This window comes from Pelomonas sp. V22, from assembly GCF_030014915.1.
Taxonomy (GTDB): Bacteria; Pseudomonadota; Gammaproteobacteria; order Burkholderiales; family Burkholderiaceae_C; genus JAUASW01.
Genome location: NZ_JAGIXS010000001.1, coordinates 1743948 through 1799486, shown reverse-complemented (window position 1 = coordinate 1799486; position 55539 = coordinate 1743948). Strand labels below are relative to the sequence as shown.

The following is a 55539-nucleotide window of genomic DNA, read 5'->3' as shown; positions in this document are numbered from 1 at the left end:
TCTCCCAGGCGCGGCGCTGGAAGGCCGTGCCATTGGCATGGATGTCGAACACATCGGCCAGTTGCGAGCTGAAGAACAGGCCGCGGCCCGTGTGCTGCTCGGGCTGGCTGGTGAGCCGGCCCTTGCTGAGCTCCAGCATCGCGTGCTGGGCATCGGCGATGTCGAAGGTGGAGCAGATCTTGTCGAACACGCCGCAGCCATCGTCCGAGACCAGCAGTTGGGCATGGGTAGGTGTTTGGCGCAGCGAGACAGTGACGCTGCTGCCGCCGCTGTGGTCGGCAGCGTTGTTGACCAGCTCGGTGAAGGCGTGCTGGACCATGCGAGCCACATGGGGCGGCAGCTCGAAATTGGGGGCGAAGTCTCGCTGCCAGGGCAGGTCTTCCTGCAGGCCGTGCAAGGTGTAGCTGCGCGCCACCTGGCGGAGTGTGCCGGGGCCGAACACCGGCCGGCTGCGCGAGCCGCTGCGCGTGAGCCAATGCGCCTCGGTCAGGCGGCGCAGGGCCGAGAGGGCCGAGCGGCGGCTGGCGCCGGTTTTCTCGACGATGTGGTCGGCCAGATCCAGCGAATGTTCCCGGGCTGCGGCCGTGATCCACAGCGTCATCTGGTCGATCGAGAGGCGTACGGTCATGAGGGGCAGAGCCTACTGGCGGGGCGGGTCCGGCGCAAGGCGAACTTGCCCGCCACCCCGGGGCTGCGGGGCAGGCGGTGCAGGGGTGGCCGGCTAGAATGCCGCGAGTTACAGCGCGGTTACATGCGAAGCTGCGCCTGCAGGATTTTCAAACCATCTGGGGACTTTCAATCATGGCTCTTGTCTCGATGCGCCAGCTGCTGGACCACGCCGCCGAACACGGCTACGGCATTCCGGCTTTCAACGTCAACAACCTCGAGCAGGTGCAGGCCGTGATGGCCGCCGCCGACGAGGTCGGCGCACCGGTGATCCTGCAGGCCTCGGCCGGCGCCCGCAAGTACGCTGGCGAGAGCTTCATCAAGCACCTGATCCAGGCGGCCGTCGAGGCCTATCCGCACATTCCGCTGGTGATGCACCAGGACCATGGCACCAGCCCCAAGATCTGCCAGGGCGCCATCGACCTTGGATTCGGCTCGGTGATGATGGACGGCTCGCTGATGGACGACGGCAAGACGCCGGCCTCGTTCGAATACAACGTCGATGTGACCCGCAAGGTCGTCGAGATGGCCCACAAGGTGGGCGTGACGGTCGAGGGCGAGCTGGGCTGCCTCGGCAATCTGGAAACCGGTGATGCCGGCGAGGAAGATGGCATCGGCGCCGTCGGCAAGCTCGACCACAGCCAGATGCTGACCGACCCGGAAGAGGCCGCCACCTTCGTCAAGGCCACGCAGCTCGATGCCCTGGCCATTGCCATTGGCACCAGCCATGGCGCCTACAAGTTCTCCCGCAAGCCCACCGGCGACATCCTGGCCATCAGCCGTGTCAAGGAAATCCACAAGCGCATCCCGAACACCCACCTGGTGATGCACGGCTCCTCCAGCGTGCCGCAGGAGTTGCTGGCCATCATCAACCAGTACGGCGGCAAGATGAAGGAGACCTTTGGCGTGCCGGTGGAAGAGATTCAGGAAGCCATCAAGCATGGCGTTCGCAAGATCAACATCGACACCGACATCCGCCTGGCGATGACCGGCGCGGTGCGCAAGTTCCTGTTCGAGAACCCCGACAAGTTCGATGCCCGCGAATGGCTGAAGCCGGCGCGCGAAGCGGCCAAGCTGGTCTGCAAGCAGCGCTACATGGAATTCGGCTGCGAAGGCCAGGCCGGCAAGATCCAGGCGCGCAGCCTGGTCGATGTCGCGGCAGCCTACGCACGCGGTGAACTGGCCCAGGTGGTTCAGTAAGTCGCTCTCGCCTCAGATTTCTCCGAAGGCCTCGGCTCTCATCAAAGCTTAGGAATGCACGGGCCCGCCGGCGAGTCAATTGCCGGCGGGCCTTTTTTCGCCCGGCGCGCGGGCGCCTAAAATCGCCGCTTGCCCACGGATGCCTCCCATGACCGCTGCCCTGCTTGAATCCTCGATCACCTCCCTGCCTCTCATCGCCCGCGGCAAGGTGCGCGAAAACTATGCCGTCGGCAGCGACCGCATCCTGATGATCGCCAGCGACCGCATCTCGGCCTACGACGTGATCATGGGCGAGCCCATCCCTGGCAAGGGCGCCCTGCTGACCGAGATGGCGATGTTCTGGTTCGACAAGCTCGACGGCATCGTGCCCAACCACCTGACCGGGGACGATCCGTTGTCGGTGGTGAGCGAGGCAGAGCAGGACCAGGTTCGTGGCCGCGCGATGCTGGTCAAGCGCCTGAAGCCCCTGCCCATCGAGGCCGTGGTGCGCGGCTACCTGGCCGGCAGCGGCTGGGCCGAGTACAAGAGCAATGGCAAGGTCTGCGGCGTCGAGCTGCCGGCCGGCCTGCAGAACGCCTCCAAGCTGCCGCAGCCCATCTTCACGCCGGCCACCAAGGCCGAGATGGGCGACCACGACGAGAACATCGATTTCGATCGCTGCGTCGAAATCATTGGTCGCGAGCTGGCCGAGCGCGTGCGCGACATCTCCATCCAGCTCTACCAGCGCGCCGCCGATTACGCGCTGCAGAAGGGCATCATCATTGCCGACACCAAGTTCGAGTTCGGCCTCGATGCCGACGGCACGTTGACGCTGATGGACGAGGTGCTGACGCCCGACTCCTCGCGCTACTGGCCGGCCGAAAGCTATGCCGTGGGCAGCAATCCGCCCAGCTACGACAAGCAGTTCCTGCGCGACTGGCTCGAGCAGGCGCTGGTCGGCGGCCAGCCCTGGGGCAAGATCGCGCCGGCGCCGGCCCTGCCGGTTGAAGTGATAGAGAAGACCGCGGCCAAGTACCGCGAAGCACTGGAACGACTGACACGCTGAAGTCCGGGCGGAGCCAACGGGGAGGGCTCATGCAACAGACGCAATCGAGGCTGATACGGCGGCTGGATCAGCAGATCGCTGCGGCCGCCCATCCGGTCCAGGGGGCCTGTCTGATGGCGCAGCGCGCCATCGGCCTGGTTCGCCATGGCCAGTTGACCGAGGCACGTGATCAACTGACGGCGCTGCACCAGCTGGCTTTCCAGCATCCCCATCCGGCCATCGGTGCCTGGCTGCATCTGGCCGAAGGCCTGATGAGCTACTTCACCGATTTCAGCAGTGCCGCGCGTGAGAAGACCCAGCGCGCCCTGGCCATCGCCCGCACCGCCAGGCTGGCCGAGGTCGAGGCGCTGAGCCTCGCCTGGCTGGCCCACCTGGCCTATGCGAGGCATGAGTTGCCAGCGCTGATCCAGCATGCGCAGGAGGCCTTGCGCACGGTGGCCGAGAGCCACCATGCGGCGCGTTCGCGCCTGGCGCTGGTGCTGGCGCTGGCGCATCACTATTCCGGCCGGCCCGATCTCGCGCAGCCCTGGTACGCAGCGGCCCGCCGCCATGCCACGCTGGATGGCGACGACGCCACCTTGTCCGCCCTGATCTACAACAGGGCCGAGATGCAGACGGCCCAGGCCCGCCATGCGGCGCTGGCCGAGACTGCGGGCCTGAAGCCCGAGCTCTTGCTGGGGGCGGACTCAGTGAAAAACTTCGATGCGGCGGTGGGCGGCTCGGCGATGGAGTCGCTCACGCCCATCCTGCGCGCCCAGACGCTGGTGCTGCAGGGCGACTTTGACAAGGCCCGCGAGCTGTTCGAGCAGCACCTGCCGGTGGCCATGTCGCATGGCCTGGCCCGCCTGGGCAGCAGCCTGCTGGCCGACCTGGCCTGGTGCCGGCTCAACTGCGGCCAGCGCGAGCATGCGCTGCAGCAGGCGCATGAGGCCGAGGTCGAGCTGGATCCGGGCTGCGAGGTCGATGACCGCGCAGCCACGCACAGCCGCCTGGCCCAGGTCTACGAGGCTCTGGACGAGCAGGAGAGGGCGGCCCGTCACCGCGAGGCTGCGACCCGTGAATGGGCGGAGTTCGCGGCCCAGCAGCGGGAGTGGGCGGTGGCGCTGGAGGCCGCCGGCCTTCTCGTGCCCTGATCGCGTCTTGATCGCGCCTTGATCAGGCGCTGATCAGAACAGCGCCATGCTGAGCTTGCGGCGGTACTGGTCGATCAGCGGATCGGCCGGCGCCACCGCCGCCTTGCCGGCAATCTCCAGCGTGCCCTTGGCCTCGGCGGCCTGGGCTTTCGGGGCGGGCTTGGTCAGCAGCTCCAGGATGGCCACATAGCTCTTGCGCGCCAGCTCGCCGTTCCAGGCCTTGTCGCGCATGATGATTTCCAGCAGCTCGTCCATCGCCTCGGTGAAGCGGCGGGCGGCGAAATGCGACTGGGCGAGGGCGAAGCGGGCGTCGAAGTCGCGCTTGTTGGTGGCAACGGCGGCCTGGGCCGCTGCCACATCGGGGCGGCTCTCGGCGGCGGCCAGCCAATGGGCCAGGGCTGCGAAACGGGCGTGCGGCGTGATGGTGTCGGCCGCCTTGGCCGCCACCGGCATGAAGACCTCGCGGGCGGCGCCAACCTGGTCGGCCTCCAGCAGTGCGCGCACCAGGTCGAAGCGGGCGGTCTCGTCGTTCGGGTTGGTTTCGACGGCTGCCATCAGGCGGTCCAGCAGGCTGCCGTCATCGGCGACCGGCGCGTCTTCGGCTGGATCCGGCAAGGCCTCGTCGTCCTCACCGGCCGGCGGCACATGCTTGTCCAGGAACTCGCGGATCTGGCCCTCGGGAATCGCGCCGACGAAGCCATCCACCGGCTGGCCGCCCACGAACATCACGCAGAAGGGGATGGAGCGCACGCCGAAGGCCTGGCTCAGCTGGCTGGCGATCTCCTGCTGCTCATCGCTGTTCAGCTTGGCCAGCTTGAAGCGGCCGGCATAGGCGACTTCGAGCTTCTCCAGCACCGGGCCCAGCGACTTGCAGGGGCCGCACCAAGGTGCCCAGATGTCCAGCAGCACGGGCTGCTGCATCGAGGCGGCCAGCAGCTCGGTTTCAAAATTCTGCAGGGTGATGTCGGTCATGGTGTCGGTGTCGGATGGGGTCGAGGGGGGCAGGTGGCAGCGGCCGCCTACAATTCAAGGCTTTCCAGCCCATCGAGCGAGCCGTGCAGCCTATGCAGCAAAGCACCTCCCCCGTGGTCGGCGTGGTGATGGGCTCCAGCAGTGACTGGGAGACCATGAAGCACGCCGCCGACATTCTCTCCGAGTTCGGTATCGCCTTCGAGGCGAAGGTCGTGTCCGCACACCGCATGCCTGACGAGATGTTTCGCTATGCCGAGGCCGCTGAAGGCCGCGGCCTGCGCGCCATCATCGCCGGCGCCGGCGGAGCCGCTCACCTGCCCGGCATGCTGGCCGCCAAGACGCCGGTGCCGGTGCTCGGCGTGCCGGTGGCGAGCCGCCATCTGCAAGGCGTCGACTCCCTTCATTCCATCGTGCAGATGCCCAAGGGCATCCCGGTTGCCACCTTTGCCATCGGCACCGCCGGTGCGGGCAATGCGGCCCTGTTCGCCGTGGCCATGCTGGCCGCCCATGACGAAGGCCTGCGCGCCAAGCTCGCGGCCTACCGCATTCGCCAGACCGAGCATGCGACCGGCATGAGTAAGGATCTCGTCTGATGTCCAAGGTCTTGCTGCCGGGCGTTGCGACGCTGGGCGTGATGGGCGGCGGGCAGCTCGGCCGCATGTTCGTGCAGGCGGCGCAAAGCCTCGGCTACCGCACCGTGGTGCTGGATCCCGATGCCGAGAGTCCGGCCGGCGCCGTGGCGCATCAGCAGATTCGCGCCGACTACCTCGACCCGCAGGGCCTGGCCCAGTTGGCCGAGGCCTGCGACGCGATCACCACCGAATTCGAGAACGTGCCCGCTGCGGCACTGGCCCAGCTGGCGGCCACGCGCACCGTGGCACCGGCCGGCAGCGCCGTGGCCAAGTGCCAGGACCGTGCCGACGAGAAAGCGCATTTCAAGGCGAGCGGCGTCGAATGCGCGCCCTACGCGGTGATCCGCAGCGAGGCCGATCTGGCCGCCGTCGATGCGGCGCTCCTGCCCGGCATCCTCAAGACCGCCCGCATGGGTTACGACGGCAAGGGCCAGGCCCGCGTGCGCGACCGCGCCGAGCTGGCCGCCGCCTTTGCCGCGATGAAGGGTGTGCCCTGCGTGCTGGAGCAATTGCTGCCGTTGCAGCTGGAGCTCTCGGTCATCGTGGCGCGGGGTGCCGATGGCCAGGTGGTCGAGTTCCCGGTCCAGCAGAACCTGCACCGCGATGGCATCCTGGCCGTCACCGAAGTGCCGGCTCCGAACGTGCCGGCCGAGGTGCAGGCCGAGGCGCGCGCCTCGGCGGCCCGCATCGCCACCGAGCTGGGCTACGTGGGCGTGCTGTGCGTCGAGTTCTTTCTGCTGACCGACGGCCGCCTCCTGGTCAACGAGATGGCGCCGCGCCCTCACAACTCCGGTCATTACACGCTGGACGCCTGCGACATCACCCAGTTCGAAGCCCAGGTGCGCGCACTGGCCGGCCTGCCGCTGAACACGCCACGCCTGCATTCGCCGGTGGTGATGCTGAACCTCTTGGGTGATTTGTGGTTCGATGCCAATGGAAGCGAGCGCAGCCCCGCCTGGGGCCAGGTCCTGGCCATCCCCGGCACGCACCTGCACCTGTACGGCAAGACCAGCGCTCGCCCGGGCCGCAAGATGGGGCACCTGAACGTGACGGCGGCAACGCCCGAGCTCGCCGCTGCTGCGGCCCGTCAGGCTGCCGCCCTGATGGGCCTGCCGACCGACTGGTAAGCGCCGATGCTCTTGAACGGACAGGACCCGGCTGACCTGCGCCGCGCCGCCGAGGCGCTGGCGTCGGGCGAGCTCGTCGGCCTGCCGACCGAGACGGTCTATGGCCTGGCGGCCCGTGCCGACCTCGATACGGCCGTGGCCAAGATCTTTGCCGCCAAGGGCCGGCCGGCCGACCATCCACTGATCGTCCATGTGCTGGACGCCGAGGATGCCCTTCATTTCGCGGCCGAGCTGCCGCCGGTGGCGCGCCGGCTGATCGAAGCCTTCTGGCCGGGCCCCTTGACCCTGATCGTGCCGCGCCGCGACGGTGTGGCAGCAGCAGCAGCGGGCGGGCAGAACACCATAGGCCTGCGCTGCCCGGCCCATCCAGTGGCCCGTGCGCTTCTGGCCGTCGCCCGGCCGCTCGGCGTGCACGGTGTGGCGGCGCCCAGCGCCAACCGCTTCGGCCGCATCAGCCCGACCCGCGCTCGACATGTGATCGAGGAATTTGAGCCTGGCCTCCTGGTGCTGGAAGGGGGGGACTGCGAGGTCGGCATCGAGTCCAGCATCGTCGATTGCAGCCGGGGCCATCCGGTGCTCTTGCGCCCCGGCGTGCTGACGCCGGCCCAGATCGAGGCCGTGGCAGGTGAGCCCTTGCTCATGCCGGACGCCCAGGCGCCGCGCGCCTCGGGCACGCTGGCCGCCCATTACGCGCCCCGCGCTCGGGTCCGCTTGTTTACCGCCGATGACCTGGCGGCACAGGTGGCGAAACATTGGTCGCCGACGCTGGCGGTATATTCACGCACCGTCGCGCTGGGCGCGGGCGCGCTGATGCAGCGCATGCCCGACGAGGCGCTGGCGGCGGCGCAGCAGCTGTTTGCGGCGCTGCGCGAGCTGGATGCCGCCGGTGCCAGCGAGATTTGGATTGAAGTGCCGCCGCCCGATCGCGCATGGGATGGCGTCAGGGATCGGCTGTCGCGCGCGGCGGCAGCTTTCGAAGGCTGAGCTCGCCACCAGGCGGGATGGTCACAAGCAATGGATGGAGAGTTGATGAACAGGTTCAAGCATGGCGCCCGACGTTTCGGTCTGGCAATGCTGGGGGTGGCGGCGGCCATCCTGGTCGGATGCGGCGGCGGCTCCGAGCCCATCGAGCCCTTCGTTCCCAAGCGCATCATGGCCTTCGGTGATGAAAGCAGCGCCATCACGGCCCAGGGCAAGAAGTACACGATCAACGCCCTCGACGCCAACAGCCAACTGGCCTGCTACAACAACCCGATCTGGGTGCAGTCGCTGGCCAGCCACTTCGGCCTGGTGTTCCCGCAGTGCAATCCGGAGGCCATCGCCGCGCCGCAGGGGCAGATGTTCGCCAAGGCCGGTGCCAAGGTGGCCGACGTGCGCGCGCAGCTGGACGTGTTCTTTTCCACCGGCAGCTTCAACGCCCATGACCTGGTGGCGATGATGGCCGGCAGCAACGACATCCTGGAGCTGTATTCGCAGTTCCCGGCCGTCAGCCGCGACTCGCTGATCAACAGCGCCCGCGACCTCGGCAAGCAATGGGCGGCCCAGGTCAACCGTGTGGCCGATTCGGGCGGCCGGGTTGTCGTGCCCACGCTGCCCGACATGGGCGTCACGCCCTACGCGCTGAAGGAAAAGCTGGCCAAGCAGGACACCGACCGCGCCAAGCTGCTGACCGACCTGACCACCGAGTTCAACACCTACTTCCGCCTCAACATCCGCAACGACGGCCGCGTGATCGGCCTGGTGCTGGCAGATGAAATGACGCAGACGGCCACCCGCTACCCTGCGGCCTTCGGTTATGCGAATGTGACCGACGGTGCCTGCCTGACCACGGTGGCCATCACCGACTGCACGACCAAGACCCTGCTGGTCGACTCCAACCAGGAAACCTGGCTGTGGGCCAACGACACGCTGATGAGCCCGGGCGGTCAGAGCCGGCTGGGTCAGCTGGCGCTGCAACGGGCGGTTGGCAACCCCTTCTGACGCCGACGACCTCCGCTGTCGCATAAAGCGCAACGAACCCCGGCCTTGGCGACAAGGTCGGGGTTTTTACTTTCCGGGTGCGCGGCGCGGCGCACTTATAGTCTTTTCAAGAAAAACGAACGGTCGTTCTATTTTCTGCCATCCGATCAACGAGAGACAACTCACTGCGAGGTTTGCATGAGCACCAAGAAACATCTGGCCCTGCTGGCCCTGACCAGCGCGGCGCTGGCGGGCTGCGGCGGCGGCTCCAACAACAAGGCCGATGACCCGCCACCGGCACGCGCCACCATCATCACGGCCCTGGTCGCTGGCGCGGCCACGGCCGCCCAGGTCGATGCCGGCACGGCCGCCTCGGGCGCCCAGGCGCTGACGGGCAAGGCGGCCTGCGACGTCGAGGTCCGCTATGTGCTGTACATGACCCGCGATCCGCAGGGCCTGCCGGCCACGGCCTCGGCCGGCGTGCTGGTGCCGAAGGGCACGGCGGCGGCCTGCACGGGCGACCGTCCGGTGCTGCTCTATGCCCATGGCACGACGACGACCAAGAGCTTCAACATGGCCGACGTCCAGAAGAACGGCGAGGCCTCGCTGGTGATGGCCATGTATGCGGCCCAGGGCTTCATCGTGGTGGCACCGAACTACCTGGGCTACGACAAGTCTTCGCTGTCCTACCACCCCTACCTGAACGCCGAAAACCAGGCGATGGACATGATTGACGGCCTGCGCGCCGCCAAGGCCCACCTGGCGGCCGACAGCAGCGTCAAGCCCTCAGCCAAGCTGTTCATCAGCGGCTATTCCCAAGGTGGTCACGTGGCCATGGCCACGCACAAGGTCATCGAGCGCGACTACGGTTCTGAGTTCACCGTCACCGCCTCGGGTCCAATGTCCGGCCCCTACAACATGGTGGGCTTTGGCGACATCGTGACCGGCACCGGCCCGATCAATGCCGGCGCCACCTTGTTCGTGCCGCTCTTGCTGACCAGCTACCAGAAGTCCTACGGCAACATCTACGCCAGCACGACCGAGGCCTACCAGGCTCCGTACGCGGCCACGATCGAGACCCTGTTCCCGACCGACACGCCGGTGGCCGACCTGATCGCTGGCGGCAAGCTGCCGGCCGATCCGACCTTCACCAAGCTGTTCGGCACGGGCGGCCTGTTGACCGACAGCTTCCGCGCCGGCTACCAGGGCTCCAACTACCGCAAGGCGCTGCAGACCAACACCCTGCTCGGCTTCACGCCCAAGCGGCCGCTGGTGATGTGCGGCGGCAAGGCGGACCCGACGGTGTTCTTCGACGTCAACACCACGGCCATGTCGGCCGACCTGAAGTCGCGTGTCGCGCCGCTGGTGGCCGCCACCTATGACCTGGAGACGCTGTCCACCCTGCCTGCCGGCATCACCGGACAGACCATCTATGGCGGCTTCCAGCAGGCCAAGGCAGCGGCTGGTGCCAATGCTCAGGCCCAGTACCACGGCAGCCTGGTGCCGCCGTTCTGCACGGCCCTGGTGCGCGGCTTCTTCCAGACCGTGCTGGCCACCGGCCAGTAAGGCGAGCGACAAGCGGAGAAATACGTCATGAAGAACCAATCTGTTTTCCAACTCGCCCTGGGTCTGGCCCTGAGCCTCGCCGCCGGTCTGGCAGCGGCCCAGACGCACAGCGTCTATCTGGGCGGCGCCCGCATAGATGTGCGTGCCAAGGCGCCTGCGCTGGAGGGCGGCCCGGCCGTGCCGGCGCCGGGTGGCCTGCTGGAGGTCGGTGATGCCACCACAACCGGCTTCGGCTATGTCTACCATGCCACGCCGCAATGGGCGGTCGAGGTGGCGCTGGGTATCCCGCCGCGCCACAAGGTCTATGGCGAAGGTTTCCTCAAGCCCTTCGGCCAGATCTCCTCGGTCAAGCAACTGCCGCCGACGGTCTTCGTCAACTACCACTTCAACGAGATCCTGCCGAAGCTGACGCCGATGGTGGGCCTGGGCCTGAACTACACCAAGTTCAGCAGCGCGCGCAGCACGGCCTCAGGCGACGCGGCCAGTGGTGGCTCGACCAAGATCACGCTGGACGACTCCTGGGGCCTCGCGGCCCATGCCGGCCTGAACTACCAGATCGACAAGAACTGGTCCCTGGTCAGTACCGTGGCCATGGCCAAGGTCAAGAGCGACATGAAGGCCGTGACCAGCACCCGTGAGGGCAATGTGACGCGCACGACGACGATCGACTTCCGTCCCATCGTCTACACGCTGTCGCTGGGCTATACGTTCTGACGCCATAGGGCGTCTCTGCCCAAGCCCCGGCCCAGGGCCGGGGCTACACTTGCGCCATGATTTCATTGCTGGCCCTCGACAGCTCGACGGAAGCACTGACCCTGGCGCTCAGCGCTCCCTCGGAGCGCTTTTTTTTTGAGGGCGAGGGCGGTGCCAAGGCCTCGGCCGAGATCCTGCCGCAGTTGCAGGAATTGCTCGCGCGGGCGGGCCTGCGCGGCGAGCAACTGGACGCCATCGCCTTCGGCCGTGGCCCGGGCGCCTTCACCGGTTTGCGCACCGCCTGCGCCGTGGCGCAAGGCCTGGCCCTGGGCTGGAACAAGCCGGTGCTTGCCATCGACAGCCTGATGCTGGTGGCCGAGGACGCGCGCCTGCAGGCCGGCAGCCTCGCCGGGCCGATCTGGGTGTTGATGGATGCCCGCATGAACGAGATCTACGCCGGCTGCTACCAATGGGCCGGCGACCGCTGGCAGGTGCTGGATGCGCCCGCGCTCTACAGCCCCGAGGCCCTGAAGGCGCATTGGCAGGGGCAGCCGCCGGGCGCCGTCTGCGGCTCGGCCCTGCAGCCGTTTGCCGAGGCCCTGGCGTTGGGTGGTGATCTGCCAGCCTGGCCCGAGACGCGCTCGCGTGCCGCCGCCCTGGCCAGCCTGGCCGAGCAGGCCTGGGCGTCCGGCGACAAGCTCGATGCCGCTGAGGCCATGCCGCTCTATGTGCGCGACAAGGTGGCGCTGACCACGGCCGAACGCGCCGCCGTCGCTGCCGCCGCGCAGGGAGCCCAGGCATGAGCGCGCAGCCACAAGCCACCTTGGCCGTGCTGCCGCTGCGCCTCGTTGACCTCGACGCCGTGCTGCTGATCGAGCAGCAGGCCTATGCCCATCCCTGGTCACATGGCAATTTCGTCGACTCGCTGGCCGCCGGCTACGAGGCCTGGGCGCTGTGGGAAGGGAGGGGCCAGCAGGCAAGATTGCTTGGCTATTTCCTGGCCATGCAGGGCGTGGACGAGATGCATTTGCTCAACATCACCGTGCAGCCGGCCCAGCAGGGCCGGGGCCTGGCGCGCCTGATGCTTGACGAGCTCTGCGCCCGCAGCCGCGCCCTCGGGCGCCTGCAAATCTGGCTGGAGGTGCGCGAGAGCAATGCACGTGCACGCCAGGTCTATCAGCGCTATGGTTTCGCCGAGGTGGGGCTGCGCCGCGCCTATTACCCGGCGGGCCCGGGCCAGCGGGAAGATGCGATCCTGATGAGCCTCAGTTTGGAAGAGCCCGCAACATGACTTGGGATGCAAGACAGCAGGCGATGCTGGAGGCCATGGGCTACAAGCTCTGGGCTGCGCCGGAGCCTGCCGTGGCGGAGCCGGAAGCCGCTCCCGCGCCGCGTGAAGTTCCGCGTGAAGTTCCGCGCGAAATACCACGTGAAGCAGCCCGCGAGGCCTCCCGGGCCCCCGTGCAGATCGCGCAGGCGCTGGCGCCTGTCATGCCGCAGCGTGGCGGCGTCCCGTCGGCTGCCGGTTCGGCAGCACGCCCCGAAATCGCCACCCTCGATTGGAAGCAGCTGCAAGAGAGCGTGGCCGGCTGCCGCGCCTGCGGCCTCTGCGAAGGCCGCAAGCAGACGGTGTTCGGCGTGGGCAATGAGCAGGCGCACTGGATGATCGTCGGCGAAGCGCCGGGCGAGCAGGAAGACCGCCAGGGCGAACCCTTCGTCGGCACGGCCGGCCAGTTGCTCGACAGCATGCTGCGTGCCATCCGCCTTACGCGCCAAGAGGCAGCGCCGGCCCAGCAGGTCTTCATCGCCAACACCTTGAAGTGCCGGCCGCCGCGCAACCGCAATCCTGAACCCGATGAACTCGCCGCCTGCCAGCCCTATCTGGAGCGCCAGATCGAACTGGTGAAGCCGCGCATCATCCTGGCCCTGGGCCGCTTTGCGGTGCAGGCCCTGCTCGGCAGCAACGAGGCCATAGGCCGGCTGCGCGGCAAGGTCCACAGCTACCAGGGCATTCCGGTGATCGTGAGCTACCACCCGGCCTATCTGCTGCGCAATCTCGGCGACAAGGCGCGGGCCTGGGAAGACCTGTGCCTGGCGATGAGCACGCTGCAAGCGCAGGCGGTGCCATCGTGAGCGACGAGCAACAGCGCGAAACACAACGCGAATCACAGCGCGAACAGCAAGACATCGCCGCTGCGCGGCTGCGCCTGATCGCCGATGCGGTGCCGGCCCTGGTCGCGCTGTATGACGCCAAGAGCGATGCCTGCCTGTTCGCCAACCGCCGCTATGCGCAGATGTTCGGCCTCGACGAGCAGAGCATCCTCGGCCGCACCTTTGCCGAGGTCATAGGCCCGGCCGCGACCGAGCAGATCCAGTGGGCCGTCGATCAGGTCAAGCAGCAACGCCAGGCTGCCAACTACGAGCGCCAGCTCGACGACGGCCGCTGGATCGAGGTCAACCTGATGCCGCATCTCGATGCCGAGGGCGAGCTGATCGCCAGCTGCGTGCTGATCAACGACATCAGCAAACACCGCCTCGCCGAGCAGCGCGTCCGTGAGTCGCAGCAGCGCCTGGACAAGTTCATGCACGCCACGGTGGAGGGCATCCTCTTCCACCGCGATGGCGTGGTCACCGATGTGAACCCGCCGCTGTGCGCCCTGGTCGGCTATTCGCTGGAGGAGATGGTGGGCCGGCGCGCCCTGTCCTTCGTGGCCGAGGACGAGCTGGCCAAGGTGCAGCAGGTGATGGGCGCCTCGCGCGAGCTGCGCTACGAGACTGCCGTGGTGCACAAGGACGGCACGCGCATCCCGGTCGAGTTCATCGTGCGCACCATGGAGATGGACGGCGAGAAGCTGCGCATGACCATCGTGCGCGACATCCGCGACCGCATCGCTGCCCAGGCGCGCATCCAGCACCTGGCGCACCATGATTCGCTGACCCAGCTGCTCAACCGCAGCGCTTTCATGGAGAAGCTGCAGCCGGCGCTGCAGCGCGCCGGCGAGCAGGGCCGCCAGCTGGCGCTGCTCTTCATCGACCTGGACAACTTCAAGCGTGTCAACGATTCGCTGGGCCATCTGGAAGGCGATCTGGTGTTGACCACGGTGGCGCGCCGCATCACCGGCTGCCTGCGCGCCAGCGACCTGGTGGGCCGCTTCGGCGGCGACGAGTTTGTCGTGCTGCTGGAGGACATCCACCACCGCGATGACGTGCTGGTGGTGCTGCGCGCGCTGCTGGACGTGGTCGAGGTGCCGGTCAATGCCGACGGGCGCGAGCTTTCGGTCACGCCCTCGATAGGCGTGGCCATGTTCCCCGAGCATGGCGAGACGGCGCAGGAGCTGATCCAGCATGCCGACACGGCCATGTATCAGGCCAAGTCCAAGGGCCGCGCCACCTACGAGTTCTTCGTGCCCGCGCTGGCCGAAAGCGCCTACGCCGACCTCGTGATCGAGAGCGAGCTGGGCACGGGCCTCGACGAAGGCGAGTTCCTGCTCTACTACCAGCCGCAGATCGATGCGCTGAGCGGCCGCCTGGTCGGCGCCGAGGCCCTGCTGCGCTGGCGCCATCCGCAGCGTGGCCTGCTGACGCCGGAGGCCTTCATCGCCGTGGCCGAGCGTCACCGCCTGATGCTGCCGCTGTCCGACTGGGTGCTGGCCGAGGCGGCCCGCCAGGCTCGGCGCTGGCACGATGCCGGCCTGCCGCCGCTGCGCATCGCCGTCAACCTCTCCAGCATGCAATTCCGGCTCGAGAGCTTTGCCTGCACCGTGGCCGGCGTGCTCGGCGAGTCCGGTGCGCGCGGCGACTGGCTGGAACTGGAGCTGACCGAACGCATGCTGATCGACGACATAGCCCATGCGCCCGAGACGCTGGCCGAGCTGCGTTCGCAGGGGCTCACCATCTCGGTCGACGACTTCGGTACCGGCCACACCTCGCTCGCGCACCTGACCCAGCTGCCGCTGGACAAGCTCAAGATCGACCAGGGCTTTGTGGCCAAGCTGCCCGGCGATGCTGGCGCCATGGCCATCACCCGCGCCATCACCGAGATGGCGCGCGGCCTCGGCCTCAAGGTCGGCGCCGAGGGCCTGCGCACCCGTGAGCAATGGCAGCTGCTGGCCGACTGGGGCTGCAACGAGCTGCAGGGCGAGCTGATCGCCGGCCCCATGCCGCCGGCTGAATTCGAGGCCTGGGCCCGGGCCTGGAGCGGACGAAAAGAATGAGCCAGGCGCTGGAACAGCTGATCCGCCGCGAGATCGATACGGCCGGTGGCTGGATCGCGTTTGACCGCTTCATGGCCCTGGCCCTGTATGCGCCGGATCTCGGTTATTACACCAACCAGCGCCGCAAGTTCGGCCTGATGCCGCAGAGCGGCTCCGACTTCGTCACCGCGCCGGAGCTGTCGCCGCTGTTCGGCCAGGCGCTGGCCCGCCAGGTCGCCCAGGCGCTGCAGGCTACGGGCACGGACACGGTCTGGGAGTTCGGCGCCGGCAGCGGCGCGCTGGCCGAGCAGCTGCTGCAGGCGCTCGGCGATCAGATTGCGCGCTACCGCATCGTCGACCTGTCCGGCAGCCTGCGCCAGCGCCAGGCCGAGCGGCTCGCGCCCTGGGCCCACAAGCTGGAGTGGCTGGATCGCCTGCCCGAAGCAATGGAAGGCGTGGTGGTCGGCAACGAGGTGCTGGATGCGATGCCGGTGCAACTGCTGCACTACGACGGCGCGCAGTGGCTGGAGCGCGGCGTGGTCGCGAGCGACGCCGGCTTTGCCTGGTCGGACCGGCCCACGGCCGCGAAACCGCCGTTCGATGCGCCCTTTGTGCCCGGCACCATCACCGAGACACATGCGCAGGCCGAGGGCTTCATCCGCACGCTGGCCGCCACGCTGAAGCGCGGCGCCGTCTTCCTGCTCGACTACGGCTTCCCCGAGGCCGAGTACTACCATCCGCAGCGCACAGGCGGCACGCTGATGTGCCACCACGAACACAAGGCCGACCCGGATCCGCTGGTGCTGGTCGGCGACAAGGACATCACGGCCCACGTCAACTTCACCGGCATTGCGCTGGCCGGCCAGGACGCCGGGCTGACGGTGCTGGGCTACACCAGCCAGGCGCGCTTCCTGATGAACTGCGGCCTCGTCGAGCTGATGGGCGCGGCACCGCTGGCCGAACGCGCCATGGCGCACAAGCTGATTGCCGAGCATGAGATGGGTGAGCTGTTCAAGGTGATCGGCTTTGTGGCGGGGCAGGGGGAGTTTGATGCGCTGGGGTTTGTGAGCGGGGATCGCTGCCATACGCTGTAGCGGTTTGCTTGGCGTCGATGGATCTCTGCGGAGGCCAGGCCTCAACCACCCAGGTGGCGTGCGCCTCTTCGCCGTGCACGTCGATTCGCTCAGCTGGGGGCCTGCTGGCCAGCCCGACCACAGCTGAAGCCAGCACGGCCATCGCAGGTCTTCCCTACCCGCTGATGCCTGCGCACTCCCATACACTCGCATTCGTACTGCGTCGCAGCGGCGCCGGGCTTTCGTTCAACACGCAAAGCCCGTAGCGCGACCTGTCACGGTTCACAGCGCCCGCCTGTGGTGAGCCGGCTCCAGCACCTGTAGTTCCGCAATGGAAAGCTATCTGCTCGACTGGGCCAACCTGCTGCTGCGCTGGCTCCACGTCATCACCGTCATCGCCTGGATTGGCGCCTCCTTCTACTTCGTCTGGCTCGACAACCACCTCGTCAAGCCCAGCTCGCTGGAGCTCAAGGGCAAGGGCGTGGATGGCGAGCTGTGGGCCGTCCATGGCGGCGGTTTCTACAACCCGCAGAAGTACATGGTGGCGCCGCCCAACTTGCCGCAGCACCTGCACTGGTTCTACTGGGAGAGCTACTGGACCTGGATGAGCGGCTTCGCGCTCTTCGTCGTGCTCTACCTTTTCAATGCGAGCAGCTTCCTGATCGACAAGCGGGTGCATGACTGGGGGCCGCCGGCAGCCATTGCTTCGGCACTCGGTTTCCTCGCCGCAGGCTGGATCGTCTACGACCAGATCTGCCGCCGCTTCGGACACAAGAAAGACGGCTCCATCGGCAACGACGGCCTCGTGCTCGGCCTCGTCGCGGTCTTTGTCGTCATCGCCGCCTGGGCCGCCTGCCAGCTGTTTGCGGGCCGCGCGGCCTTTCTGATCGTCGGCGCCATGATCGCCACGATGATGAGCGCCAATGTGCTGTTCTGGATCATCCCGGGCCAGAAGCAGGTGATCGCCGACATGCGGGCCGGCCAGCCGGTCGACCCGGTTCACGGGCAACGCGGCAAGCAGCGCAGCGTGCACAACACCTTCTTCGGCCTGCCGGTGCTGATCGCCATGCTCAGCAACCACTACGGCATGCTCTACAGCCATGCGCAGAACTGGATTGTGCTGAGTGTGCTGATGGCGGCGGGCGTCTTGATACGGACCTTCTTCGTCAAGCGCCACAAGGGCGTCAACAGCTGGGGCCTGGTGGCGGGCGCTGTGGCCCTGCTGGCGGGGCTGATCGTGTGGATGGCGCCCAAGCCGCAGGCCGCTGCACCCGTGCCGACGCTGGCCGAGGTCAAGGCGGTAGTCGATGCGCGCTGCATCGCCTGCCACACCGGCATCGCCGCGCAGAAGGGCATGCGGCTCGACAGCGTCGAAGCCATCCAGAGCCACGCGGCGGCGATCTACCAGCAGGCCGTGCTGCAAAAGACCATGCCCCTGAACAACGCCACCGGCATCACTGAGGCCGAGCGGGCCTTGCTGGGCCGCTGGTTCGAGTCCCGACAAAGCCGCTAGCCATGCTCGACGACCCGCGCGCCTTGCTCCGCCATCTCTACGAGGTGGCGGTGGCGCGAGCCCTGCCGGCTCGCGTGTTGGCCGCCCGGTTGCCGCCGCCGCCCAAGGGCCGCACGCTGGTGCTGGGGGCTGGCAAGGCCGGCGGGGCGATGGCCCAGGCGCTGGAAGCGGCCTGGCCGGCCGAGGCGCCGCTGTCGGGCCTGGTGATCACCCGCTATGGCCATTGCCCGCCGAGCTATGCGCCGCGCCGCATCGAGCTGGTCGAGGCCGCCCATCCCGTGCCCGACGCCGCCGGCCAGCAGGCGGCCGGGCGCATGCTGGCCCTGACGCAGGGGCTGACGGCCGACGACCTGGTGATCTGCCTGATCTCCGGCGGCGGCTCGGCCCTTTTGAGCCTGCCGGCCGAAGGGCTGAGCCTCACCGACAAGCAGCAGCTCAACCGCGCCCTGCTGGAGAGCGGCGCCGACATCGCGCAGATGAATTGCGTGCGCAAGCATCTCTCACGCATCAAGGGCGGGCGGCTGGCCGCTGCCTGCGCACCAGCCCGCGTGCTGACGCTGACGATCAGCGATGTGCCGGGCGACGACCCGGCCGTCATCGCCAGCGGCCCCACGGTGGCCGACCCCACGACCTGCGCCGATGCGTTGGCCATCTGTGGCCGCTATGGCATCGCGCTGCCCGAGGCGGCGCGCGTCGGCCTGCAGAGCGGCGCCTTCGAAACCCCCAAGCCCGGCGACCCGCGCCTCGCCGGCCACGAGTTGCGCATGCTGTCCACGCCGCTGCAAAGCCTCGAGGCCGCAGCCGAGGCGGCTCGCGCACTGGGCCTCGCGGCCCATGTGCTGAGCGACGAGATCGAGGGCGAATCGCGCGACATCGGCGCCATGCACGCAGCGCTGGCCCGGGCCAGCGCGCGGCGCGGCCAGCCCTTTGCCCGGCCCTGCGTGCTGCTCTCGGGCGGCGAAACCACGGTGACCGTGCGCAACCGTGAGGGCCGGGGCGGCCGGGCCGGCGAGTTCCTGCTTGGTTGCGCCTTGGCCCTGCAGGGCGAGGGCGGCATCTACGTGCTGGCAGCCGATACCGATGGCATCGACGGCAAGCAGGACAACGCCGGCGCCCTCGTCACGCCCGACAGCCTGGCCCGCGCCGCAGCGCTGGGCCTGAAGCCGCGCGAGCTGCTGCAGGCCAATTGCGCCTACGACTTCTTTGCCGCGCTGGGTGACCTGGTGGTGACCGGGCCCACGTTCACCAACGTCAATGATTTCCGGGCGCTGCTGGTCCTTTGACTTGGGTCGGCCCTGACCAGAGGCCCGCGCGCAAGGGCTTTGATAAAGCACAAGGTCAGGGCCTGCGGCTTGGCTGACAGTGAGGCATCCGCCTACAGCCCCCCGAAAACGCCGTGGACACATCGACCAAGCACAACGGATCCCGCCTCGCTCCCATCGAGGCCAGCGCCTGGCCCGCCCTGCTGGGTGGCGCGGCGGCGCAGTTGCCCGAGCTGCTGCCGCAGATCGAGGCCCTGGGCGTGCGGCGGCGCATCGATGCCGGTGCCAGCGTGCTGTCGCGCCAGCTGGCGGCCACCGAGCTGGTGGCGGTGGTTGAGGGCGTGGTGGGCCTCGGCCTGCAGACCTCCGAAGGCTTCCAGCTCGAGCGCAGCGTGCGTGCGCCGCAATGGCTGGACCTCAGCAGCGCCTGGCTCGGTGGCAGCTATGCCCAGGACGCCCGGGCGCTGGAGCGCGCCACCGTGCTTTACCTGCCGGTGGCACCGCTGCGCGCGCTGATGCTGGGTGAACCGGCGCTTCAGCAAGGCCTGATGCAGGCGCTGGCCCAGCAGGTGCACCGCCTGACCGCCGCCACACAGGAGCTGATGCACAAAGGCGCCGAGAAGCGCCTGGCCGCCTGGCTCTTGCAGCACCAGCGGCAGCATGCCGTCAACGGCCATGCCCTCGTTCAGCTGAACGAGCGCAAGCGCGACATCGCAGCCCAGTTGGCCATCGCGCCCGAAACGCTGTCGCGCATGATGCGCGAGCTGAAGCGCAAGGGCCTGATCGAGGTGCAGGGCTACCGCGTGCAGCTGCTCGACCTGCCTGCTCTGCAGCGCGAGGCAGCGGCAGTCTGAGGTTCTGCGCAATAGTCCCGCCACAGCGGGGCAGACCCTCTTGGACAGGTGCGCCCAGCCTCTCTAGACTGGCTCAACAACAATTCGTTCGGAGCCGAGCATGAGCGCCCAAGCCGCAGAAAAATTCTTCCACAAGAACGCCGCCCTGCCGGCCATGCCCGAGGTGGCCAGCCGGCTGCTGAAGAGCTTCGATGACGACAACGTCAGCCTTGGCACCATCGCCGAGCTGGTGGGCAAGGATTCGACGCTGGCCGCCAAGGTGCTGCGCCTCGCGAACTCGGCCCGCTACAGCCCCTCGCACCAGATCGCCAGCCTGCAGGACGCGGCCGCCGCCCTCGGCATGGACACGCTGCGCAACCTGGCCCTGGGCGCCTGCCTGGCCGGCGCCTTCCCGGTGGTTAAGGGCCTGGACCGCACGCGCTTCTGGCGCCACAGCGTCAGCACGGCGGCCTATGCCCGCATCCTCTCCAACGTGGTGCGCCTGGATGCCGACACCGCCTACCTCGCCGGCCTGATGCTGCGCACCGGCCAGCTGCTGATGGCGATGACCGAGCCCGAGCTGGTGGCCGATGTGGAGGCGCATGCCGAGGAGCCGGGCAGCCGCTTCTCGCTGGAGCAGCACCGCTTCGATTGCACCCATGCCGACGTGACCGCCTCGCTGGCCAGCCACTGGCACTTCCCGGCGCCGCTGACCGAGTCCTTCCGCCTGGCCAACAACCCGCTGGAGCTGCGCCCGTTCTCGCTGATGGCGGCCGTGCTGCACCTGGCCGAGGTGCTGGCCGACGCGGCCGAGCAGAAGATCACGCCCACCGTGGCGCTGCAGACCGCCGTGCCCGAGCTGGTCGAGCACCTGCACCTGGACCTGGCCTACCTGGAGGCCAAGATTGCGGCCGCCGGCGACGTGGCCAGCGATGTGGATTCGATGCTGGGCTGACCCCTCAGCTCAGCGCTCAATCCAAAGCTTCCAGGGCCGCCAGCCGCGCGGCCTGCACGGCGCGGCCGATGTCCGCGCCCTTGAGATGGCGGGCCAGCGCGTCGGCCGAGACGGCCGCCAGGTCCAGCGCCAGCAGCGTAGCCAGGTCGCGCTGCAAGAGGGCACGCTGCGGATAGTCGCGCGCTTCCAGGCCGAGGCGGCCGCGCGCATCGCACTCACAGGCCTGCAGCATTTGCTCGAAGCGCTCGGGCCGGCGCAGGCCATCGCTGCGTTCGATCAGGCGCAGCCGCGCCGCCGGCGAAAAGCCGAGGCTCTGGTGCACATGCGTGTGCTCGCGCGCCACCAGCTCGGCCAGCTCGGCGCAGTCGCGCGGCACGCGCCAGCGCTCGCTGACCTGTTTGGCCAGGCGCGCGCTGCGGCCCTCGTGGGCGATGTGGCGCGGCAGTTCTTCCTTGCGGGTCTCGCCCTTGCCGAGGTCGTGGCAGAGCGCGGCAAAGCGCACCGGCAGCGGCGCATCGACCTTCGCGCATTGGTCCAGCACCATCAGCGCATGGATGCCGCAGTCGATCTCCGGATGGTGTTCGGCGGGCTGCGGCACGCCAAACAGCGCTTCGAGCTCGGGCAGCAGGCGGGCGAGGGCGCCGCAGGAACGCAAGAGCTCGACCATGCGCGAGGGTCGCGCCTCCATCAGGCCGCGTGCGAGTTCCTGCCAGACGCGCTCGGCCACCAGCGCATCGACCTCGCCGGCCGCCACCATGGCCTGCATCAGCGCCTGCGTCTCGCTCGCCACCTCGAAGTCGGGGAAGCGGGCGCCGAATCGGGCCAGGCGCAGGATGCGCACCGGGTCTTCGGCGAAGGCTTCGGACACATGGCGGAACACGCGAGCCTGCAGGTCCTGCTGCCCGCCGTAGGGGTCGATCAGCTGGCCGTCCGCGTCCAGCGCCATGGCATTGATCGTCAGGTCGCGGCGGGCCAGGTCCTGCTCCACCGTCACGTCGGGCGCGGCATGGAAGGCGAAGCCGTGATAGCCGGGCGCGGTCTTGCGCTCGGTGCGGGCCAGCGCGTATTCCTCATGCGTTTGCGGATGCAGGAAGACCGGGAAGTCCTTGCCCACTGGCAGATAGCCCTGCGCCAGCATGTGCTCAGGGCTGGTGCCGACGACCAGCCAGTCCACGTCCGACACGGGCCGCCCGAGCAGGCGGTCGCGCACCGCGCCTCCGACTTGATAGATCTGCATCAGGCCATTGTCGGCGGCGCCGTGCGGTAGGGCTCGTCCTCGGGCACCCAGACATGCTCGGCCAGCGCGTCCGCCACCCAGGCGCTGACCGAGCGCGTTGCCTCCATGCGCTTCACGTAGGCAGCTGCTGCGGGAGAGAGCGGCAGGCCGTAGCGCGTGACGCGCATCACCACCGGCGCGAAGTAGGCGTCGGCGGCCGTGAACTCGCCGAACAGGAAGGGGCCGCCCTGGGCCGCCAGTTGCTCGCTCCAGATCGCATCGATGCGGGCCAGGTCGGCGGCGAGGCCGGGCTCCTCGGCCAGGAGCTTGGGGCCGAGGGCCTGGAGCTCGGCCTCGATGTTCATGGGGCAGAGGCTGCGCAGCTTGCCGAAGCCAGAGTGCATCTCGGCGCAGAGGGCGCGGGCGGTGGCGCGCTGGCGGGCAGCCAGCGGCCACACGGCCTTGTCGGGATGCTGGTCGGCGATGTATTCGATGATGGCCAGCGAGTCCCAGACCGAGAAGCCATCGGCCTCCACCGCCACCGGCACGCGGCCGGCCGGGCCCACGCCCTGCAGCGCGGTGTAGAAGGGCGAACCGGGCGCAAAGTCGAACAGCACCTTGTGCTCTTCGAAGGGGATGCCGAGCTCGGTCAGGAGCACCCAGGGGCGCATGGACCAGGACGAGTAGTTCTTGTTGCCGATGATCAGGCGCATGGAAGGTCTCCTTGGATAGCCGTTGCTGGCCCGCATGCTAGGGCCATCGGACCCCGGGCAACGCGAGTCATGGGCGAGGCCGGTATTGAGACGCGGCGCGGCGCTCAGCGCAGATCGCTGCCGAGGGCGGCCGAGCTGGCCTCGCGCGGGCCTATGGTGCGGCCCAGGTGCTCGCGCAGCAGCGGCTTGGGCCGGCCGAGCAGCTGGGCGTAGAGGGTGGTGTTGGACAGCACCTTCTTGACGTAGTCGCGCGTCTCGTTGAACGGGATGGTCTCGGCCCAGATCGCGGCGTCCAGCGTCGGGCCGTCGCGCCAGCGGCGCGGCCGCGAGGGGCCGGCGTTGTAGGCCGCCGCCGCCATCGGCAGCGAGCCCTCGAAGCTGTCCAGCACCATCTTCAGGTAATGCGTGCCGAGCAAGAGATTGCGGTCGCGGTCGCTGAGGTCGCCGACGCGGTACTCGATGCCGTTCTTCTTGGCCAGCCACTTGGCCGTGGCCGGCATCACCTGCATCAGGCCCGAGGCGCCCACATGCGAGCGGGCGTCGTGCACGAAGCGCGATTCCTGGCGTATCAGGCCGTAGACGGCGGCCGGGTCCACGCCGACCTCGGCGGCCGTGGCCAGCACCTGGGCGCGCAGCGGCGTGGGGAAGCGCTGGGCCATGTCGATCTCGACCTTGCTGCGCTCGCTGGCGCTGATACAGCGGTCCCAGACCTCCTGGTCGCAGGCCAACTGGGCGGCGGCCAGCAGCTCGCGGTCGCCCATGCCGCGCATCGTGAAGTTCCATTCGCGCACGCCCTCGCTGCGCCAGCCGAGCTGCAAGAGGGCCAGCGCCCGCTGCAGGCCGGGGTTGGCGGCGGCCTGCTCGCGCTCGACAGTGGTCAGGGGCGCCGGCGCCGGAGGCAGGCTGAGCACCAGGCCCAGCTCATCGGCCGCGAGCTTGCCGTAGAAGTGCAGCGGCGAGGCCAACTGGCGCAGCTGCTCGCGCGCCTGGGCCCGCTCGGCATCGCCGGGTGCGCCGGCCGGGGCGGTGTTGAGCTGGGCATGGGCGCGCCAGTATTGCCAGGCGTTGTCTCGCGCCTCCTGCGGGCCCAGACGGGCAATGGCCTGCAGCAGCTCGGCATCACGGCCCGTGCCGTAGACGCGCAGTGCGGCGCGCGCGGCCCAGGCCAGCGTGTCCTCGCTCCATTCGATGGCGTCCTTGCCCTGCAGCCTGAGCGCGCGCTGGAAATAGCCCTGCGCCTCGGCCTGCTGCTTGAAGGCCGACTGGCGGCCGATCTGGGCCCAGACCCAGGCGGCCAGCTCGTCGGGCAGGTTCTTCTCCCAGCGGCTCGTCATCAGTTCGGCCGCCTGGGCCGGGTCGGTGGAGGCCACGCGTATCAGCGCGAGCGTCGTCAACTCCTGCTGGCTGCGTTGCGGCAGGGCGGGGCGGCGGTTGAGGAACTTGCCGGCACGGTCCTGCAGCTCCTCCAGCGATTTCAGGGTCGGCTTGCCGAGCAGGGCGCCGGCCTGCCTGATCGCGCGCGGCTTGTTGGCCTCGACCGCATAGCGCAGCTTGAGCCAGACATCGTCCTGGCGCAGCTTCTTCGCCTCATACAGCGTGGTGGCCAGCAGTGTGCAGCCGTCGTCGCCGTCGCGCTGCGCGAGCCAGGTGGCGCGGGTCTGGGCCTTGACGTCGCGGCCGGCCTGGTGCTCGGTCAGCAGGGCATAGCAGCTGACCTCGCGGTCGTCATTCATCTTGAAGCGCGGGTAGTCCTGGACGAAGTTTTTCCAGTCGCGCCGCCTGCCCAGTTCCAGCAGCCAGTCGTTGCGCAGCCGGTCTTCCACATAGCTGCCGCGCCAGCGCGTGTAGAAGGCCTCGACCTCGCCCGGGCTGACCTCGGCGAGGCGCAGGCCGATGTCCCAGTAGGCGATCCAGGGAGCCAGCAGGTATTGCTCGCTCTGCGCCTGGGCGCTGAGGGCGGCCAGCTGCCTGCGGTCGCGCTTGTCCAGGGCCTGCTTGGCCTGGTTCATGGGTTCGGGGCTGGGGGCGGCGAAGGCGGGGGCGGTCAGCAGCAGCGCTGCTCCATATACTGCCCAGGCCAAGGCCCGCTTGCGGCTCGTCTTGATCATCTACAACTGCTTCTTCATCTTCGATATGAACGCCACAGTGCCACAGCCCCAGCCCCCTGTGCCGCATTCACGGAGCGAATTGCGGCAAGAGTTGCTGGCGCGCCGCAAAGCCTGGGCCGCCACGCCGGCCACCCATGCGGCCGCGCTGACCCTCGGCCGCTCGCTGCACCAGGTGCTGGAGCAGCTGGAGCCGCAGTGCCTGGGCCTGTACTGGCCACTGGACGGGGAATTTAACGCAGTGGACGCGCTGCTGCCCCACACCGAGGCATTGGCCTGCCCGCTGGCGCTGCCCTTCGCCTACAAGAACCCGCGCCGCATGGACTACCGCCGCTGGGACGGCCAGCCGCCTGCCGTGCAGGACGAATGCGGCATCGGCAGCAGCGCCGGCGCGGCCGTGCAGCCCGATGTGGTGCTGGTGCCCTGCGTGGGCTTCACGGCCGAGGGCTACCGTCTCGGCTACGGCGGCGGCTATTACGACCGCTGGCTGGCCGCCCATCCTGGCGTGATCAGCGTGGGCCTGGCCTGGAACCTCGGCCGCACGCAGTTCGCCATCGAGCCGCATGACCAGGCCCTCACCCTGGTGCTGACCGAGACCGAGCTGATCAGCCCCTGAGGGCTTTCTTCGGCGCTGCCTTGGGCTTCTTGGGCGTCTTGCTCGTCTTGGCCTGGGCGGCGCGCAAGGCGGCATCCAGCGCCAGGCGAGCCCAGGGCTGCAGGAGGGCGGGCGACTCCAGCGCCTCTTCGGGTGGCCTGAAGTAGCTGGTCGACACCAGCTCGCCGTCCTTCTGCGGGAAGCAGAAGGGCGTGCAGCCCTCGGCCTCGAAGCGGCTGCGGGTTTGCTCGTCGGTCTTCAGAAAGAGTTGGTCGCCGGCCACGATGGCGATGAAGAAATCATCCACATAGAGCCCGTGGCCGCCGAACATGCGGCGCGAGCGCACGCTGCCTAGCAGCTGCAGCAACTCGGTGCAATGGGCGACGAATTCGTTGCGCGCGTTCATGCATCTATCGTAGTCGGCCACAATCGCCCGAACTCGTTGTCCGGAGTCACAAGCCGTGGATTTGAACGATCGCCATGCCCTGCGCCAGAAGCTGATCCAGGACCGGCTCGACCTGCCCGGCCGGCTGGAGCTGGCCGAGCAACTGCAAAGCGTGCTGCGGGTCTGGCTGGTGCGGCGGCCGGAGCAGACCATTGGCGCCTACTGGCCGATCAAGGGCGAGTTCGATCCGCTGCCGGCGCTGTACCGCTGGAGCGAGGCGCATCCCGACCGCCGCATTGGCCTCCCGGTCGTGGACCGCGAGCATGGCACCTTGCGCTTTCACGTCTGGTACCCGGGCTGCCCGATGGAAGACGATGCCTACGACATCCCCAAGCCCAAGGACACCGAAGTCTTCGAGCCGCAGCTGGTGATCGTGCCCTGCCTGGGCTACGGGCCCTGCGGCCTGCGCCTCGGCTATGGCGGCGGCTTCATGGACCGCACGCTGGCCGCGCTGCAGCCGCGCCCGGCCACGGCCGGCATCGGCTATGCGCATGGCTTCCAGCCGCTGCTGAAGGCCGAGCCGCACGATGTGCCGCTCGATGCCATGCTGACCGAGGAGGGCGTGGTCTGGGACGTGAACGGCTGAACCGGTGGCGGGTTGTGCGGCCTGCGACACAATGCCGGCATGACTACGCTCTACGCCCAACACATTGCCCAGCTGCAGCAGCGCGCCACGAATGCGCTGGCCCGCAGCGGCTTTGACGCGCTGGCCATCGCCTCCGGCATCGAGAAGTTCGCCTTCCTGGACGACCGGCCCTACCTGTTCCAGCCCAATCCGCATTTCAAGCACTGGCTGCCGCTCAACGCGCATCCGAACAGCTGGCTGCTGATACGCCCAGGGCGCAAGCCCTTGCTCGTGTACTACCAGCCGGACGACTACTGGCATGTGCCGCCCGAGGCACCGAGCGGCTACTGGGTCGAGCACTTCGACATCGTCGTCATCAGCGACCCGGCCGACGCGGCCACGCATTTGCAGGGCCATGGTCGCCTGGCCATCGTCGGCGAGGCCGATGCGGCGCTGGCGGGCGTGGTGCCCAACAACCCCGAGCAACTGCTCCACCTGCTGCACTACCCGCGTGCCATCAAGAGCGAATACGAGCTGGAGCAGATGCGCGCCGCCTCGCGCCGCGCGGTGCAAGGCCATCTGGCCGCCCGCGATGCCTTCATGGCCGGCGCCTCCGAGCTGGACATTCATCGCGCCTACCTGGCCGCCACCGGCCACACGGACCGCGACCTGCCCTATACCAACATCGTGGGCCTGAACGAGCACTGCGCGGTGCTGCACTACCAGTACCAGGATGCGCAGGCGCCCGCCCAGCCGCGCAGCTTCCTGATCGATGCGGGCGCCCAGGTCAATGGCTATGCCAGCGACATCACGCGCACCTGGAGCCGCGGCGGCCATGAGGAATTCGAGGCCTTGCTGGCGGCGATGGAATCGGCCCAGCTGGCCCTGGTGGACGAGGTGCGCGCCGGCACCGACTACCGCGACATCCACTTGAGCACGCACCGCCGCCTGGCTGCGATCCTGTCGGAGCAAGGCTTCGTGAAGATGAGCGCCGAGGCTATCGTGGCCGAGGGTGTGTCCAGCATCTTCATGCCGCATGGCATCGGCCACTTGCTCGGCCTGCAGGTGCATGACATCGGCGGCTTCATGGCCGATGAAACGGGCGCCGTCTCGCCCAAGCCCGAGGGCCACCGCTACCTGCGCCTGACCCGCAAGCTCGAAGCCGGCATGGTGGTGACGATCGAGCCGGGCCTGTATTTCATCCCGACGCTCTTGAAGCAGTTGCGTGCCTCCAAGAACGCGGCGGCGGTGGACTGGGCCAAGGTCGAGCGCCTGCTGCCCTATGGCGGCGTGCGCATCGAGGACGACGTGGCCTGCCGTGCCGAGGGTGCGCCGGAAAACATGACCCGCGATGCTTTCGGAGCAGCGGCCTGAACTGCATTTGAGGAGGGCGGGGCTGCAGTTCGTCGGCACCCGATGGCCAGGATCGGCTAACCCGGTAGAGTCGCGGCCTTTCCAAGCCCTCCACCTGCCCATGAAGCTTCTGCCTCTGCGTGCTGTACCGCTGCTGTCCCTCGCCCTGATCTCGCTCGCCTGCCGGGCCCAGACGCAGGTCGAGCCGCCTCCCGAGCCACTGGCCTTGCCGGCATCGGCGGCATCGGCGGCATCGCAGCCAGCGTCCATGCCGGACGCCGAGCTGGCCAAGGTGGAGGTGCAGGGCGAGTCCACCGCCCGGCGCGAGCGCAAGACGCTGGAACAGCTGTTCGATGCCGAGGCCCTCTTCAAGAAGCACCATGCCCTGGCGCCGCAGGCCGAGCTGAAGTTCAAGGTCTATGCGCGCACCCAGGCCGAGCATCAGCAGAAGATGAACCTGGCCCTGATGACCAAGCAGGGTCGGGTGCCGGTGCCGCTGGATGGCGATCAGAATTTCGTCATCGATCCGGCCTGGCGGCAGATGGACCCCGACACCGAACTGCGCAGCAAGCTGCTGGACGGCCGTGTCAGCTGGCGCGCCGACGTTCGCACGCCGGGCCTGCCCGCGAACGAACGCCGCCTCGGCGATCTGCGCCTGCAATGCCGGGTCGGCTTCGAGAGCGGCGTGGCTCGCAGCAGCCTGCCGCTGATCGTGTCCAAGCTGCTGACACCCATCGTCGATCCCTGCGACAGCCGATTCACCAGCGGAAGCAACTTTGCCGATCGCCCGGTGTTTGCCATCAGCCTGGCGCATGGCGAGCGCCGTGTCCATGTGTCTCAGCTGATGCTGCACCAGCTCGCAGGCGGCAGCGATGGCAAGAATTTCGATTGGGGCTTTCTGCTGCGCGAGCAGATGTTCCGACTGCCCTTTGGCGACAAGCGCTGGCCGGACGACACAAGGGTGGTGATGGAGTTCGCGGACGAGCCGGCCAAACCCGCCGACGAGAGGCTGCTGAACCTGCCGCAGAAGCTGGCCGTCGCCGCCCGTGCCCTGCAGGCCGGCAAGACCACGGCGGATGAAGCGCGAGAGCTGCTGGGCAAGAAGGCGCATGAGTTCACCTTCGAGAGCGGCCGCCGAATCGCTCGCTACCTGGAAGAAGTGCCGGCCCAGCGCCTGCCCGATCCTGCGGCCGAGCCCGGCAGCGGGCAGACGATCAAGATCGACGCCAGCTCGCTCGAGCTGGTCCTGCTGTTCGATCCCGAGGGGCGGCTCATGAAGTACGCCCTGTACCAGATGCTGCCAGGAGGACGCTGGTGATGCGCGTCGTTGTACTGCTCTTGCTCTCGCAGCTTTCGCTGGGCTGCCTGGCGCAGACCGAGCCTCCCGCAGCGGCCTCCCAGCCGAAACCCGAGGCTCAACTGGCCAAGGTCGAAGTGCAAGGCGAGTCCACGGCACAGCGTGAGCTCAAGACGCTGGCCACGCTGTACGAGGCGCGCGATCTGTTCAAGAAGCATCACGCGCTGGCGCAGCAGGCCGAGCTGAAGTTCAAGGTCTACGCCCGCACGCTGGCCGAGCATCAGCAGAGAATCAACCTGGCCCTGGTCACGCGCCAGGGCCGCGTGCCGGTGCCGCTCGATGCCGAGGACAACTTCACCATCGACCCGGCCTGGAACCGCTACCCCGATGCCACCGAGCTGAAGAGCAAACTGCTGGACGGCCGCGTCACCTGGCGCGCCGACATCCGCACGCCGGGCCTGCCGGCCAATGAGCGGCGCCTCGGCGACCTGCGGCTGCAATGCAAGGTCGGCTTTGCCAGCGGCGTGGCGCGGGGCGACAAGATCGGTTTCCTGGGCCGCATGGTGCGGGCCCTGACGTCCGAGCCCGACAGCTGCGACAACAGCTACTCGAGCGGCAGCAGCTTTGCCGACCGCGCCCTCTTTGCCGTCACCCTGGTCGATGGCGAGCGCCGGATGGCCCTGAGCAATGCCATGCTGCAGGGCCTGACCGAGGGCTCGGGCGCGCAGTACGACTGGGGCTTTTTGCTGCGCGAGCGCATGTTCCGCCTGCCCATGGGCGACAAGCGCTGGTCGGACGAGACCCGGGTGGTGCTGGAGTTTGCCGACGATCCCCAGCAACCGGTGGACGCGGCCTTGCTCGCCTCGGATCATCCGCTGGCGCAGGCTGCGCGAGAGCTCCAAGCCGGTGCGACGCGGCCTGAGCAACTGCGCGAGCGTCTGGGCAAGGCCGACGAGAAGAAGTTCGACAGCGGGCGTCGCCTGCTGCGGCATCTGAGGGTGAAAACCCTGCTGCCGCCCGATCTGCCGCCCGAGGTGCTGGCGCAACTCCCGTCGCAGGACCTCAGCAAGCTTTCGCCTGCGCAACTGATGGCGCTGTTGGCCAAGCTGCCAGCCTACAAGGCCGCTGCGGCATCCGCGGCCGCCAAGGCGGCCTCGGATACAGCGGCTGGGGCGGCCGGCGCGACCCTGGGCCAGCCCGGGCTCGAGGTGGTTGAGCTGGTCACGCTCTACGACGAGCAGGACCGGCTGATCAAGTACGCGCTGCGCCGGCTCTCGCCGACCCAGCGCTACCGCTAGGCGGCCAGCTTAGAAGCGCCAGCCCAGGCCCACGCCGACCAGCAGCGGGTCGACCTTGAAGGTGCCGACCTTGTTGCCCTTGGAGCTGACGTCGGTCTCGATCTGCACCTTCTTGAGGTCGATGTTCAGGTAGGTGCCCTTGCTGATCTCGATGTCGGCGCCGACCTGGGCGGCGAGGCCCCAGCTGCTGCGCTTCACATTGGGGCCGAGGGCCGTGACGATGGCTGGAGCGAACTTGACCGAGGAGAAGTTCGTGTAGTTCACGCCCAGGCCCACATAGGGGCGGAACGTGGCATCAGGCGCGAAGTGGTACTGCAGCGACAGCGTCGGCGGCAGGTGCTTCAGCGAACCGATCTCGACGCCGTTCGAGTAGATCGTGTGCTTCTGCGGCACGGTCAGGATCAACTCAGCCGCCACGTTGGGCGTCAGGAAGTAGCTGAAGTCGACCTCGGGCAAGGTCTTGTTGTTGACCGACAGGCCGAGGCCGGTGTTGTCGCCGTTGGCCGAGTCGAGGTGGACGGCGCGGACGCGGACCATCAGCGGGCCCTCGGCGGCAGTGGCCACCGTGCTGCAGGCGGCGAGGATGACGAGGCTGGCAATCTTCTTGGCGATCATTCAATGACTCCTTTTGCTGAGCGGGAACATTCCCGATGGAAGTCATTGAATCGCTACGTGCCGGGTTAACCCTTGAGGTGACACAAGGGCGTCCGGGACTTGATCGCCGTCAGCGACGGCTCTTGTTTCAGATCAAGACTTGGCGTCCAGGCCGAGGCGTTTGCACAACTCCAGCGTCAGGCCGGATTGGTTGAGCGTATAGAAGTGGATGCCCGGCACGCCGCCGGCGATCAGGCGCTCGCAGACGCGCGTCATCACATCGAGGCCGAAGGCCCGGATCGAGGCGCTGTCGTCCATGAAGCCTTCCATCTTCAAGGCCACCCAGCGCGGAATGTCGATGCCGTCGCGCTGCGCGAACTGGGCGATGCGCGCATAGTTGTGAAAGGGCATGATGCCCGGGACGATGGGCTGCGTAACGCCCAGCTTGCGCACCTCGTCCACGAAGTTGAAGTAGGCGTCCGGGTTGAAGAAGAACTGGGTGATGGCGGCACTGGCGCCGGCGCGCATCTTGTCGGCGAAGTGCTGCAGGTCCTTGGCGGCATAGCGCTGCTGCGGGTGGTACTCGGGATAGGCCGCCACCTCGATCTTCCAGTCGGCACCTTGCGTCTCGCGGATGAAGCGCACCAGCTCGGCCGCGTAGCGGAACTCGCCGGCCGTGGCCGTGCCGCTGGGCAGGTCGCCGCGCAGCGCCACGACGCGGCGGATGTTCTGCGCGCGGTAGGTGGCCAGGATCTCGGCGATGTTCTCGCGCGTGGAGCCCACGCAAGAGAGGTGCGGCGCGGCTTCGAAGCCGGTGGCCGCAATGTCCATCACGGTGGCCAGGGTCTTGTCGCGCGTGGAGCCGCCGGCGCCATAGGTGACGCTGAAGTACTGCGGGTTCAGGACGCTCAGCTCCTGCACCACGGTCTTCAGCTTCTCGGCGCCCACCGGCGTGTTGGGCGGAAAGAACTCGAAACTCACGGGCGTCGTCATCGTCGTCATTCCTTCTTGTCTGCATGCCCTGCGGTTGCCCACAGGAAGAATTCCCTGTTGCCATCGCCACCGGTGATGGCGCTGTCGAACCAGCCGCGCACCTGCCAGCCCAGCGCGGCGGCCGCCTCGCGGGCTTGAGCTTCCAGCTGCACATACTGGGCCGCGTCCTTGACCAGCCCGCCCTTGTTGAGCGCCTTCTTTCCGAGCTCGAACTGCGGCTTGATCAGCAGCAAGACCTGGCCCTGGGGTGCCAGCCAATGCTGCAGGTGTGGCAGCACGCCCAGCATCGAGATGAAGCTCAAGTCGCCGACGATCAGCTCGAAGCCGCCCTTCGGCGCATGTTCAGCGAAGCTGGAACCGATCAGCTCGCGCACATGCAGGTTCTCCAGCGCGACGACGCGTTCGTCGGCCAGCAGCGATTCATGCACCTGGCTGTGGCCGACATCGATGCCGACCACGCGCGCCGCGCCATGCTTCAAGAGGCAATCCGTGAAGCCGCCAGTACTCTGCCCGACGTCCATCACGGTGAGCCCCTGCACCGACAGCGGCGCTGCCGCGAGCGCACCTTCCAGCTTCAAGCCGCCGCGCGAGACATAGCGCAGCTCCGCGTCGTCGTTGACGCGCAGCTCCGCGCCCTCGGGCACTTCAGCCCCGGCTTTCTTGATCGCCACCCAGCTGGCGCCGGAGCGCCATTCGACCGCACCCGCCGCGATCAGCCGCTGGGCGGCGGACCGGGTGGGCGCGAGGCCGAGGCCGAGCAGCGCCTGGTCAGCGCGCATGGAGGCCTGCCCGTCAGTAGCGGTAGGTGTCGGGCTTGTACGGGCCGACCTTGGGCACGCCGATGTAGGCCGCCTGCTCGTCCGTCAGCTCGCTCAGCTGGGCGTTCAGCGTCTTCAGCTGCAGGCGCGCCACGTGCTCGTCCAGGTGCTTGGGCAGCACGTAAACCTTGCCCACGGCATAGGCGTCCTTGTGCGCAAACAGCTCGATCTGGGCGATGGTCTGGTTGGCGAACGAGGACGACATCACATAGCTCGGGTGGCCCGTGCCGCAGCCCAGGTTCACCAGGCGGCCCTTGGCCAAGAGGATGATGCGCTTGCCGTCCGGGAAGATCACGTGGTCGACCTGCGGCTTGATCTCTTCCCATTCGTACTTCTCGATCGAGGCGATGTCGATCTCGTTGTCGAAGTGGCCGATGTTGCAGACGATGGCGTTGTGCTTCATCGCGGCCATGTGCTCATGGCGGATCACGCCCTTATTGCCGGTCGTGGTCACGAAGATGTCGGCCTTGTCGGCGGCGTATTCCATCGTGACGACGCGGTAGCCTTCCATGGCGGCCTGCAGCGCGCAGATCGGGTCGATCTCGGTCACCCACACCTGGGCCGACAGCGCGCGCATGGCCTGGGCCGAGCCCTTGCCCACGTCGCCATAGCCGGCGATCACAGCGATCTTGCCGGCGATCATCACGTCGGTGGCGCGCTTGATGCCGTCCACCAGTGATTCGCGGCAGCCGTAGAGGTTGTCGAACTTGCTCTTGGTGACCGAGTCGTTGACGTTGATGGCGCGGAACAGCAGCGTGCCCTTGTCCGACATTTCCTTCAGGCGGTGCACGCCCGTGGTCGTTTCTTCGGTCACGCCGATGATCTCGGCGCTCTTGCGGGTGTACCAGGTGCCGTCTTCGGCGATCTTCTTCTTGATCGCAGCGAACAGCACGCGCTCTTCTTCGCTGCCCGGGTTGGCCAGCACCGACAAGTCCTTCTCGGCGCGCTGACCGAGGTGCATCAGCAGCGTGGCGTCGCCGCCGTCGTCCAGGATCATGTTGGGGCCTTCGCCGGCAGTTCCCTTGGGGCCGAAGTCGAAGATGCGGTGCGTGTAGTCCCAGTAGTCTTCCAGCGTCTCGCCCTTGTAGGCGAACACCGGCGTGCCTTCGGCAACGAGTGCGGCGGCAGCGTGGTCTTGGGTGGAGAAGATGTTGCAGGAGGCCCAGCGCACCTGGGCGCCCAGGGCTTGCAGGGTTTCGACCAGCACGGCGGTCTGGATCGTCATGTGCAGCGAGCCGGTGATGCGGGCGCCCTTGAGCGGCTGCGCGGCGGCGTATTCGGAGCGGATGGCCATCAGGGCGGGCATCTCGCTCTCGGCGATCTTCAGTTCCTTGCGGCCCCAGGCGGCAAGGCTCAGGTCCTTGATCAGGTATTGGTCGGCGGACAGCGTCGTGGTCGTCATTGCAAAGCTCCTTCGGTCATGAAGCCGCAATGCCTGATGGGGGACTGGTCTTGAGACGAACGGTCACCCACGCGAGACATGGCGGGTGAGCGCGGTTGCAAATGAAGCTGCTGGGCAACTTCGTCATCCGAGCCTGGCCTTGTGTGCCCCGGGTCGGGGTGAAAGGTTGCAACGCTCCTCGGAAGGCCGCCATTCTAGCGCCAGCCGTGGCGGCGCCTAGGGTTAAACCAGGAGGCCAGGGTCAAAAAAGCGCCGGGGGTGCGTGTGAGAATTCGCGCCCTCGGAGCACGCGCGGGCCTGTTGGGAGGGCACCGGGCGGCCCATTTCCATGAAACAGGAGGGCCCGCCTGGCGGGTTGAGGGCAATGAAGTACATCAAGCATGAAATCCTGCGGCGCCCTCTGGCCCGCTGCACGGCGCTCGCCGCCAGTCTGGTCTTGCTCGGCTGCGGTGGCGGCGGAGGTGGGGCCGGTTCGAGCAGCACCACGACCACGCCCACCACGCCCACCACGCCGGTCAACCTTGTTTGCTCGGCGGGCACGCCCTCGGCTCAGGTGCTGATCGACGGCCCCCTGGTCGGCAAGCAGGCGGCGGCCGCCATTGCCGGCTGCAGCGGCCCGATCAGCAAGCTGCAATGGACGCAGACCAGCGGCCCGACGGTCAGCCTGCTGAGCGCGCAGACCCAGGTCATCCATTTCGAGCCGACGGTGGCCGGCGACTATGGCTTCCGTGTCAGCTACACGGACGTGGCCGGCGCCGCCCAGACCCGCGACGTGACGCTCAACATCACGGCCCCCACCACGCCGGCCAAGGCCATCGTGCGCAACCACCAGGCCGTGCGCATGGGCGGCAAGGTGTCGATCCGCGCCTGGTCGACCTCGGGCGAAGCGGTGCAGAACGTCAGCTGGGCCCAGCTGGAAGGCCCGACCGTCGATCTGCAGACGGTGGACAGCCTGGCCCGCCAGTTCGTGGCACCCACGGTCACGCAGGACACGCTGCTGCGCTTCCGCGCGACGGTGCAGATGGCCAGCGGCACGGACAGCCAGGAGGTCATCGTCCTCGTTGAGAAGCAGGACCAGGCGCCGGCGAACAACAACACCTACATCTGGTCGGGCGACCATGTTTCGCGCGTCCATGCCTACCGGCCGGCGGGCAGCTACGCCTCGGTGCTGGTCGGCTGCGTCTACGAGCCCCTGCTGACGGCGGGCAATGCCTGCACCGTGGGCCGGCTGCCGCTGCTCGGGCAGGAAAGCGGCGGCACGCTGCCCACGATCGAGCAGGTGATGAACCGCGTGGTCGTCTCGCACGACTGGCAGGGCGCCAACTTCGAGCGCTTTCTGCAGCAGCAGGACACGCGTGGCGACTTCCGCCGCATGCTGATGAGCACCACGGCCGTGGTGATCGGCTCCCATGTGCGGCCCTCGTTCTACCAGCCGGCCACCGGCGCCATCTACCTGGATGCCGACAACGTCTGGATGACGCCTGCCGAGCGCGACACCATCGACGAGGCGCCCGACTACCGCGCCGCCTACACCGTGGGCCTGCAGTTCCAGGACATCTGGCGCTATGCCAAGGGGAGCGACTACTACAGCGCCTTCTTCGACCCGGCGCTGCGCGTCACGCGCACGATGGCCGACGTGGAGGCCGACCTCGCGCCGCTGCTGTACCACGAGCTTTCGCATGCGAACGACTTCATCGCGCCCGAGACTTACGCCAGCCTCAACCAGCAGCCCGGCATCAACCTGAACACCTTCGTCGGCAACCGCTACAACCAGGGCGTGCTGGTGTCCGACCTGATGAAACAGGCCTACCCGTTGACGAGCAGCGAGCTGCAGTCGCTCGGCCAGGTCAAGTTCCAGGGCGCCACCGCCACCACGGCGCAGAAGGCCTATACAGCCACGCAGGTCGGCGCGCTGTTTGCCGCCGATCTGGCCTCCGACATGTATGCCTACAGCAGCCGTTTCGAAGACCTGGCCATGACGGTGGAAGAGTCCCTGATGAGCCTGCGCCTGGGCATCGCCCGCGACACGGCCTTCGTGCCGCGCACCGACACGGCCATCGTCACCAGCGATGTGCGCTGGGGCCAGCGCGGCCGCATCGGCGACCCGCGCCTGCGTGCCCGCCTGAAGCTGGCGGCCGCCAAGGTCGTGCCCTGGATGGCAGCCGCCGACTTCGACAAGCTGCCGGCGCCGCTGCAGATGCGTGTGGGCGACAGCTGGCGCGGCAACCTGGTGCTGCCGGCGCCGCTGACGGCCTCGTCCGTGGTCAAGCTCAAGGCTCAGCAGGCCGACCTGCGCGCCGAGTACGAAGAAGCCGGTCGCCTGGCCCAGTGGGCGCGCCGTGCCCAGGAGCGCGACGAGGCCCACCAGCGCGTCGAGCGCCGGCTCGGCCAGCGCTGAAGCGGCCTCAGTCGAGGCCGAGGAAGCGTTCGATCGCTGCCAGCTCGTCCTGCAGGGCCGCCTTGAAGGCGGCGCCTGCCGGGCGCTTCTCGACGAAGCCGAGCTCGTGCTTCAGCCGTCCTTTCTCGACGCGAAGATTGGCCCAGCCGATGATCTCCTCTCCCCACAGGAGCGGCAGGGCGTAGTGGCCCATGGTCCGCTTGTGCGCCGGCGTGTAGGCCTCGAAGCGGTACTCCCAGCCCCACAGCCGCTCGAAGCGGCGGCGGTCCCAGACCACCGGGTCGAAGGGGGCCAGCAGGGTCACGCCCTCGGGTGCGCGATGGCGGGCCGAGCGCGGTTTCTCGTCGAGCGGCCAGTACCAGGTCTCGCCATCGATCTGGGCATGGGCATAGCGGTCCTTGGCCGCCTTGCAAACGGCGCGTGTCTCGGCTTGCAGATGCGGTGCGCCGTAGCGCAGCAGCGTGGTCAGGTAGCCCAGGCTGGCCGAGGGCAGCGGCGCATACAGGGCCACGATCTTGTCCATCAGCGCTTGGGCCCGCGCACGGCGGGCTTCCGGGCTGTCGTCGGCCGGCGGATGGCTGATGGCCTCGTAGACGCGCGTGCCACTGTCGCGCCGCTTGACGCGCAAATGGCCTCGGTAGTGCAGGCCATCCAGCAGCTGCGTGCTGACGTTCAGCTCGCCGCCCCAGTAGCCGGGCATGCGGCCATGGTGGGCAAATGCTTCGAGCAGTTCCTTGGGATGGGTGGGGCCGTTCTGACGCACGAAGTCCAGCAGTTGCTCGGCATGGCGCTTGCGTTCGGCGTCCCAGGGCTTGCGCTCGGTGCGCGGGTGCATCAGCGAGAGCCAGTCACGCGGCACGAAGCCGTAGTTGACGAAGCAGTCTTCCTCGATGGCAAGTCGCGTGTAGCGCTGCTCCAGGTCGCCGGCCTTGTAGTCATTGACCCGCAGCCTGAGGATCAGGTCTTGCGCACGGGCCGGCGCCCGCATCGGATCGGCCTGCACGAAGCCCAGCTTCTTGATCGCAGCCGGCAGCGTGGTTGGCTTGAACAGCGTGCGCGCGATCGCGTAGCGGCGCAGCTCATCGAGGGTCGGCGCCTTCATGCCGGCAGTCCCTTCAGTTGGCGGTCATGCCAGCGCGCAAGCAGCAGCTGGGCCAGCATGGCGCCGAGCCAGGCGAAGGCCATGTCCTTCTGCGTGTCCCAGGGGTCGCCCTGGGTGCCCAGGAACTCATCGGCGCCCTGGCCCATGGCCACGGCTGCGCCCCATTCGATCAGCTCGTAGATAGCGCTGATGGCCAGGCAGACGGCGGTGACCAGGGTGAAGGTCCAGCCGCCCGCCTTCAAGGCCGTCTTGCGCAGCAGCAGCTCGCGCGCCGCCATGGCCGGGATGAAGCCCTGGGCCAGGTGGCCGATGCCGTCGTAGGGGTTGCGGGCCAGGCCCAAAAAGTCCTGCATCCAGAAGCCCAGCGGCACGCGGGCATAGCTGTAGTGGCCGCCGAGCATCAGTACGCCGGCATGGATGAAGACCAGGGCGAGCAGCAGCGGCGTGAGCGGGAAGCGCTGGTGCGTGGCCAGCAGCAGCGGCCAGACGATGAGCACCGGCGCGACCTCCATCCACCAGGTGGCGCGGTCGTAGGCACCGAAGTAGCTGAGCACCAGCAGGGCGAGGCTGGCGGCGGCGGTGATCTGCAGGGGGCGGATGCTGGGCATGCGCCGGATTGTGCAGAGGAAATAAGAAAGGGCCACCGAGGTGGCCCTTAGATGCGGCGATCGCAGCGGCCTTGTGGTCGGCGCTCACATCGCAAGCGATATGAGCGCCGCCCCAAAGCCCAGGATTTGCTTACGCAAATGCCGGTCTTTACAGCCCGGCCGCTGCACGCAGCGCCTGGGCTTTGTCGGTTCTCTCCCAAGTAAATTCCGGCTCTTCCCGACCGAAGTGGCCATACGCCGCCGTCTTCGAGTAGATCGGGCGCAGCAGGTCCAGCATCTGGATGATGCCCTTGGGGCGCAGGTCGAAATGCTCGTTGACGAGCTTGGCGATCTGGTCGTCGGGGATCACGCCCGTGCCTTCGGTGTAGACGGTCACGTTCATCGGGCGGGCCACGCCGATGGCGTAGGCCACCTGGATCTGGCACTGGCGGGCCAGGCCGGCGGCCACGATGTTCTTGGCCACGTAGCGGGCGGCGTAGGCCGCCGAGCGGTCGACCTTGGACGGGTCCTTGCCCGAGAAGGCGCCACCGCCGTGCGGGCAGGCGCCGCCGTAGGTGTCGACGATGATCTTGCGGCCGGTGAGGCCGCAGTCACCCTGCGGGCCGCCGATGACGAAGCGGCCGGTCGGGTTGATCAGGTACTTGGTGTCGGCCGTGATCCATTCCTTGGGCAGCACCGGCTTGATCAGCTCTTCGCGGATGGCCTCGTAGAAGGCGTCGGTCATCTTGTCGCCGAGGCTCATCTCGGGCGAGTGCTGGGTGGACAGCACGACCGTGTCGATCGAGTGCGGCTTGCCGTCCACATAGCGCATCGTCACCTGGCTCTTGGCGTCCGGGCGCAGGAAGGGCATGCGGCCGTCCTTGCGCAGCTGGGCCTGGCGTTCCACGAGTCGGTGGGCGTAGTAGATCGGCGCGGGCATCAGCTCGGGCGTCTCGTCGCAGGCATAGCCGAACATGAGGCCTTGGTCACCAGCGCCGATGTTCAGGTGGTCGTCGGAGGCATGGTCCACGCCCTGGGCGATGTCGTTCGATTGCTTGTCGTAGGCCACGAGAACCGCGCAGCCCTTGTAGTCGATGCCGTACTCGGTGTTGTCGTAGCCGATGCGCTTGATCGTGTCGCGCGCCACCTGGATGTAGTCCACATGGGCGTTGGTGGTGATTTCACCAGCCAACACCACGAGGCCGGTGTTGCACAGGGTTTCGGCGGCTACGCGCGAACGGGGGTCTTGCGCAAAGATCGCGTCGAGAATCGCGTCGGAGATCTGGTCAGCCACCTTGTCGGGGTGACCTTCCGAGACCGATTCAGAAGTAAAGAGAAAATCGTTCGCCACTTTTACACTCCAGTAGATGGTCCATCGGCGTTGCCGTGCTGGTGGAGCGGTGCGGCGAACGCTTTAGCGGCATTTGTTGAGCTGCTGAACGCAGCCCGGCGGGATTTTGACCTCCCGCATCGCCCCGCAAGTTGTCCTTTTAACTCGGCGATGCCCGAATTATAGAAACATGTTCCTGTTGATGCGTTTGCTGTCCCGCCTGCCGCTGCGGCTTTTGCACGCGCTGGGTGCGCTGGCGGGCTGGCTGACCTGGCTCCTGTCGCCCACCTATCGCCGCCGCTTCGCCGCCAATGTGGAGCAGGCCGGCCTCACGCCGGCTGCAGGAAGGCCGGCCATCGCCTCGGCTGGCCGCATGATCGCCGAGACCGCCTGGCTGTGGCTGCGCCCACCCGCGCAGCCGCTGGGCGACCAACTGCAATGGGATGGTGCGGAGCTGATCGATGAGGCGCTGAAGGCCGGCAAGGGCCTCTTGATACTCACGCCGCACATGGGCTGCTTCGAGGTCACGGCCCAGGCGATCGCCGAGCGCTGGGGCGAGACGCACCCGATCACCGTGCTCTACCGCCCGGCGCGCAAGCCCTGGATGCGCGAGGTGGTCGATGCCTCGCGCGGCCGCCCCGGCCTCTTCACGGCGCCGGCCAACCTGGCGGGGGTGCGCCAGATGATTCGCGCGTTGCGTCAGGGCCATGTGGTGGGCCTGCTGCCCGACCAGGTGCCGCCCGAGGGCCTCGGGGTCTGGGTGCCGTTCTTCGGACGCGAGGCCTACACCATGACCCTGGCCGGCCGCCTGGTGCAGCAGACCGGCGCGGCCCTGCTGCTGATCTGGGGCGAGCGCCTCGCTGATGGGCGAGGCTTTGTGGCGCGGGTGCGACCCGCACCGGCTATCGCTGCGGATTCCACGCCAGAATCCGCAGCCCTCACGATCAACCAAGCGATGGAATCCCTGATCCTGCAAGCGCCCGGCCAGTACCTCTGGGGCTATCACCGCTACAAGCAGCCGCGCGGGCTGGACATTGCCGTGGCCGCCAAGCCCGAGCCCAAGGCAGAGGGCGGCGCCTGATGGCGGGCCGTTTGCTTGCCCGGCTGCTGATAGGCCTGCTGTGGCTCCTGCACTGGCTGCCGCTGCCGCTGCTGGTGGCGCTGGGCCGGGGGCTCGGGGCGCTGCTGTGGTTGCTGGCCCGTTCGCGCCGTCGCATCGCGCTGAGGAATCTGGAGCTGTGCTTCCCTGAACTGAGCCCAACCGAGCGAGAGGCGCTGGCGCGCGAGCATTTCGCGCTGATGGGCCGCAGCTTCCTGGAGCGCGGCCTCTTGTGGTTCGCCCCGGAGCAGCGCCTGCTGCGGTTGATGAAGGTGGAGGGCGACATCGGCCTCGCGGACCGGAGCGAGCAGCCGGTGATGTGGCTGCTGCCGCATTTCGTCGGCCTCGAGTGGGCGGCGCCGGCCCTGATGCTCAAGCAAGGCACGCCGGCGGTGGACGTCTACCAGGCGCAAAGCAACGAGGTCTTCGACCAGCAGATGCTGGCCGGCCGCGCGCGCTTCGGCAAGAACGCCTTTGTCGACCGCCACGACGGCATCCGCCCGGTGCTGCGCTACATCAAGCAGGGCTATGGTTTCGTCAATGCGCCCGACATGGATTTCGGCGAGAAGGACTCGGCCTTCGTGCCCTTCTTCGGCGTGCCGGCCTGTACCTTGCTCGCCCCGGCCCGCATGGCAGACAGCCAGAAGATGATCGTGCAGCCGCTGGTTGTCACCATGCTGCCGGGCGGTCAGGGCTTCCGCGTCGAGGCCTGCGACCCGATCCCCGGCTACCCCAGCGGCGACGCCCTGGCAGACGCCCACCGGCTGCATGCCTGGCTGGAGCAGAAGATACGCGCCAACCCGGCGCAGTACCTGTGGGTGCACAAGCGTTTCAAGACCCGTCCGGCGGGCGAGCCCTCCCTCTATTGAGGCTGATAATCGCCTCATGAATTTGCGCTTCACCAAGATGCATGGCGCCGGCAATGACTTCGTGGTCATCGACGCGACCCAGACGCCGCTGGCACTCACGACCGAGCAGATGCGCAGGCTCGGCGACCGCCGCTTCGGCGTCGGCTGCGACCAGATCCTGGTGATCGAGCCGGGCCGCGAGGCGGGCGACGACTTCGCCTACCGCATCTTCAACGGCAGCACCGGCGAGGAGGTCGAGCACTGCGGCAATGGCTCGCGCTGCTTCGTCCGCTACGTGGTCGACCATGGCCTGACCACCAAGCGCAGCATCCGCGTGCGCACCGTCAACTCACTGCTGACCTTGCACCTGAAGGACGATGGCCGCGTCACCGTCGACATGGGGGCGCCGATCTTCGAGGCCGCCCGCGTGCCCTTCGATGCCACCGCGCTGCAGCCGCGCGAGGTGAACGGTTTCGAGCTCTGGCCGCTGGTCGACCTGGGTGTGGAGGTGGCGGTCGTCTCCATGGGCAATCCGCATGCGGTGCAGCGGGTCGAGGACGTGGCCACGGCCCCGGTGCTGAGCCAAGGGCCGCTGATCGAGCACCATCCCCGCTTCCCGCGCCGCGTCAACGCCGGCTTTCTGCAGGTGCTGGACCGCGGCCATGTGAAACTGCGCGTGTTCGAGCGCGGCGCCGGCGAGACGCTGGCCTGTGGCACCGGCGCCTGTGCTGCCGTGGTGGCCGGCATCCGCCTCGGCTGGCTCGATGAACGCGTGGACGTGCAGACCCACGGCGGCCTGCTGACGATTGAATGGGCCGGCGCCAGCGCCGGCCGACCACAGAATCTAAGCGCGCCGGTGCTGATGACCGGCCCGGCCGTGCAAGTGTTTGAAGGAGAGATCACGCTGTGAGCAGCAATCAACACCAAGGTACCGACGGCATCACCGAGCAGGACATTGCCAACTACCTGGCCAACAACCCGGCCTTCTTCGAACGCCATGCCGAACTGCTGGCCTCGGTGCAGCTCAGCCATCCGCACAGTGCGCGGGCGGTATCGCTGCAGGAGCGCCAAGCCGAGATGCTGCGCGAGAAGATCAAGGGCCTGGAGCAGAAGCTGATCGAGATGATCCGCAATGGCCAGGAGAACGTGGCCATTGCCGACCGCCTGCACCGCTGGACCCGTGCGCTGATGCTCACGGCCGACGCGGCCAGGCTGCCCGGCGTGCTGCTGGAAGAGCTGCGCCACCAGTTCCTGATTCCGCTGGCCGGCCTGCGCCTGTGGGGCGCGCGGCCGGAGTTTGCCGAGGCCGAGTTTGCGCAGGCCGTCAGCGCCGACGTGCGCAGCTTTGCCGAGAGCCTGTCCCAGCCCTATTGCGGCATCAACTCGGGCTTCGAGGCCGCGCGCTGGCTGGGCGAGGGCGCGGGGGCGCTGTCGCTGGCCTTGATTCCGCTGACGATCCAGGGCCGCAGCTTCGGCCTCCTCGTGCTGGGCTCGCCCGATGCCACGCGCTACACGGCCGAGATGGGCACGGAGTTCCTGGCCCGCATCGGCGAAATCGCCAGCGCCGGCCTCGCCCGCCTGCTGCAGGACGCCGATGCCGGCGACGAATCTGCCCCCACGGCCTGAGTTCCTGACGGCCTACCTGGCCTGGTGCCAGGTGCAGCGCCGGCTGGCGGGCCGCACGCTGACGATCTACAGCGAGGCCTTGCAGCGATTGGCGCAGCTGGCCGAGCGCGACCAGGTCGAGCTCTTGAGCCTCAGCACCCAGCAGGCGCGCCGCTGGGTGGCGGAGCTGCATCGCGGCGGCCTGGCACCGCGCAGCCTGGCCTTGATGCTGTCGGCCTGGCGCGGGCTTTACCGCTGGCTGGGCAGCGAGCAGCGCGTGGCCTTCAACCCCATCGAGGGCCTGCGCGCGCCCAAGGCCGGCAAGCCGCTGCCCAAGGCCCTGTCGGTGGACGACTCCGTGCAACTGGCCGAGTTCAAGTCCGAGGGCGGCGATCCGATCAACGAAGCGCGCGACCGACTGATCGTCGAGCTGCTCTACGGCTGCGGCCTGCGCGTGGCCGAGCTTGTGGGCCTGGACGTGCAGGGCAGCGCCGCTGCGGCCGGCTGGGTGGAGCTGGGCAATGCCGAGCTGCAGGTGCTGGGCAAGGGCAGCAAGCGTCGTTCGGTGCCCTTGGGGCGCGCTGCCCTGGAGGCGCTGGAGCAATGGCTGCCGCTGCGTCAGCGCATCGCCAAGGCGGATGAGCCGGCCCTGCTGGTCGGGCCGCGCGGCGCGCGCTTCCAGGCAGGCCAGGTGCGGCTGCGCCTGAAGGCCCGAGCACTGGCGGCCGGCATGCCTTCGCATGTCCATCCGCACATGCTGCGCCACTCGTTCGCCTCGCATCTCTTGCAGTCCAGCGGCGACCTGCGGGCGGTGCAGGAATTGCTCGGCCACGCCAACATCGCGACCACCCAGGTCTATACCAAGCTCGATTTCCAGCACCTGGCCAAGGTGTATGACGCGGCCCATCCGCGGGCAAAGAAGAAGTAGCCCCGCACCCTGGTATGGTGCGCGCCTATGTTCCGATACCGCCTCCTGCCGGGCCTGGCGCTGGGTCTTGTCGCCAGTGCCTGGGCCAATGATGACGCCATCCCTCCGACGCCCGGCGCCTTGCGCGCGCAGGCGGCGGCCTTCGAGGCCAACTGGACGCCACTGAAGCTGCCCACCGGCGACCGCATGGCCCTGCTCGGCGCCAGCTATCTGGTGGCCATGAACGAGGACTGGGGCGTGGGCCCCAGCGTGTACGGCGCGGCGCGCGGCAAGATGGGTGGTTTGTTTACCGTGGGCATGACGGCGCAGCGCCGCTGGCGTCTGGGCAGTCACTCCCATGTGGCGGCGGGCCTGTATGCGGGCGCCGGCGGCGGCGTGGGCTCGGACCAGGTGCGCTTCGGCGGCGGTCTGATGCTGCGCCCCGAGATCTCCTACCGGGTGGAGATCGGCAACTGGTATTTCGGCGCCGGTGTGGCGCACACGCGCTTCCCCAGCGGCAATGTGCGCGGCAGCTCGATCAGCTTTGTGCTGGGCTCCAGCGACGGCTTCTTCAGCTTCGCACCGACGGACGACGGGCGCAGCGCCTCCACCTACCGCCGCACCGGCCTGGGTATCGACGAGGTCCTGCCGACCGTGGGCCGCTACCGTCCCCGCCACAGCAGCATCGGGCGCGATGGCCAGCCCACCCGTGCGGCCGTTGGCAAGGCGGGGGCTTCGCTGCGGCAATACCTGGATGAGGGCAGTTGGTGGGGCCTGGAAGCGGCCGGCGCCAGCACCGGCGGTAATGACGGCTACATGGAAGTGCTGGCCGCGCTCGGCAAGGACTGGGCGGTGGGTGGTCCCAGCCTGCGCCTGGGCTGGCACGCGGGCCTGGGCCTCGGTGGCGGTGGCAACCTGGACACCGGCAATGGCTGGATCGTCAAGGGCGGCCCAACGCTTCGCTGGATCACGCCCTGGGGGCCGTCGCTGCACCTGGAGGCTGGCCTGATGGGCGCGCCCAGCGGCAACTTCAAGAGCACCTACACACGCCTGGCCATCGGCCTGCCGCTGGACAGCAAGGCGCGCTTCGACGATGGCTTGGCATCCAGCAGCGGCACGGTGCGTTCGCAGACCCTGTTCTTCAGCTACCAGCACCAGCCGGGCCTGCGCTTCCGCGACGGGCGCCGCGAGAGCATTGGCCAGCTGCAGCTGATCTTCACCCAGGACCTGGGCGCGCATGCCTACGCCACGGTGCGTGCCGGCAGCGCGGCCTGGGGCTCGGCGGGCGGCTATTCCATCGGCCTGATGGGCGCGGGCCTGCAGAGCAGTACGCTGCAGAACGGCCGCCTCAACTTCGGCGCCGGCCTGATGCTCGGGGCGGCGGGCGGTGGCGGCGTGGCAGTTTCGGGCGGCGCGGCCGCGCAGAGCGAGCTGTGGGCGCAGTGGCGCTTCGGCGAGCAGCAGCGCACCCGGTTGCGCGTGGGCGTGGGCCAGTGGCGCAGCCTGCGGGGCCAGACCCAGTCGACCAACACCGTCGACGTCTCGCTGGGCTATGCCTTCGGTTCGGTGAGCCGCTGAGTCGCTGTGCTGTGCGGGGGCTGAGACAATCGGCCCCATGAAAACGATCAAGCTTCGCGCCGGCAAGGAGCGCTCCTTGCAGCGCCGCCATCCCTGGGTCTTCGAGGGCTCCATCGCCAAGGGCGGCGGCGACAGCGGGGAGACCGTGCGGCTGGAGTCGACCGAAGGCGAGTTCCTCGGCTGGGCGGCGTTCAGCCCGCAATCGCTGATACGCGCGCGGGTCTGGAGCTTCGACGAAGCCGAGCGCATCGATGCCGCCTTCTTCCAGCGCCGCATCGCCGCGGCGATTGCCGTGCGGGCGCGCCTGCCCATCGCTTCGAACGCCATGCGCCTGATCCACGGCGAGGCCGATGGCCTGCCGGGTCTGGTGGTGGACCGCTACGACGATGTCTTGAGCGTGCAGTTCTCGTCGGCCGGGACCGAGCGCTGGAAGCCTGTCATTGCCGACGCCTTGCTGGCCGCCACCGGCCTCACCAGGATCTTCGAGCGCAGCGATGCCAATGTGCGTGCTCTCGAAGGGCTGCCCGAAGTTCGCGCCTGGTTGCGCGGCGATGGTCCCACCGAGCGCACGATCCAGGAGCACCAGTGGCAATTGACGCTGGACGTGGCCGAAGGCCACAAGACCGGCTACTACCTGGACCAGCGCGACAACCGCAAGAAGTTCGCCGACACCGTGCGCCAGTACGGCTGCCAGCGCGTCTTGAACTGCTTCAGCTACACCGGCGGCTTCTCGGTCGCGGCGCTGGCCGGCGGCGCGACCGATGTGACCAGCGTTGACTCCTCGGGCCCCTCGCTGGCACGCGCCACGGCCCATGTGGCGCTGAACGGCTTCGACCCGGCGCACCACAAGGCACTCGATGCCGACGTGAACGCCACGCTGCGCCAGGCCTTGCAGAACGGCGAGCGCTACGACGCCATCGTGCTGGACCCGCCCAAGTTCGCGCCCACCGCCGCCCATGCCGAGCGCGCCGCACGCGCCTACAAGGACATCAATCGCCTGGCCTTGAAGCTGCTGCAGCCCGGCGGCCTGCTGTTCACGTTCTCCTGCTCCGGCGGCATTCCGCCCGACCTGTTCCACAAGATCGTGGCCGGTGCCGGCCTCGATGCGCCGGCCGACGGCTTCATCCTCGACCGCGTGGGCGCCACGCCCGACCATCCGCAGACGATCTGCTTTCCTGAGGGTGAGTACCTGAAGGGACTCTTGATACTCAAACGCTAGGCCGCGGCAGGTTCAGCCTCGGCTCGAACTTGCTCCGCTGCACCGCGAAGAAGCTCTTCACATTGCGGACGTTCGCCTGCTGCGTGAACAGGCGCTGCACGAGCAGGTGATAGGCCGGCATGTCGGCCACCTGCAGCACCAGCACGAAGTCCGGGCCCGGCGAGACGCGCCAGCATTGCTGCACGGCCGGGTCATCCATCACCTTGGACTCGAAATCGGCCAGATGCTCCGCGCCTTGCCGGTCCAGCGTGATCTCGACGATGGCCGAGAGCCCGGCGCCCAGCTTGTCCGGCGACAGCAGGGCGACGCGGCGCTCGATGATGCCGCTGTCCACCAGGCGTTTGACCCGCCTGAGGCAGGTGGCTGGCGACACATGGGCCTTCTCGGCCAGCGCCTGGTTGGACAGGGCGGCGTCTTCCTGCAACAGATCCAGCAGCCGCCAGTCGGTCGCATCCAGCTCCAAGGGCTTGCGAATGATTGAATCGTTCGTTTGCATTTAAATTGTGAAATTATTCGCCGTGAATATTTCACGACGGATGATTATTGCACATGTCGTCGAATTTTGACGGCAAATTCCACGTCGGACTGCCTAGTATCCCGGCCATCGCATCCATCCCTCCGGGAGACCAACCATGTGTGGCATCGTCGGCGCCGTCAGTCAGCGCAACATCGTTCCCATCCTGATCGAAGGCCTGAAGCGCCTTGAATACCGCGGCTACGACTCCTGTGGCGTGGCCGTGCACCAGGGCGGCGAGCTGAAGCGCGCCCGCTCCACCTCGCGCGTGGCCGAGCTGCATGGCCAGACCGCCGAAGACGGCATCGCCTCCGGCACCGGCATTGCCCACACCCGCTGGGCCACGCATGGCGTGCCGGCCGTGCACAACGCCCATCCGCATTTCTCGCATGGCCCGAACGCCAGTGCGGCCAGCGCGGGTCGCATTGCGCTGGTCCACAACGGCATCATCGAGAACCACGACGAGCTGCGCGCCGAGCTGCGCGGCCGGGGCTACGAGTTCCACAGCCAGACCGACACCGAGGTGATCGCCCATCTGGTGGACCACCTCTATCACGGCGACCTGCTCGAGGCCGTGCAGCAAGCCATCACCCGCCTGAAGGGCGCCTACGCCATCGCCGTGTTCAGCCGCGACGAGCCGCACCGCGTGATCGGTGCGCGCGAGGGCTCGCCGCTGGTGCTGGGCCTCGGTACCGACCCGGCGCAGGGCGAGCACTTCCTCGCCTCCGATGCCATGGCGTTGGCCGGCGTGACCGACCAGATCGTCTACCTGGAAGAGGGCGACGTGGTCGACCTGCAGTTGGGGCGCTACTGGATCAGCCACCTCGATGCCGGCGGCACGCGCTTCGAGACCGTGCAGCGCGAAGTGAAGACCGTGCACGCCCACAGCGGCGCGGCCGAGCTGGGCCCCTACCGCCACTACATGCAGAAGGAAATCTTCGAGCAGCCGGTGGCCATCGCCAACACGCTGGATGCCATCACCAGCATCAGCCCGGAGATTTTTGGCGATGGCGCTTTCCGCGCCTTCAAGGAGATCGACTCGGTCCTGATCCTGGCCTGCGGCACCAGCTACTACTCGGGCTCCACGGCCAAGTACTGGCTGGAGAGCATTGCCAAGATCCCGACCAGCGTCGAGATCGCGAGCGAATACCGCTACCGCGACAGCGTGCCCAACCCGCGCACCCTGGTCGTCACCATCAGCCAGAGCGGTGAGACCGCCGACACGCTGGCCGCGCTCAAGCATGCACGCTCACTGGGCATGCAGCACACGCTGACGGTCTGCAATGTCTCGACCAGCGCCATGGTGCGCGAGACCCAGTTCAGCTTCATCACCCGGGCCGGCGCCGAGATCGGCGTGGCCTCGACCAAGGCCTTCACCACTCAGCTGGTCGGCCTGTTCGTGCTGACGCTCGCGCTGGCGCAGAGCCGGGGTCATCTGACGGAAGCACAGGAGGCTGAGCATCTGAAGGCCCTGCGCCATCTGCCCGTGGCTGTGCAGGCCGTGCTGGCCCTGGAGCCGCAGGTCATCGCCTGGAGCGAGGACTTCGCCCGCAAGGAGAACGCACTCTTCCTCGGCCGTGGCCTGCACTACCCGATTGCCCTCGAAGGCGCGCTGAAGCTCAAGGAGATCAGCTACATCCACGCCGAGGCCTACCCGGCCGGCGAGCTGAAGCATGGCCCGCTCGCCCTGGTCACGGCCGAGATGCCGGTGGTGACGGTGGCGCCGAACGATGCGCTCCTGGAAAAGCTCAAGAGCAATATGCAGGAAGTCCGCGCGCGCGGTGGCGAGCTCTTCGTGTTTGCCGACAGCGATACCAAGATCGAAAGCGACTCGGGCGTGCATGTGATCCGCATGCCCGAGCACTACGGTGCGCTGAGCCCCATCCTGCACGTGATTCCGCTGCAGCTGCTGGCGTATCACACGGCTTGTGCGCGAGGCACCGACGTCGACAAGCCCAGAAACCTCGCCAAGAGCGTAACTGTGGAGTGACGCGTCTTGCGGCGGGGTGGAAATTTCCACCACTGGTTGAAAACCCTGGTCTCATGCCCCGCCGCCGCACCCATCACCACCACGTCTACGTCGTCCTGCTGTCCGAGCGGGTGTGGAACGAGTCGGCCTTTCGCAAGGCGAATCCGCAGCACGACATCACCAAGCCCTGCGTCTATGTGGGCATGACGGGCCTGGACCCCGACCTGCGCTTCGACAAGCACATGGCGGGCGTGCAGGCCAATCGCTTCGTGCTGAAGTACGGCGTGCGCCTGCTGCCCGAGCTTTACGAGGTCTACAACCCCATGCCCTACGAGGCGGCACGCGAGATGGAGGTGGAAGTGGCAATCGGCCTGCGCGAGGCCGGCTACGGCGTGTGGCAGGCCTAGTGGCGAATCACCAGGCCTCAAAGCGACAAAGGGCGTCTTGGGACTTTCAGCGCTGCGCCTGGCGGGCCGCCAGCCGCGCCGACTCCGTCAGCAGCGGCGTCATCACCGCCCAGCCCAGGCCCAGTACGGCCACGGCCAGGCCGAAGTCGGGCAATTGGCCGGCACCAAGGCGCACCGCGCCGACGTAGGACATGGCACCGGCAACGCCGCCGGCCAGGGCGGCCAGCAACCAGCGGCCATGCAGCCATTGCAGCGGCTCGCGCAGGTTGGCGCCGAGCAAGGCCCAGAGCGACAGGATCCAGGCCGGTGCCACTTGCTCGATGGGCCCGGGCGCCGCATAGACCACCACCCCCAGCCTCAGCATGGCCGTGTCCCACAGCAGCCCGAGGGCGATGGCCAGCAGCACCAGCAGCCCATCCTGGCGCGGCGCCTCGCTGATGACGAGCTGCCCGCCCACGACCAGGGCAACAGCCGCGATGCCCAGCCCCGGCGCCCCATGGGCGACACCGAGGATGCAGGCAAACCAGGCGGCCTGAAAGGCCAGCAGCAGCAGGCCGAGCTTGAGCGTCTTGCGGGAGAGGAGGGACATGAAGGGCGCCTTGAGGTGATCCAGGCGGATTCTGTATGGCGTAGAAGCAGCATGCAGCTCTTCTACAAAAAATCCCTATTCGCCGCTGGCGCTCGCCGGACCTTGCAGCTGATCCTCGGCGGGCTCGTGCTGGCCTCGGCCGCTGCGCAGGCCGCGCCGGATGCTCCGCTGCCGACCGTGCCCTCGGTGGACCTGAACCGCTACCTCGGCACCTGGTACGAGATCGCGCTGCTGCCCAATCGCTTCGAGCGCCGCTGCGTCTCCGACACGCAGGCGCACTACAGCCTCGACGAGGGCACCGTGCGCGTGCGCAACCGCTGCCGCACGGCGGACGGCTCCATCGAGGAGGCCAAGGGCCGTGCCAAGGTCGTGGCCGACAGCGGCAATGCCAAGCTGCGCGTGAGCTTCTTCTGGCCTTTCTATGGCAACTACTGGATCCTCGCGCTGGACGAGGCCTACAGCGAGGTGCTGGTGGGCGAGCCTGGGCGCGAGTACGGCTGGATCCTGGCGCGGCAGCCGGACCTGCCCGAGGCCCGCATCCAGGCCTTGCTGGAACGCGCAAACGCCCTCGGCTTTCCGGCGCAGCGATTCCAGCGCGTGCCGCATGGGAGGCCGCTGGAGGTGGCTGGCGCGCCATGAGTTGCACCGCCGTGGTCTGGCTCAAGCGCGACCTGCGCAGCCACGACCACGCGCCGCTGGCCGAGGCAGCCCGCTTCGAGTCGGCCCTCGCGGTCTATTGCATTGAGCCGGCGTGGCTCAAGAGCCCCGAGTTCGACCCGCAGCACCTGCGCTTTGCGCTGGACTGTCTGGAAGACCTGAGGCGCCAGCTGGCGCCCCGCGGCCTGCGTCTCTGGATCTGCCGGGCCCCTGTGATCGAGGCGCTGCAGCGTCTGCATGAGCGCATAGCCTTCAAACACCTGCTCAGCCACGAAGAGACCGGGCCGGGCTGGACCTACCAGCGCGACCGTGACGTGGCCGCCTGGTGCGCGGCGCAGGGCGTGGCCTGGACCGAGTTCCCCCAGCACGGCGTCGTGCGCCGCCTGCGCCAGCGTGCCGGCTGGGCCGAGCGCTGGCAGCGGCGCATGGACGCGCCCCAGGCGCCCACGCCCGCTGCCTGGCGGCCACCCGCAGTGCCACTCGCACTGCCGCCCAGCGAGAATGAAGGCCCGGTCAGCGGGGGCGCGCTCGGCCTTGGACAACCCCGCCCCGGCCCGAGGGGTGGTGAGCGCGCGGGCCGCGCCTTGCTCGACGATTTCCTGGCGGCCCGCGGCGCGAACTATCGTCGCCACCTGTCCAGCCCGCTGACCGCTGCGGACAGCTGCTCCCGCCTCAGTGCCCACCTGGCCTTTGGCAGCCTCTCGCTGCGCGCGGTGCACCAGGCCACCGAGCAGCGCATCCGCGGCCTGCGCCAAGGGGGCTCGGCGGCCGAGCTGGACTTCGCCCAGCAACTGCGCGCCTTTGCCGGGCGCTTGCGCTGGCATTGCCACTTCATGCAGAAGCTGGAGGACGAGCCCGAGATCGAGTTCCGCAACTTCGCGCGCAGCCATGACGGCCTGCGCGAGTCGGCCTTCGACCGCGTGCGCTTCGAGGCCTGGTGCGAGGGCATGACGGGCTTTCCCATGGTGGATGCCTGCATGCGCTCGCTGCGCGCCACCGGCTGGCTGAATTTCCGCATGCGCGCGATGCTGGTCAGCTTCGCCGCCTACCACCTGTGGCTGCACTGGCGCGAGCCGGGGCAGTTCCTGGCGCGGCAGTTCCTGGACTTCGAGGCGGGCATTCACTGGAGCCAGATGCAGATGCAGTCGGGCACGACTGGCATCAACACGCTGCGCATCTACTCGCCGGCCAAGCAGGCGGCCGACCAGGACCCGCAAGGGCGCTTCATCCGCCAGTGGGTGCCGGAATTCGGCACGCCGGCCTACCCGGCGCCCATCGTCGACGAGCGGCAGGCCGTGGCCATGGCCAAGCAGCGCCTGTATGCGCTGCGCCAGACGACCGAGGCCCGCCAGCAGGCGGCCGACATCCAGGAGCGCCACGGCTCGCGCAAGAGTGGCTTGCCGCCCAGCAGCCGGGCCCGGCCGCGCCGGCAGCCGTCAGGCCCGGCACCGCTGGCCCAGCGGGAGTTGTTCGAATGAGTGAGCGTGAGCATCGGGGCAACAAGCAGTCGCTGCCCAGCAAACCCTGCCAGCACTGCGGATTGCCGATGAGCTGGCGCAAGGCCTGGGCGCGCCACTGGGACGAGGTGCGCTATTGCTCGGAGGCCTGCCGGCGAGGCAAGCGTCCGCGCGTTGTGGAGCGCGCCGGTGGCTGAGCGCTTGCGGCACCTGGTCCTGGTGCTGGGGGACCAGCTGGACCCCACGGCCTCGGCATTCGACGGCTTCGATCCCGCCTGCGACATGGTGTGGATGGCCGAGGTGCGCGAGGAGTCCACCCATGTGTGGTCCAGCCGCATTCGCACGGCGCTGTTCCTGGCGGCCATGCGCCATTTCGCAGCGGTGCTGCGCGAGGCGGGCCGGCCCTTGCACTACGTCAAGCTGGACGAGCCCGGCAATGCCAGCAGCCTGGCGGGTGAGCTGCGGCGGGCGGTTGAGCAGCTGCGACCCGAGGGCCTGGTGATGACCGCGCCGGGCGATTGGCGCGTGCTCGCGGCCTTGCGTGCCGAGGCTGCTGCGCTGGGGCTGCCGCTCGAGGTGCGCGAGGACCGTCATTTCTTCTGCAGCGTGCGCGAGTTCGCCCAGCATGCGCGGGGCCGCAAGACCCTGCACATGGAGCATTTCTACCGTGAGCAGCGCAAGCGTCATGGCGTCTTGATGGACGGGGGAGCGCCGGTGGGTGGCACCTGGAACCTGGATGCCGAGAACCGCGAAGCCTTCGGACGCCAGGGGCCCGGTCGGGTGCCGGCGGCGGTGCGCTTCGAGCCGGATTCGATAACGCGCGAAGTGCTGGCCCTGGTTGAGCGCGAGTTCCCCGACCATCCCGGTTCCTTGGCGAACTTTGCATGGCCCGTGAACCGGACTCAGGCGCTGTCGGCGCTCGAGCACTTCATCACCGAGCGGCTCGCGGACTTCGGCCGCTGGCAGGACGCCCTGTGGCCCGACGAGCCGGTGCTCTGGCATTCGCAGATCTCGGCCGCGATGAACCTCAAGCTGTTGCACCCGCGTGAGGTGGTGGCTGCCGTGGAGACCGCCTGGCGTGCGGGCGCGGTGCCGCTCGCCAGCGCTGAGGGCTTCATCCGCCAGGTGCTGGGCTGGCGGGAGTTCGTGCGCGGCGTCTACTGGACGCGCATGCCGGCGCTGGCTGAAGCCAATGCGCTGGCGGCGCAGGAACCGCTGCCCGCCTTCTACTGGACCGGCCGCACCGAGATGGCCTGCATGGCAGATGCGCTGCAGCAGACCCTGGGCCTCGGCTATGCGCACCACATCCAGCGCTTGATGGTGACGGGGCTTTTCGGCCTGCTGCTGGGCGTGGCGCCGGCGCAGGTCCATGCCTGGTACCTGGCGGTCTATGTGGATGCGGTCGAGTGGGTGGAGCTGCCCAACACGCTCGGCATGAGCCAGTTTGCCGATGGCGGCGGCATGACCAGCAAGCCCTATGTGGCCAGCGGCCGCTACATCGAGCGCATGAGCAGCGGCCGCTACTGCGCGCAGTGCCGCTACAAGCCCGGCGAGCGCACCGGCGAGGCCGCCTGCCCGTTCACCACGCTGTACTGGGACTTCCTGATACGCCACCGCGAGCGATTCAGTGGCCATGCCCGGCTCGGTGCGCAGATCCGCCATCTGGAGCGTCTGCCGGACGCCGAGCAGGCGGCTGTCCAGCTTCAGGCGCAGCAGCTGCGCCACGCCTGCCGCAGTGGCCAGCAGCCGCTCACTGCGGGCGCCCAGCCGGCCGTTGGCGATCTGTTCGGCTGAGCGGCCGCGGCGCCCCGGGCTTCAATCCAGCAGCTTCACCTTGATGCTGCGGAAGTGCACCTCGCTCTCCGGGTCATGCCCCTGCAGTGCGAAGGTGCCGCGGTTCAAGAGCCGCTCTTCCAGGCCCTTGCGGCGGGCCGGCGTGGCTTCCTGCGTGTAGTCGACGATCAGCTTGCCGTCGATGCGGGTGACGACATGCATGCCTTCCACGCGGATCGAGAGCGTCTGCCATTGGCCGTCGGGGGCAGTGACCTGCGGATAGTCGACCACGCCCCACAGGCCGCCGGTGCGGCTGGGGTCCGAATGCGAGTTGTTGACCTGCACCTCGTAGCCCTTGCTGGGCCAGCCCACCTCTTGCCACAGCGTGTGGAAGTAGACGCCGGAGTTGGCCTTCGCGAAGGTCTTGAGATCGACCTTCAGCTCGAAGTTCTTGAAGTCGTGGTTGCCCACCGGGCCAAGGTAGAACAGGTGCGAGCGCGGGCCTTTGACGACGATGGCGCCGTCCTTGACGCTGAACGTGCCTGGCTGGTCGCTGGCCTTCCAGTTCGTCAGCGACTGGCCGTCGAACAGCAGCTGCCAGCCCTCGGCCTTCTCGGCCGCTGTGAGCATGTTGGGCGCATCGGCGGCCATGCTTGCAAAGGAGGCGAGGCAGAGCGTGAGCGCGCTGACCAGGGTGCGGCGATTCATGATCATGATCAGGAGACTCCAACGAGCTTGAGAACGGCCAGCGGCGGGCCGTCGAAAGTGAGCGAAGGTGTGTTGCCCACGAAGCCCACGTCCTTCATGCCCTCGGGCGTCGTGTAGAAACCGCCGGCCGTGAGGTCGCGGTAGCGGGCAAAGAAGCGCGCGGCTTCAGCGAGCGGCGAGTCGGCCGGCAGCGGCTTGCAGATGTCGTCAGCAATCTGCGACTGCTGCGCCACGCTCGCAGCGGCGAACACGCTGCCAAAGCGCTTCTCGCTCTCGGCATCCAGCCAGGCCAGGCCCTTGAGGAGGGTGGCGCGGTCGCGCTGCTGGTCGGGGTAGGGCGCGCTGACCCATTCGTCGATGAAGACCTGCACCTGCAGGTCGGCCGCGCTCGGCGAGCCCTCGTCGGCCGGGATGATCAGGGCGCACAGGGCCGTGGCGCAGCGGCGCTCGCGCTCGGTGAACGAGAGCGGCCACAGCTCGCCGCTCTTGTAGCGGCGCACCAGGTCGGGGTCGGTGCCCAGGCCGGTGGGCGCTGGCTTGCGCTCGGTCGTGCTGCCGGCCGCGAGGACCGGGCCG

Annotated in this window: 54 protein-coding genes and 1 riboswitch (2 of these 55 running past the window's edge); of the genes, 37 read left to right on the top strand and 17 right to left on the bottom strand. The window is 68.3% G+C overall.

Annotation, left to right across the window (positions count from 1 at the left end; translation table 11 throughout):
- A protein-coding gene (locus J7U46_RS08140) for an ATP-binding protein (protein WP_282824575.1) crosses the window boundary here: on the bottom strand, nt 1–628 show its 5' portion. The gene continues 395 nt to the left of window position 1, outside the view; only the first 628 of its 1023 coding nucleotides appear in the window; its start codon is at nt 626–628; the stop codon falls past the left edge of the window.
- Between the two features lie 173 nt (nt 629–801).
- Between J7U46_RS08140 and fba the strand changes: the two genes are divergently transcribed.
- The 3 genes from fba (at nt 802) to J7U46_RS08125 (ending at nt 4044) form a co-directional block, all read left to right on the top strand.
- Nucleotides 802–1866: a class II fructose-bisphosphate aldolase gene (gene fba, locus J7U46_RS08135; protein ID WP_282824573.1), complete on the top strand. Its 1065-nt coding sequence runs from the start codon at nt 802–804 to the stop codon at nt 1864–1866.
- A 148-nt stretch (nt 1867–2014) separates the two neighbouring features.
- Nucleotides 2015–2911, top strand: a complete 897-nt coding sequence (locus tag J7U46_RS08130) for a phosphoribosylaminoimidazolesuccinocarboxamide synthase (protein WP_282824571.1) — start codon at nt 2015–2017, stop codon at nt 2909–2911.
- A gap of 29 nt (nt 2912–2940) precedes the next feature.
- Nucleotides 2941–4044, top strand: coding sequence for a hypothetical protein (locus J7U46_RS08125; RefSeq protein WP_282824569.1), 1104 nt, complete (start codon nt 2941–2943; stop codon nt 4042–4044).
- 33 nt (nt 4045–4077) lie between these two features.
- On the opposite strand, the gene J7U46_RS08120 is transcribed toward J7U46_RS08125, so the two are convergent.
- Nucleotides 4078–5016, bottom strand: a complete 939-nt coding sequence (locus J7U46_RS08120) for a tetratricopeptide repeat protein (RefSeq protein ID WP_282824567.1) — start codon at nt 5014–5016, stop codon at nt 4078–4080.
- 92 nt (nt 5017–5108) lie between these two features.
- Between J7U46_RS08120 and purE the strand changes: the two genes are divergently transcribed.
- The 15 genes from purE to J7U46_RS08045 all read left to right on the top strand — a co-directional run bounded on the left by purE (nt 5109) and on the right by J7U46_RS08045 (nt 20822).
- Nucleotides 5109–5609 (top strand): 5-(carboxyamino)imidazole ribonucleotide mutase, encoded by a 501-nt coding sequence (purE, locus tag J7U46_RS08115; protein WP_282824565.1) that lies wholly within the window; start codon nt 5109–5111, stop codon nt 5607–5609.
- Complete coding sequence (locus tag J7U46_RS08110; RefSeq protein WP_282824564.1) at nt 5609–6775, top strand: 5-(carboxyamino)imidazole ribonucleotide synthase; 1167 nt, start codon at nt 5609–5611, stop codon at nt 6773–6775. The genes purE and J7U46_RS08110 overlap by 1 nt, the downstream gene beginning before the upstream one ends.
- A gap of 6 nt (nt 6776–6781) precedes the next feature.
- Entirely contained in the window at nt 6782–7759 is a 978-nt protein-coding gene (locus J7U46_RS08105) for an L-threonylcarbamoyladenylate synthase (RefSeq protein ID WP_282824563.1), read from the top strand.
- Nucleotides 7760–7804: 45 nt separating this feature from the next.
- Nucleotides 7805–8755 (top strand): SGNH/GDSL hydrolase family protein, encoded by a 951-nt coding sequence (locus tag J7U46_RS08100; protein ID WP_282824561.1) that lies wholly within the window; start codon nt 7805–7807, stop codon nt 8753–8755.
- 177 nt (nt 8756–8932) lie between these two features.
- Nucleotides 8933–10300 (top strand): prolyl oligopeptidase family serine peptidase, encoded by a 1368-nt coding sequence (locus tag J7U46_RS08095; protein WP_282824559.1) that lies wholly within the window; start codon nt 8933–8935, stop codon nt 10298–10300.
- A gap of 27 nt (nt 10301–10327) precedes the next feature.
- Nucleotides 10328–11014, top strand: a complete 687-nt coding sequence (locus J7U46_RS08090; RefSeq protein ID WP_282824557.1) for an OmpW family outer membrane protein — start codon at nt 10328–10330, stop codon at nt 11012–11014.
- Nucleotides 11015–11070: 56 nt separating this feature from the next.
- Nucleotides 11071–11796, top strand: coding sequence for a tRNA (adenosine(37)-N6)-threonylcarbamoyltransferase complex dimerization subunit type 1 TsaB (gene tsaB, locus J7U46_RS08085; RefSeq protein WP_282824555.1), 726 nt, complete (start codon nt 11071–11073; stop codon nt 11794–11796).
- Nucleotides 11793–12284 (top strand): ribosomal protein S18-alanine N-acetyltransferase, encoded by a 492-nt coding sequence (gene rimI, locus J7U46_RS08080; protein ID WP_282824553.1) that lies wholly within the window; start codon nt 11793–11795, stop codon nt 12282–12284. The genes tsaB and rimI overlap by 4 nt, the downstream gene beginning before the upstream one ends.
- A complete protein-coding gene (locus tag J7U46_RS08075) occupies nt 12281–13126 on the top strand; it encodes a uracil-DNA glycosylase (protein ID WP_282824551.1) in 846 nt (281 codons plus the stop codon). The genes rimI and J7U46_RS08075 overlap by 4 nt, the downstream gene beginning before the upstream one ends.
- Nucleotides 13123–15207, top strand: a complete 2085-nt coding sequence (locus tag J7U46_RS08070; protein WP_282824549.1) for an EAL domain-containing protein — start codon at nt 13123–13125, stop codon at nt 15205–15207. The genes J7U46_RS08075 and J7U46_RS08070 overlap by 4 nt, the downstream gene beginning before the upstream one ends.
- Complete coding sequence (locus J7U46_RS08065; RefSeq protein ID WP_282824547.1) at nt 15204–16280, top strand: SAM-dependent methyltransferase; 1077 nt, start codon at nt 15204–15206, stop codon at nt 16278–16280. Before J7U46_RS08070 ends, J7U46_RS08065 begins: the two co-directional genes overlap by 4 nt.
- Nucleotides 16281–16590: 310 nt before the next feature.
- Nucleotides 16591–17772, top strand: coding sequence for a urate hydroxylase PuuD (locus J7U46_RS08060; RefSeq protein WP_282824545.1), 1182 nt, complete (start codon nt 16591–16593; stop codon nt 17770–17772).
- Between the two features lie 2 nt (nt 17773–17774).
- A complete protein-coding gene (locus J7U46_RS08055) occupies nt 17775–19055 on the top strand; it encodes a glycerate kinase (protein ID WP_282824543.1) in 1281 nt (426 codons plus the stop codon).
- Between the two features lie 113 nt (nt 19056–19168).
- Nucleotides 19169–19888, top strand: coding sequence for a Crp/Fnr family transcriptional regulator (locus tag J7U46_RS08050; RefSeq protein WP_282824541.1), 720 nt, complete (start codon nt 19169–19171; stop codon nt 19886–19888).
- Between the two features lie 100 nt (nt 19889–19988).
- Nucleotides 19989–20822 (top strand): HDOD domain-containing protein, encoded by an 834-nt coding sequence (locus J7U46_RS08045; RefSeq protein WP_282824539.1) that lies wholly within the window; start codon nt 19989–19991, stop codon nt 20820–20822.
- A gap of 16 nt (nt 20823–20838) precedes the next feature.
- On the opposite strand, the gene J7U46_RS08040 is transcribed toward J7U46_RS08045, so the two are convergent.
- From J7U46_RS08040 to J7U46_RS08030, 3 genes are all read right to left on the bottom strand, one after another.
- A complete protein-coding gene (locus J7U46_RS08040; RefSeq protein WP_282824538.1) occupies nt 20839–22059 on the bottom strand; it encodes a multifunctional CCA addition/repair protein in 1221 nt (406 codons plus the stop codon).
- A complete protein-coding gene (locus J7U46_RS08035; protein WP_282824536.1) occupies nt 22059–22751 on the bottom strand; it encodes a glutathione S-transferase family protein in 693 nt (230 codons plus the stop codon). The genes J7U46_RS08040 and J7U46_RS08035 overlap by 1 nt, the downstream gene beginning before the upstream one ends.
- A 104-nt stretch (nt 22752–22855) precedes the next feature.
- Nucleotides 22856–24859: a lytic transglycosylase domain-containing protein gene (locus J7U46_RS08030; protein ID WP_282824534.1), complete on the bottom strand. Its 2004-nt coding sequence runs from the start codon at nt 24857–24859 to the stop codon at nt 22856–22858.
- Between the two features lie 79 nt (nt 24860–24938).
- Here J7U46_RS08030 and J7U46_RS08025 point away from each other — a divergent pair, with 79 nt between their 5' ends.
- On the top strand, nt 24939–25472 hold the full coding sequence (locus tag J7U46_RS08025; RefSeq protein ID WP_282824532.1) for a 5-formyltetrahydrofolate cyclo-ligase: 534 nt from the start codon (nt 24939–24941) through the stop codon (nt 25470–25472).
- Here J7U46_RS08025 and J7U46_RS08020 read toward each other — a convergent pair.
- On the bottom strand, nt 25462–25857 hold the full coding sequence (locus J7U46_RS08020; protein WP_282824530.1) for a TfoX/Sxy family protein: 396 nt from the start codon (nt 25855–25857) through the stop codon (nt 25462–25464). The two genes, J7U46_RS08025 and J7U46_RS08020, sit on opposite strands and share 11 nt — an antisense overlap.
- Nucleotides 25858–25912: 55 nt before the next feature.
- Here J7U46_RS08020 and J7U46_RS08015 point away from each other — a divergent pair, with 55 nt between their 5' ends.
- The 4 genes from J7U46_RS08015 to J7U46_RS08000 all read left to right on the top strand — a co-directional run bounded on the left by J7U46_RS08015 (nt 25913) and on the right by J7U46_RS08000 (nt 30409).
- Nucleotides 25913–26482 carry a 5-formyltetrahydrofolate cyclo-ligase gene (locus tag J7U46_RS08015; protein ID WP_282824528.1) on the top strand — a complete coding sequence of 190 codons (570 nt, stop codon included), beginning with the start codon at nt 25913–25915 and terminating at the stop codon, nt 26480–26482.
- 39 nt (nt 26483–26521) lie between these two features.
- Complete coding sequence (gene pepQ / locus J7U46_RS08010; RefSeq protein ID WP_282824526.1) at nt 26522–27835, top strand: Xaa-Pro dipeptidase; 1314 nt, start codon at nt 26522–26524, stop codon at nt 27833–27835.
- Between the two features lie 100 nt (nt 27836–27935).
- Nucleotides 27936–29132 (top strand): hypothetical protein, encoded by a 1197-nt coding sequence (locus J7U46_RS08005; protein ID WP_282824524.1) that lies wholly within the window; start codon nt 27936–27938, stop codon nt 29130–29132.
- A complete protein-coding gene (locus tag J7U46_RS08000) occupies nt 29132–30409 on the top strand; it encodes a hypothetical protein (protein WP_282824523.1) in 1278 nt (425 codons plus the stop codon). The genes J7U46_RS08005 and J7U46_RS08000 overlap by 1 nt, the downstream gene beginning before the upstream one ends.
- Before the next feature lie 9 nt (nt 30410–30418).
- Here the strand turns inward: J7U46_RS08000 and J7U46_RS07995 are convergent, their stop codons facing one another.
- The 4 genes from J7U46_RS07995 to ahcY form a co-directional block, all read right to left on the bottom strand.
- Complete coding sequence (locus tag J7U46_RS07995; protein ID WP_282825025.1) at nt 30419–31021, bottom strand: OmpW family outer membrane protein; 603 nt, start codon at nt 31019–31021, stop codon at nt 30419–30421.
- A 135-nt stretch (nt 31022–31156) separates the two neighbouring features.
- Entirely contained in the window at nt 31157–31996 is an 840-nt protein-coding gene (metF, locus tag J7U46_RS07990; protein ID WP_282824521.1) for a methylenetetrahydrofolate reductase [NAD(P)H], read from the bottom strand.
- 5 nt (nt 31997–32001) lie between these two features.
- Nucleotides 32002–32775 carry a TlyA family RNA methyltransferase gene (locus J7U46_RS07985; protein WP_282824519.1) on the bottom strand — a complete coding sequence of 258 codons (774 nt, stop codon included), beginning with the start codon at nt 32773–32775 and terminating at the stop codon, nt 32002–32004.
- A gap of 13 nt (nt 32776–32788) precedes the next feature.
- Nucleotides 32789–34216, bottom strand: a complete 1428-nt coding sequence (gene ahcY, locus J7U46_RS07980) for an adenosylhomocysteinase (RefSeq protein WP_282824517.1) — start codon at nt 34214–34216, stop codon at nt 32789–32791.
- Between the two features lie 80 nt (nt 34217–34296).
- Nucleotides 34297–34402, bottom strand: a riboswitch (S-adenosyl-L-homocysteine riboswitch).
- A gap of 178 nt (nt 34403–34580) precedes the next feature.
- On the opposite strand from ahcY, the gene J7U46_RS07975 reads away from it, so the two are divergent.
- A complete protein-coding gene (locus J7U46_RS07975) occupies nt 34581–36614 on the top strand; it encodes a hypothetical protein (protein ID WP_282824515.1) in 2034 nt (677 codons plus the stop codon).
- A gap of 7 nt (nt 36615–36621) precedes the next feature.
- Here the strand turns inward: J7U46_RS07975 and J7U46_RS07970 are convergent, their stop codons facing one another.
- The 3 genes from J7U46_RS07970 to metK form a co-directional block, all read right to left on the bottom strand.
- Nucleotides 36622–37716, bottom strand: a complete 1095-nt coding sequence (locus tag J7U46_RS07970) for a crosslink repair DNA glycosylase YcaQ family protein (protein WP_282824513.1) — start codon at nt 37714–37716, stop codon at nt 36622–36624.
- Nucleotides 37713–38324 carry a DUF2238 domain-containing protein gene (locus tag J7U46_RS07965; protein ID WP_282824511.1) on the bottom strand — a complete coding sequence of 204 codons (612 nt, stop codon included), beginning with the start codon at nt 38322–38324 and terminating at the stop codon, nt 37713–37715. Before J7U46_RS07965 ends, J7U46_RS07970 begins: the two co-directional genes overlap by 4 nt.
- Nucleotides 38325–38472: 148 nt before the next feature.
- Complete coding sequence (gene metK / locus J7U46_RS07960) at nt 38473–39654, bottom strand: methionine adenosyltransferase (protein ID WP_282824509.1); 1182 nt, start codon at nt 39652–39654, stop codon at nt 38473–38475.
- A 169-nt stretch (nt 39655–39823) separates the two neighbouring features.
- Here metK and J7U46_RS07955 point away from each other — a divergent pair, with 169 nt between their 5' ends.
- From J7U46_RS07955 to J7U46_RS07925, 7 genes are read left to right on the top strand one after another with little or no spacing between them, the layout of a single operon-like run.
- A complete protein-coding gene (locus tag J7U46_RS07955; RefSeq protein ID WP_282824507.1) occupies nt 39824–40714 on the top strand; it encodes a lysophospholipid acyltransferase family protein in 891 nt (296 codons plus the stop codon).
- Nucleotides 40714–41601 carry a lipid A biosynthesis acyltransferase gene (locus J7U46_RS07950; RefSeq protein WP_282824506.1) on the top strand — a complete coding sequence of 296 codons (888 nt, stop codon included), beginning with the start codon at nt 40714–40716 and terminating at the stop codon, nt 41599–41601. Before J7U46_RS07955 ends, J7U46_RS07950 begins: the two co-directional genes overlap by 1 nt.
- A gap of 16 nt (nt 41602–41617) precedes the next feature.
- Nucleotides 41618–42490: a diaminopimelate epimerase gene (gene dapF / locus J7U46_RS07945; protein ID WP_282824504.1), complete on the top strand. Its 873-nt coding sequence runs from the start codon at nt 41618–41620 to the stop codon at nt 42488–42490.
- Nucleotides 42487–43206 carry a DUF484 family protein gene (locus J7U46_RS07940; protein ID WP_282824502.1) on the top strand — a complete coding sequence of 240 codons (720 nt, stop codon included), beginning with the start codon at nt 42487–42489 and terminating at the stop codon, nt 43204–43206. The genes dapF and J7U46_RS07940 overlap by 4 nt, the downstream gene beginning before the upstream one ends.
- The gene (locus J7U46_RS07935; RefSeq protein WP_282824500.1) at nt 43175–44113 is read left to right on the top strand and encodes a tyrosine recombinase XerC; all 939 of its coding nucleotides are present in this window, start codon (nt 43175–43177) and stop codon (nt 44111–44113) included. Before J7U46_RS07940 ends, J7U46_RS07935 begins: the two co-directional genes overlap by 32 nt.
- A 27-nt stretch (nt 44114–44140) precedes the next feature.
- Nucleotides 44141–45670, top strand: a complete 1530-nt coding sequence (locus J7U46_RS07930; RefSeq protein WP_282824498.1) for a hypothetical protein — start codon at nt 44141–44143, stop codon at nt 45668–45670.
- A 37-nt stretch (nt 45671–45707) separates the two neighbouring features.
- Nucleotides 45708–46889 carry a class I SAM-dependent rRNA methyltransferase gene (locus tag J7U46_RS07925; protein ID WP_282824496.1) on the top strand — a complete coding sequence of 394 codons (1182 nt, stop codon included), beginning with the start codon at nt 45708–45710 and terminating at the stop codon, nt 46887–46889.
- Here the strand turns inward: J7U46_RS07925 and J7U46_RS07920 are convergent.
- Nucleotides 46879–47385 carry an Lrp/AsnC family transcriptional regulator gene (locus J7U46_RS07920; protein WP_282824494.1) on the bottom strand — a complete coding sequence of 169 codons (507 nt, stop codon included), beginning with the start codon at nt 47383–47385 and terminating at the stop codon, nt 46879–46881. The genes J7U46_RS07925 and J7U46_RS07920 overlap by 11 nt on opposite strands.
- Before the next feature lie 136 nt (nt 47386–47521).
- Here J7U46_RS07920 and glmS point away from each other — a divergent pair, with 136 nt between their 5' ends.
- Both glmS and J7U46_RS07910 read left to right on the top strand, forming a co-directional pair.
- Nucleotides 47522–49393: a glutamine--fructose-6-phosphate transaminase (isomerizing) gene (glmS, locus tag J7U46_RS07915; protein WP_282824492.1), complete on the top strand. Its 1872-nt coding sequence runs from the start codon at nt 47522–47524 to the stop codon at nt 49391–49393.
- Nucleotides 49394–49446: 53 nt separating this feature from the next.
- The gene (locus J7U46_RS07910; protein ID WP_282824490.1) at nt 49447–49779 is read left to right on the top strand and encodes a hypothetical protein; all 333 of its coding nucleotides are present in this window, start codon (nt 49447–49449) and stop codon (nt 49777–49779) included.
- A 46-nt stretch (nt 49780–49825) separates the two neighbouring features.
- Here the strand turns inward: J7U46_RS07910 and J7U46_RS07905 are convergent, their stop codons facing one another.
- A complete protein-coding gene (locus J7U46_RS07905) occupies nt 49826–50368 on the bottom strand; it encodes a DUF2878 domain-containing protein (protein WP_282824489.1) in 543 nt (180 codons plus the stop codon).
- A 51-nt stretch (nt 50369–50419) separates the two neighbouring features.
- Here J7U46_RS07905 and J7U46_RS07900 point away from each other — a divergent pair, with 51 nt between their 5' ends.
- From J7U46_RS07900 to J7U46_RS07885, 4 genes are read left to right on the top strand one after another with little or no spacing between them, the layout of a single operon-like run.
- Complete coding sequence (locus J7U46_RS07900; RefSeq protein WP_282824487.1) at nt 50420–51007, top strand: lipocalin family protein; 588 nt, start codon at nt 50420–50422, stop codon at nt 51005–51007.
- Nucleotides 51004–52503 (top strand): FAD-binding domain-containing protein, encoded by a 1500-nt coding sequence (locus J7U46_RS07895; RefSeq protein WP_282824485.1) that lies wholly within the window; start codon nt 51004–51006, stop codon nt 52501–52503. The genes J7U46_RS07900 and J7U46_RS07895 overlap by 4 nt, the downstream gene beginning before the upstream one ends.
- Nucleotides 52500–52679, top strand: coding sequence for a DUF2256 domain-containing protein (locus tag J7U46_RS07890; RefSeq protein ID WP_282824483.1), 180 nt, complete (start codon nt 52500–52502; stop codon nt 52677–52679). The genes J7U46_RS07895 and J7U46_RS07890 overlap by 4 nt, the downstream gene beginning before the upstream one ends.
- Entirely contained in the window at nt 52672–54276 is a 1605-nt protein-coding gene (locus tag J7U46_RS07885; protein WP_282824481.1) for a cryptochrome/photolyase family protein, read from the top strand. Before J7U46_RS07890 ends, J7U46_RS07885 begins: the two co-directional genes overlap by 8 nt.
- Before the next feature lie 21 nt (nt 54277–54297).
- Here J7U46_RS07885 and J7U46_RS07880 read toward each other — a convergent pair whose 3' ends face one another.
- On the bottom strand, nt 54298–54963 hold the full coding sequence (locus J7U46_RS07880; protein ID WP_282824479.1) for a DUF1080 domain-containing protein: 666 nt from the start codon (nt 54961–54963) through the stop codon (nt 54298–54300).
- An 8-nt stretch (nt 54964–54971) separates the two neighbouring features.
- A protein-coding gene (locus tag J7U46_RS07875) for a gluconate 2-dehydrogenase subunit 3 family protein (RefSeq protein WP_282824477.1) crosses the window boundary here: on the bottom strand, nt 54972–55539 show its 3' portion. The gene runs 47 nt beyond the window's last position; 568 of the gene's 615 nt are visible here — the last part of the coding sequence; its start codon lies beyond the right edge, outside the window; the stop codon is at nt 54972–54974.

Coding starts and splice junctions, on each gene's coding strand:
- fba (WP_282824573.1), top strand. CDS start 802: ATGGCTCTTGTCTCGATGCGCCAGCTGCTGGACCACGCCGCCGAACAC.
- J7U46_RS08130 (WP_282824571.1), top strand. CDS start 2,015: ATGACCGCTGCCCTGCTTGAATCCTCGATCACCTCCCTGCCTCTCATC.
- J7U46_RS08125 (WP_282824569.1), top strand. CDS start 2,941: ATGCAACAGACGCAATCGAGGCTGATACGGCGGCTGGATCAGCAGATC.
- J7U46_RS08120 (WP_282824567.1), bottom strand. CDS start 5,016: ATGACCGACATCACCCTGCAGAATTTTGAAACCGAGCTGCTGGCCGCC.
- purE (WP_282824565.1), top strand. CDS start 5,109: ATGCAGCAAAGCACCTCCCCCGTGGTCGGCGTGGTGATGGGCTCCAGC.
- J7U46_RS08110 (WP_282824564.1), top strand. CDS start 5,609: ATGTCCAAGGTCTTGCTGCCGGGCGTTGCGACGCTGGGCGTGATGGGC.
- J7U46_RS08105 (WP_282824563.1), top strand. CDS start 6,782: ATGCTCTTGAACGGACAGGACCCGGCTGACCTGCGCCGCGCCGCCGAG.
- J7U46_RS08100 (WP_282824561.1), top strand. CDS start 7,805: ATGAACAGGTTCAAGCATGGCGCCCGACGTTTCGGTCTGGCAATGCTG.
- J7U46_RS08095 (WP_282824559.1), top strand. CDS start 8,933: ATGAGCACCAAGAAACATCTGGCCCTGCTGGCCCTGACCAGCGCGGCG.
- J7U46_RS08090 (WP_282824557.1), top strand. CDS start 10,328: ATGAAGAACCAATCTGTTTTCCAACTCGCCCTGGGTCTGGCCCTGAGC.
- tsaB (WP_282824555.1), top strand. CDS start 11,071: ATGATTTCATTGCTGGCCCTCGACAGCTCGACGGAAGCACTGACCCTG.
- rimI (WP_282824553.1), top strand. CDS start 11,793: ATGAGCGCGCAGCCACAAGCCACCTTGGCCGTGCTGCCGCTGCGCCTC.
- J7U46_RS08075 (WP_282824551.1), top strand. CDS start 12,281: ATGACTTGGGATGCAAGACAGCAGGCGATGCTGGAGGCCATGGGCTAC.
- J7U46_RS08065 (WP_282824547.1), top strand. CDS start 15,204: ATGAGCCAGGCGCTGGAACAGCTGATCCGCCGCGAGATCGATACGGCC.
- J7U46_RS08060 (WP_282824545.1), top strand. CDS start 16,591: ATGGAAAGCTATCTGCTCGACTGGGCCAACCTGCTGCTGCGCTGGCTC.
- J7U46_RS08055 (WP_282824543.1), top strand. CDS start 17,775: ATGCTCGACGACCCGCGCGCCTTGCTCCGCCATCTCTACGAGGTGGCG.
- J7U46_RS08045 (WP_282824539.1), top strand. CDS start 19,989: ATGAGCGCCCAAGCCGCAGAAAAATTCTTCCACAAGAACGCCGCCCTG.
- J7U46_RS08040 (WP_282824538.1), bottom strand. CDS start 22,059: ATGCAGATCTATCAAGTCGGAGGCGCGGTGCGCGACCGCCTGCTCGGG.
- J7U46_RS08035 (WP_282824536.1), bottom strand. CDS start 22,751: ATGCGCCTGATCATCGGCAACAAGAACTACTCGTCCTGGTCCATGCGC.
- J7U46_RS08030 (WP_282824534.1), bottom strand. CDS start 24,859: ATGATCAAGACGAGCCGCAAGCGGGCCTTGGCCTGGGCAGTATATGGA.
- J7U46_RS08020 (WP_282824530.1), bottom strand. CDS start 25,857: ATGAACGCGCGCAACGAATTCGTCGCCCATTGCACCGAGTTGCTGCAG.
- pepQ (WP_282824526.1), top strand. CDS start 26,522: ATGACTACGCTCTACGCCCAACACATTGCCCAGCTGCAGCAGCGCGCC.
- J7U46_RS08005 (WP_282824524.1), top strand. CDS start 27,936: ATGAAGCTTCTGCCTCTGCGTGCTGTACCGCTGCTGTCCCTCGCCCTG.
- J7U46_RS08000 (WP_282824523.1), top strand. CDS start 29,132: ATGCGCGTCGTTGTACTGCTCTTGCTCTCGCAGCTTTCGCTGGGCTGC.
- metF (WP_282824521.1), bottom strand. CDS start 31,996: ATGACGACGCCCGTGAGTTTCGAGTTCTTTCCGCCCAACACGCCGGTG.
- J7U46_RS07985 (WP_282824519.1), bottom strand. CDS start 32,775: ATGCGCGCTGACCAGGCGCTGCTCGGCCTCGGCCTCGCGCCCACCCGG.
- ahcY (WP_282824517.1), bottom strand. CDS start 34,216: ATGACGACCACGACGCTGTCCGCCGACCAATACCTGATCAAGGACCTG.
- J7U46_RS07975 (WP_282824515.1), top strand. CDS start 34,581: ATGAAGTACATCAAGCATGAAATCCTGCGGCGCCCTCTGGCCCGCTGC.
- J7U46_RS07970 (WP_282824513.1), bottom strand. CDS start 37,716: ATGAAGGCGCCGACCCTCGATGAGCTGCGCCGCTACGCGATCGCGCGC.
- J7U46_RS07965 (WP_282824511.1), bottom strand. CDS start 38,324: ATGCCCAGCATCCGCCCCCTGCAGATCACCGCCGCCGCCAGCCTCGCC.
- J7U46_RS07955 (WP_282824507.1), top strand. CDS start 39,824: ATGTTCCTGTTGATGCGTTTGCTGTCCCGCCTGCCGCTGCGGCTTTTG.
- J7U46_RS07950 (WP_282824506.1), top strand. CDS start 40,714: ATGGCGGGCCGTTTGCTTGCCCGGCTGCTGATAGGCCTGCTGTGGCTC.
- dapF (WP_282824504.1), top strand. CDS start 41,618: ATGAATTTGCGCTTCACCAAGATGCATGGCGCCGGCAATGACTTCGTG.
- J7U46_RS07935 (WP_282824500.1), top strand. CDS start 43,175: ATGCCGGCGACGAATCTGCCCCCACGGCCTGAGTTCCTGACGGCCTAC.
- J7U46_RS07930 (WP_282824498.1), top strand. CDS start 44,141: ATGTTCCGATACCGCCTCCTGCCGGGCCTGGCGCTGGGTCTTGTCGCC.
- J7U46_RS07925 (WP_282824496.1), top strand. CDS start 45,708: ATGAAAACGATCAAGCTTCGCGCCGGCAAGGAGCGCTCCTTGCAGCGC.
- J7U46_RS07920 (WP_282824494.1), bottom strand. CDS start 47,385: ATGCAAACGAACGATTCAATCATTCGCAAGCCCTTGGAGCTGGATGCG.
- glmS (WP_282824492.1), top strand. CDS start 47,522: ATGTGTGGCATCGTCGGCGCCGTCAGTCAGCGCAACATCGTTCCCATC.
- J7U46_RS07910 (WP_282824490.1), top strand. CDS start 49,447: ATGCCCCGCCGCCGCACCCATCACCACCACGTCTACGTCGTCCTGCTG.
- J7U46_RS07905 (WP_282824489.1), bottom strand. CDS start 50,368: ATGTCCCTCCTCTCCCGCAAGACGCTCAAGCTCGGCCTGCTGCTGCTG.
- J7U46_RS07900 (WP_282824487.1), top strand. CDS start 50,420: ATGCAGCTCTTCTACAAAAAATCCCTATTCGCCGCTGGCGCTCGCCGG.
- J7U46_RS07895 (WP_282824485.1), top strand. CDS start 51,004: ATGAGTTGCACCGCCGTGGTCTGGCTCAAGCGCGACCTGCGCAGCCAC.
- J7U46_RS07890 (WP_282824483.1), top strand. CDS start 52,500: ATGAGTGAGCGTGAGCATCGGGGCAACAAGCAGTCGCTGCCCAGCAAA.
- J7U46_RS07880 (WP_282824479.1), bottom strand. CDS start 54,963: ATGAATCGCCGCACCCTGGTCAGCGCGCTCACGCTCTGCCTCGCCTCC.